Here is a 56,547-nt window from a genome sequence, read left to right as displayed (position 1 = left end):
ACGGGGTGTAGACCTCGTCGATGTCGGAGTCCTTCACGCCCTTGCTGTGCAGGAAGGCGCGCAGGATCTTGTTGGTGGTGCGCGGATAGACGTAGTCGGTACCCAGCAGCACGAAGCGCTTGGCGCCGCCGCCTTCCTTGGACATCAGGTATTCCACGGCAGGAATGGCTTGCTGGTTGGGGGCAGCACCGGTGTAGAAGACGTTCTTCTCCAGTTCTTCACCTTCGTACTGCACCGGGTAGAACAGCAGGCTGTTCAGTTCCTTGAAGACCGGCAGCACCGACTTGCGCGACACCGAGGTCCAGCAACCGAAGACCACCGAGACCTTGTCCTGCGAGATCAGCTGACGCGCCTTTTCGGCGAACAGCGGCCAGTTCGAGGCCGGGTCGACCACCACCGGTTCCAGCTTCTTGCCCATCACGCCGCCGGCGGCGTTGATTTCATCGATGGTCATCAGGGCCACGTCCTTGAGGGACGTCTCGGAGATGGCCATGGTGCCCGACAGCGAATGCAGGATGCCGACCTTGATGGTGTCGGCAGCAAAGGCCGACGGCAGCCAGGAGGATGCGGCCAGTGCGAATGCGCCCAGAGCGGTGGCTTTCAGTACGGTACGACGTGACATGTGGTGCTCCCTCGAGAAAAGTTTTGGAAGAATTTTTTCACTGCCCAGTCGCTTTAGCAGATTGTGTGCCAATGCCCGGTCAAGGGCCTGCGGTCTGCATCAAAGCGGGGCGGGGAGCGGCGGGAGGAGGGAATAATGTTGTCAGGCACGCCAGGATTGCGCACCAAAGCCGAGCGTCATTGTCGACAGTCGTATGGTGCTGCGGCAACACTCACCAGCCTGGCGCTCCAGCATGCGCGATCTTGGTGCGTCGGTGAAAGCGCCAGTGGGCGCGGGTTTGCGCCAGGTGAAGCAATTTCCTGATATATGAGGCAGATTGTTCACAATAGTGAGCACATCGTGAACGATACTTTGAGCGCAGAGCGCCAGGCCGCGTGTTCCATTGCGGTGCCTGGCGCTGCCGGGGCATCAGCGCAGCAGCACGTGCTGCATGAATTGCCGCAGGGGGAATTCGATCATGTTCTGCAAGGCCACCGGCAGTTCCAGCGGACGCATGATCATCTTGATGGTGGTGTCGGGTTTGAGATTGACGCGCACGGTGCGACTCATGCGCGAGGCCAGTTCCTTCACGCGCGCCGGGTCGGCCGCCAGTTCCGGCTTGTGCACCATGACCACATGGCGGATGGCGCAGTCGGCGTCTTCGCTCTTGAGTTCCAGGGTGCGGCGGCTCAGGGTGCCGAAGACACGCGAGCGGCCGATGTTTTCCTGGCGGCGATAGCGACGGAAGTACTGGTAGAAGTGCTTGTAGTGATTGACCTCGTCATTGGCGATGAGGCCGGCCAGGTGCTTGAGGACCGGCTCGTCGGTAGCGCGCGCCAGGGCGCGGTAATAGGTGGAGGTGCCGGTCTCTACCACGCAGCGCGCGGCCAGTTCCTGGGCGCGCGTGGGTTCGAGCAGCTCCACCTTGCAGTACTGCGAGTATTCATCGAGGAAGCCCTGGTAGGCGCGCGGCCAGTCGAATTCCGGCCAGACATGCTCGACATAGGCGCGCAGGGCCGCGCCATGCTGCAGCTCTTCCTGTTCCCAGTGCTCGCGCAGCCAGGTCTCGACTTCGGCATCGCCCTGGTAGTACTCCACCAGGTTGTGGGTATAGAGATCGGAACCGCTTTCGACGAAGGAGGCGCAGGCCACCAGGTAGAACAGGTCTTCGTTCTGCCGCACCCGCTCTTTGTCGATGCGGGTCAGGTCGATGTCATCGATGGTCCAGTGTTTTTTTTCTTGGCGACTCGGGTTCATCTGCTATACCTCTCTTCTCGAAGTGGTGGTGGGCATAGCGATATGATGCGGCGCGATGACATTGGTTCAGGGCCGCCCAAGACGTCTTGACACAACTTTGCAAAGCGTCCGACGACGTCAGCATTTCGTCAGCGAGAATGGTCAGCGGGGCCGTGGAAATCACAGGTTCCGGGTAGCATCGCTGCCCAGCACCACACGATTGCGGCCCTGGTATTTGGCGTGATACAGCGCCTGGTCGGCGATGCGCAGCAGCTCTTCGGCGCTGGTCTGCTCATCCGGTTGCAGAGAGGCCACGCCGATGCTGGCCGTGATGTAGCCGAACGGAGAATCCGCATGCGGCAGCTTGAGCGCGAAGATGGCCTGGCAGATGTGCTCGGCCTGCTGCAGGGCATGCGCAGTGTCGCTCTCGGCGATGATGACGCTGAACTCCTCGCCGCCGTAGCGTGCGACCAGGTCGGTAGCGCGGCGCGAACTCTTCTGCAGCACACGCGCCACGATGCGCAGGCATTCGTCACCGGCCAGATGGCCGTAGCGGTCGTTGTACTTCTTGAAGTAATCCACGTCCAGCATCAGCAGCGCCAGCGCATGTCCCGAGCGCACCGAGCGCCGCAGTTCCTGGTCCATGACCTCGTCGAAGCGGCGCCGGTTGGCCACACCGGTGAGTCCGTCGGTGGCCGACAACGCTTCCAGCTTGCGGTTGGCGCGTTCCAGTTCGCGCGTGCGGTGGGCCACCTGCTCTTCCAGCACCTGCTTGCTCTGCTGCAGCTTGCCGGCCATCTCGTTGAACTTGCGCGAGAGCACGGCGATCTCGTCGCCGCCGGCCTGTTCCACCCGTACCGTGGTGTCGCCGCTGCCGGCTTCCTTCATGGCGCCCACCAGCCGCTGCAGGGGGACGCTGATGCTGCGCGCGATCAGCGCCGAGAGCAGCAGCGAGGCCCCGAAGCACAGCAGGCCGATGGCGATGATCTTGTCGCGCACCGAGCGCGTATCGGCGTTGAGCTTGTCACTGGGCGTGGCGCTGACCACCCACCATGAGGTGTGCGGCAACTGGGCAATGGCCGCATAGTAGGGGGTCTTGTCGGCGCGGGTATAGGCGATGAAGTCGCTGGTACGGCGTTGTCCGAGGCTGGCCGTGATGCCTGCCAGCAGGGCCGGATCGGCGCTGCTCAAGCTGGTATCCCGGCCCTGCACCACCACCGTGCCGTCGCTGGCATCGACGATGAAGAGGCTGGAGTCGTAGCCCAGGTCGACGCCCTCGAAGATGCTGAAGAAGTAGCTCGGCCGTACGCCCACGAACAGAATGCCGGCGCTGCGGTTGTTGCCCGTGAAGCGGATCTCGCGCAGCATGGCCACGCTCTTCTGTCCATGGCCGCCGTTGTAGAGCGTCCACCAGGCGCGTCCGCCCAGGTCGGGAGCCAGCTCGGCCACGCGCCCGATATTGCTGGCCAGGGGCGCAAAGATCTGCGGATCGATGACCTGGCGCTTGCGATCAAGCAGGTACTTCTGGTTCACGTCGGGCAAGGACCCGAAGGTATCCAGCAGTACGCGCGCCACCGCGCTGCGGGCCGCCGCGCTGGCGGCTTCGTCCTGGCCATAGTAGTCGGCCAGCAGGCGCTGCAACCTGTCGGACAGGACCAGTTCCTCGCTGGTGTCTTCGATCTTTTCCATGCGCAGCATCAGGTTCTGCGAGATCTGCTTGACCACCTGGACCGAGTAGGTCCGCACCTTGTCCTGGGTGGCGCGGGTGGTTTCGCGATAGGCCAGCAGGCCCGAGATCACCAGCGGCACCAGCGAGACCAGGATGAAGGAATTGATGAGCCGGTAGCGGATTTCGATCTTGCGCAGGAAACCCAGCCAGAAGAAGTCGAGCCGTCTTTTCATGGAGAGCCCTCTTACCTGGCCGACAGGCGCGCCTGCTCGGTGATGGAATCCTGCAGGATGCGCGCTGCCCGCGCCGGTGTCTGGCTGCCCGACAGCACACCCTGCAGAAGCGGATGCAGCACCTCGATGGTATTGACCGGCAGCATGGAGTAGTACAGCCCCGGCGCATTGTCGGTGGCGGCATCGCGCTTCATCTCGTCGACCAGCGCAAACAGCGCGGGGTCTCCCCGTACATCGGAGGGGATCACGCGAAACGGCGGAATGTTCTGCCGTTTGCTCTGCCAGATCGGCATGCCCGGCCCATACAGGAAATCCAGGAACTGCGCCGCTGCCTGGCGGTGCCGCGCACTGCCGTGCTGGCCCACGGCGAAGCCGGTTTCGCTGCCCAGCACCGGCCTGAGCGGCTGGCCCCGGTCGTTCCACGGCGGCACGAAGACGCCCACGTGCATGCCGCGTCCGTTCATCAGTGTCCCGGCGGCCCACGTGCCCTGGAAGGTCATCGCGGCGCGCCCCTCGGCGAACTGGCGCAAGGTACTGTCATAGCCGGCGCGCAGGCAGTCGGCCTGCACCATCTTCCGCTCCACCAGCGTGCGCAGGCGAGTGAAGATGGCGACCCCGTCGGGATTGTCCAGCTGCAGAGTGCCATTGGCGATGCGCGTGCGCCAGTCGGGCACTCTGGCCGCGATCAGGTTGGCAAAGCCGTAGCTGAAGGGGCCATTGCCCAGCATGTTGGGAAAGCCGCCCGACAGCGCCAGCGGTACCAGACCCGCCTTGCGCAGCGCTGCACCGGCGGCCAGGAAGGAGTCGAAGTCGGTGGGCGGCGTGGCGATGCCGGCACGCGCGAACATGTCGCGGTTGTAGTAGATCAACGTGGTGGCCAGGCCGGAGGGAATGCCGTAGCGACGTCCACCCGGCGAGGTCCACTCGCGCTGCAGGATTTCCAGCATGTTGCCCCAGGCCCGGGTATCACCGATGTCGGCCAGCAGGCCCTGGTCGGCCAGGGTGGCCGTATAGGGGCTGGCATTGACCGAGAAGATGTCGGGCAGGCTGTCGGTGGCTGCGCGCGGCTTGAGGTTTTCCTCGACGGAATTGCCGATCATGAACTGCAGGTTGATCCTTACCTCGGGATGGACAAGCGTGAAGGCATCGACCACCCGGTGCATTTCTTCGGACCAGTCGGGGGCCCACACCAGGGCCGTCAGGACCACCGGCTCGGCGCTGGTGCTTGCGGCACGCGCGCTTGCTGCGCCTGCGCTGTCGTCACCGCGTTCGCAAGCAGCCAGCAGGAGGATTGCGACCACCCCCGCGATGAATATCCTGAGCCCGCGCATGGCGCGCCCGGTCATGCCTGAGAGTGCGCAGCTGGAGTGGCAACCCGGATCAGGCACGCCTGTTACTGATGGCGTATATCGGCCACGCATCGATTTCCCCTGCGGCTAAGCTTTTTGTTTTACAGCAATGCGCATGGTGCTGCGTTGCGCCTACCTGCCGCTCTCTTTGCACGATCCTGGCATATGAGAACAATGGCAAGAAGTTTGCCAGTTTTTACAGTTTCCTGCACGAACCGCGTGCGCTTTTATTGTCTTTGCTCAGCTTTTGCCACGGCGCAAGTGCGCCCGGCTTGATGTGCCGCCTGAACGAAAATGAACAGGCCCTTATAATGGGCCCCTCGCGCCCTACGGGGCGATCGCGGTTCACTTTGCTTCAACCTGTCGGCATCTTCCTCTCTGCTGAGGATGCGGCTGTCTCATCGATTCCACATGCACAACAAAGATACTTCGCTCTCCATGGGCAAATTTCCCCCATGGCTGGCCGTCCTGGCAGCCTTGACCGCGCTGGGCGCGCTGGCCATCGACATGTACCTGCCCAGCTTCACGGCCATCGCCAAGGATCTGGGCGTGGGCACCAACCTGGTCCAGCTGACGCTGGCCTCGTTCCTGGTCGGCCTGGCCGTCGGGCAGATGTTCTATGGTCCGTTGTCGGACCGCTTCGGTCGCAAGCCGCCCTTGTTCTTCGGTATCGCCCTGTACTTTGTTTGCTCGTTGCTGTGCATTTTTGTACAGAGCATCGAGACCCTGATCGTGTTGCGATTGTTCCAGGGCCTGGGTGGTAGCGCCGGCATGGTGATCCCGCGCGCCATGGTGCGTGATCGCATGGGGGCCGAGGGCTCGGCCAAGGCGTTCTCGATGCTGATGCTGGTATTCGGGCTGGCCCCGATCCTGGCTCCCTTCATCGGCGGTCTGATGCTGGTCTTCGCCAGCTGGCGCGGCATCTTCGTGGTGCTGACCATCTTCGGTCTGCTGTGCATGCTGGGCACCCGCAAGTACCTCACCGAGACGGTGGACGTTTCCCGTGCCGAACCCTTGCACCTGGGTCGTACGTTGCGCCAGTACCGGGACCTGCTGCGGCATCGCCAGTTCATGTCCTTCGTGCTGTGTGGCGGCCTGGTGCAGGCGGGGATGTTCGCCTACATCGCCGGTGGACCGTTCGTGGTGATCGAGCTGCACGGCATCCAGCCGCAGTATTTCGGTTTCGTGTTTGCCTCCAACGCCGTCGGGCTGATCGCCGCCTCGCAGATCAATGCGCGCCTGGTGGTCAAGCGCTCGGCCGAGCGCGTGCTGGGCCGTGTGTTGTGGGTGCCGGCGGGCCTGTCGCTGGTGGTGGTGCTGGCCGTGGCCGCTGGACTGGAAAGCCTGCCCCTGCTGCTGTTCGGCTTCTTCGGATATCTGACGGCCTATGGCTTCACCGGTCCGAATGCTACCGCCATCGCCTTGAAGCATCAGGGCCGCCAGGCCGGTACGGCTGCCGCGCTGATGGGTACCCTGCAGTTCGGTATGGGCGTGCTCTCCGGCGTGGTAATGAGCCTGTGGCATGACGGTACGGCCTTGCCGCTGGTGTCGGTGATGGCCTTCTGCGGCGTGAGCGCATTCCTGCTGTATCACTTCGTGGCCAAGCATGAGCCGGTCACGCAGGCGGCGCACTGACGCCGCCGCGACTGGGAGGGAGCAGCGCTTCAGCGGTCCTTCACGTCGAGCGTGCGCTGGAAGAACGCCACGACTTCCTCATTGAAGGTGCGATGGAAAGCCGCGCGGTCGAAGCCGGCCGCACTGCTGCAGATCTCGGGCAGGCGCTGTGCCATCACGGCGGCGCAAGGCGCCAGGAAATCGAAATGTCCCGCCTGGGCGACCACGCGATATTGCGGTTCCTGCGGCAAGGCGCGCCGCACCTCTTCCGCATACCAGGGATGGGGCAGGATCTGGTCGTCTTCGGCGCGCCATAACTGCACCGGGATCGTTGCGCGTTGCAAGCGGTTGGCAAAGGTAAAGCCAAGCGCCGGCGCGGCAATCACGGCCGCCTTGATGCGCGCATCCTGGTTGTCCACCCGCGCTGGCAGCGGCACGGGAGCGTTGCGGCCGTCAGCGTTTTCGTGTGTCAGGAGCTGGCATACGAAGTGATCGGCATGCGTGGTACAGAACGGCGCGATGAGGCTCATGTCGGGCTGGCCCCCGATGTTGACCAGCGCCGTAAATCCCCCTGCAGAAAATCCGAAGATACCGATGCGGCTGGCATCGACCTGTGCATGGCCGCGCCAGTCCTGCAGCAGATAATCCAGGGCCCGGCGCACGTGCCCCGAACGTTCCAGGATGAACAGCTGGCGGCTGTGGTCCTGGGCGTTATCGCCCGGATGCCTCACCGCTGCGGCAATGAAACCGGCCTGCGCCAGGGCTGTTGCGGTGTCGTAATGGGACAGGTAGGTGCCGCCGGTACCATGCGATATCACGATCAAGGGATGCACGCCGGCAGACAGTGCGCCGCCCATCGCCACCTCCTGTGTGGTCCATCCGATATTCACCACGTGCGCAGGCGAGCTGCTGGGATACCAGATCGCCAGCTTGATGGGCTGCCCTCGCTCATCCTGCGTGTTCTGTTCCTGGAAGCCGACCGTCCCGGCCCATCCCTTCGCGCAGTGTCCCATCCAGAGCAGCGCCAGAACGGCGTACAGCAAGCGTACAGTCTTCATATTCAGATAAAGAGGATCAACGGAGAAGACGAACCGGAATCAGCAGGTCGGTCTGCAAGGCTTCTTGCGGGACCTGATGCGGCTGGTTGCGATAGCACTCGATGAGCGGCCGGTCATCCGGTTCATAGCCGCTGTACGGCAGCCACAGCGTGTAGAGAGCAGCGATGCTGGCATTGATCTGCGTGTAAGGCCCCATCACGGTATGGCAGGCATAGGTGCCACCAGGTAGCTCGATGCGTTCCAGTACCTCTTCCAGCGGATCATTCTCCAGCCGTTCCACTGCTGCGAAATAACGGAAGCTGTCCCCCTGGTCAGGGTCGCCGTAGCAGATACCGTAGCGCACCGGCGCCTCGCGCTTGCCCAGCCATCGATGCAGGCGACGATGAGTATGCGGGATGGTGCTGACCGGGCCTTCGTGACGCAGGCCCAGCAGCTGCATGGGTGGCTGTTCCACCAGCGGCACCTGGGGATGTGCGGCTTGCGGTGCGGATTCGTCTTGCGTTGGGGGCTGGGTCATCACGGCAATCCTCCGCCTGAAGTCACTGGGGGAGCTTCCGGAAAACTGCCGGAAGGCACGGGTAAAGGCTTGCGGACTGTCATATCCACAGGCCAGTGCAATGTCGGTCACGCTGCTCTCCTGGCTGGCCAGCCGGACGGCCGCACTGGCCAGGCGGTGGTGGCGCAGCGTGTCCATCACGGTTTCTCCCGTCAGGCTGCGGTAGAGCCGATGGAAGTGAAACGGTGAAAAGGCGGCAATGGCCGCGAGGTCTTCCAGCGAGTGCGGCGCCATGGGATCGGCCGCGATGGCGGCGATCACACTTGCCATGCGGCATCGATATCGGCGGATCGAATCGGAGTCCATGGCGCAGTGTATGCCGGGCGCATGCAAATGACTTAGCCGATCTTGCGCATTTGCCGGCTGGTCGCTCGCTCACGTCTGCGGTGCATGTGCGCATCATGATAGCGCATGCCGTTTCTCCAACGGTGCTGGCGAACATGCCTGCCAACCTCGCCCAAGTCCTGATGGCAGGCGGGTTTGCGGCTCACTGGGAGGTACATGGCACGCTCATTGCTCAGTAGTCCTTCGCGGTCTGACCAGTCAGGCCAACGAGGACACCCACCATGAGCATGCCCAATATTGCAGCACAGACCTTGCAGCGCCAGATTCTCTCCGGGACCTACGCGCCCGGCGCCATGCTGCCCAGCCAGCGCGAACTGGCCGAGTCCATGGGGATCAGCCGCGCGTCGTTGCGGGAAGCCTTGTCGATGCTGGAGGCGCTGGGTTTCATCCGCTCCGTTCCCGGCAAGGGCACGCTGGTGAGCGAACGCCAGGAAGGTCGCGTGGCCCCGCCCCAGACGCCAGCCGGCGAAGGCGGCACGGCTGCCACGGAACTGGACCTGGCGGCCGTGTTCCAGCTGCGCTATACGCTGGAGTCGGCCGCCGCCGCCCTGGCAGCGCGCCACATCAACGCGCACGCCACACCGCGCCTGTGGGGTATCCAGGCGCGCTTCGAGGATGCGCTCAAGAATCTCGATCTGGTCAGCGCTTCGCATGCCGACCTGGAATTCCATCAACTCGTGGCCGAACTGTCCGGCAATCCGGCTTTTTCGCAGGTGGTGCGCCAGTTCGAGCGCCCCATCAGCCACAGCCTGCGCGTGCCCTTCGCCGACCGCGAACGCATCTGGGCGCCCGCCGCCGAACACCGCGCCGTGGCTGCCGCCATCTCTGCCGGCGATATCGATGGCGCGCGCCTGGCCATGCAGCAGCACATTGTCAACGCCGCCCAGCGTGTGGGCCTGTCGTTTTCACCGCCCTGAGCCAGGGCTCCCCTCTTGTTCTTGGCTTCGCGCAGTTTCAGTTGCATCCCTTGTGTCCACCGTCGTCCCTCAACCAGGAAAGCACCGCTATGAAATTTCTCAAGACCGCACCCCTCGCCCTGGCCTGTACCCTGGCCTTCGGCGCACTGGCCAGTCTGCCTGCGCACGCCGAGAAAGTGTTGCGCATCGCCATGACCGCCGGCGACATCCCGCGCACGCTGGGCCAGCCCGACCAGGGCTTCGAGGGCAATCGCTTCACCGGCATCCCCATGTATGACGGCCTGACCCAATGGGACCTGTCCAAGGCCGACAAGGCCAGCGAACTGATCCCCGACCTGGCGCTGTCGTGGCAGGTCGAACCCAAGGACAAGACCAAGTGGATCTTCAAGCTGCGTCCCGGCGTGAAATTCCATGATGGTTCGGCCTTCAATGCCGATGCCGTGGTCTGGAACGTCAACAAGGTACTGGACAAGAACGCCGTCCAGTTCGATCCCAGCCAGGTCGGCGTCACCGCTTCGCGCATGCCCACCTTGCGCTCGGCTCGCAAGATCGATGATCTCACCGTGGAGCTGACCACCTCCGAGCCGGACTCCTTCCTGCCCATCAACCTGACCAACCTGTTCATGGCCTCGCCGGCGCAGTGGGAAAAGAAACTGGCCGCCGTGCCGGCCTCGGTGACCGACAAGGCCGAGCGCAGCAAGCAGGCCTGGGCCGCCTTTGCTGCCGATGCGTCCGGCACCGGTCCCTTCAAGATGGCCAAGTTCGTGCCGCGCGAGCGCCTGGAAGTGGTCAAGAACGATGGCTACTGGGATGCTGCACGCCGCCCCAAGATCGACCGCGTGGTGATGCTGCCGCTGCCGGAAGCCAATTCGCGTACCGCCGCCCTGATGTCCGGCCAGGTCGACTGGATCGAAGCCCCCGCACCGGATGCCCTGGATGCCATCAAGGCGCGCGGCTTCAAGATCTACTCCAACCCGCAGCCTCACGTGTGGCCGTGGCAGCTGTCCTTCGTGCCCGGTTCGCCCTGGCTGGACAGGCGCGTGCGCCATGCCGCCAACCTGTGCGTGAACCGTCCGGCCATGAAGCAACTGCTGGGCGGACTCATGGGTGAGGCCACCGGTACCGTCGAACCCGGCCATCCGTGGCGCGGCAACCCGAGCTTCCAGATCAAGTACGATCCGGCCGCCGCCAAGAAGCTCATGACCGAAGCCGGCTATTCCGCCGCCAAGCCGCTGACGGTGAAGGTGCAGATTTCGGCCTCCGGTTCCGGCCAGATGCAACCGCTGCCGATGAACGAGTTCATGCAGCAGAACCTGAAGGACTGCTTCTTCGACGTGCAGTTCGACGTGGTGGAATGGAACACGCTCTATACCAACTGGCGCATCGGTGCCAAGGATCCGAGCGCGCACGGCGCCAATGCCATCAACGTGAGCTTCGCCTCCATGGATCCGTTCTTCGCCATGGTGCGCTTCGTCGATACCAAGGCCGCGCCGCCGACCTCCAACAACTGGGGCTTCTACAGCAACCCCGAGGTCGATGCCTTGATCGCCAAGGCGCGCACCACCTTCGATCCCAAGCAGCGTGACGCCTTGCTGGCCCAGCTGCATGCCAAGATCGTCGATGAAGCACCCTTCGTCTGGGTGGCCCACGACACCGGCCCGCGCGCCATCTCCGCCAAGGTCAAGGGCGTGGTGCAGCCGCAGAGCTGGTTCATCGACATCGCCACCATGAGCATGGACTGATGCCCTGACGCAGGACGACATCAGCGGCGCCGCAGTGTGCCGGCGCCGCTGACGTTTTCTGCATCACGCTTGACGTTTTCTGCACCATGACGTTTTTTGCACCAAGCACATTCCGCAGCACTGCTGCGGCTGCACCTGACCCGTCGCCGGAACTGCCATGATCGCCTACCTGATACGACGCTTTCTCTACGCCCTGCCCATCATGCTGGGCGTGGCCTTCCTCTGCTTCATGCTGGTCCACATTGCGCCGGGCGATCCGCTGGTTTCGATCCTGCCGCCGGATGCCTCGGCCGATATGCAGAAGCAGCTCATGGAACTCTATGGATTCAACCGCAGCTACCCCGAGCAATTCATGAGCTGGGTCTGGCGCGCCCTGCACGGCGACCTGGGCAGCTCCATTGCCACCGGCCGTCCGGTGGCCGCCGAAGTCTTCAAGGCGGTCGGCAATACCTTCATGCTGGCTGCCGTGGCCACGCTGATCGGCTTCGTGTTTGGTTCGCTGTTCGGCTTCGTGGCGGGCTACTTCCGCAATTCCTGGGTGGATCGCATCGCTTCCTTCATTTCGGTGGTAGGCGTGTCGGTGCCGCACTACTGGCTGGGCATGGTGCTGGTGATCGTGTTTTCTTCCAGGCTGATGTGGCTGCCTGCCACCGGTGCCGGCCCCGATGGTTCGGGCGCCTGGGTGTGGGATATCGAGCACATGAAATACCTGCTCATGCCGGCCGTCACCATGTCCTTCATCCCCATGGGCATCATCGCCCGTACCGTGCGCGCGCTGGTGGCCGACATCCTGGCGCAGGAATTCGTGGTCGGGCTCAAGGCGCGCGGTCTGTCCGATGCGGGTGTACTGCGCCACGTGGTCAAGAATGCCGCCCCCACTGCGCTGGCCGTCATGGGCCTGCAACTGGGCTACCTGCTGGGTGGTTCGATCCTGATCGAAACCGTGTTCTCCTGGCCCGGCACCGGCTTCCTGCTCAACCAGGCCATCTTCCAGCGCGACCTGCCGCTGCTGCAGGGAAGCATCCTGGTGCTGGCCATGTTCTTCGTGGCGCTGAACCTGCTGGTGGATATCCTGCAAACCATCTTCGACCCCCGTATCGAGCGAGCCTGACATGAATCTTTCCACTCCCGTCTCCTCACTCAAGGCGGCCGCGGCGCCCGCCGCCATGCGCCGCTCGCGCGGCCACTGGGCCAACGTCGCTGCGCGCCTGGTGCGCAATCCCGGCGCCATGATCGCCGCCACCGTGCTGCTGCTGTTGATCGTGGCGGCCATCGCCGCACCCTGGGTGATGCCGGGTGATCCGTTCGCAGCTTCCATGTTCTCGCGCCTGAAACCCATCGGCACCGTCGGCCACCTGCTGGGCACCGATGAACTGGGCCGCGACATGTTCTCGCGCCTGCTGCTGGGCGGCCGCTTGTCGCTGTTCATGGGCATTACGCCGGTGCTGCTGGCCTTCGTCATTGGCAGTGGCCTGGGCATCGTGGCTGGCTATGCAGGTGGCTTTACCAACACCGTCATCATGCGCAGCATCGACATCCTCTACGCCTTTCCTTCGGTGCTGCTGGCCATCGCACTGTCCGGTGCGCTGGGCGCGGGCATCTTCAACGCGCTGACCTCGCTGACCATCGTCTTCGTGCCGCAGATCGCCCGCATTGCAGAAAGCGTCACCACGCAAGTGCGGCGCAGCGATTACGTCGATGCCGCGCGCGCCTCCGGGGCGAATGCCTTCACCATCGTGCGCGTGCACGTGCTGGGCAATGTGCTGGGACCGATCTTCGTCTATTCCACCAGCCTGATTTCGGTGTCGATGATCCTGGCCTCGGGTTTGTCCTTCCTCGGCCTGGGCGTGAAGCCACCCGAGCCGGAATGGGGCCTGATGTTGAACACCCTGCGCACCGCCATCTACACCCAGCCCTGGGTAGCGGCCTTGCCGGGGGCCTTCATCTTCCTCACCTCGATTTCCTTCAACCTGTTGTCCGACGGCCTGCGTTCGGCCATGGAGGTCAAGCAATGAGCCTGTCCGCCCCTCTCCTGCAGCAAGATCCGCGTGACGTCGGCGGCCCGCGCCAGCCGCTGCTGGGCGTGCGCCAGTTGCTGAAACACTTTCCGCTCAAGCAAAAGGGACTGCCCTTGCTGCGCGGCCCGGCCAATGCAGTGCGCGCGGTCGATGGCGTGAGCTTCGACATCATGAAAGGCGAAACCCTGGGCGTGGTCGGCGAATCCGGCTGCGGCAAATCCACCACCGCACGCGTGCTGATGCAACTGATCGGGCAGGACAGCGGCGAACTGGTCTTCGATGGCCAGACCGTGGGTTCGCGCGCCATGCCGCTGCGCCAGTTCCGGCGCCAGGCGCAGATGGTGTTCCAGGACAGTTATTCCTCGCTCAATCCGCGCATGACCATCGAGGATTCGATTGCCTTCGCACCCATCGTGCATGGCCTCTCGTCGCGTGAGGCCATCGCCCGTGCCCGCAGCCTCCTGGCACGGGTGGGCTTGCAACCGGAACGCTTTGCCGGGCGCTATCCGCATGAACTCTCCGGCGGCCAGCGCCAGCGCGTCAACATCGCCCGTGCCCTGGCGCTGGAGCCGCGCCTGGTGATCCTGGACGAGGCCGTCTCGGCGCTGGACAAGTCGGTGGAGGCACAGGTCCTGAACCTGCTGCTGGACCTGAAGCAGGAATTCGGCCTCACCTACCTCTTCATCAGCCACGATCTCAACGTGGTGCGTTTCATTTCCGACCGCGTCCTGGTCATGTACCTGGGCCAGGTGGTCGAGGTCGGGCCGGCCGAGCAGGTCTTCGATGCGCCTCGCCATCCCTATACGCGCGCCCTGTTGCGCTCCATGCCCAGCATGGACCCGACCCGCCGCACCGAGCAAGCGCCGCTGGCCGGCGACCCGCCCAATCCCATCAATCCACCCTCGGGCTGCCGCTTCCATACCCGCTGCCAGTTTGCGCAGCCGGTCTGCCAGCAGCGCGCGCCGGTCTTCGGCGAGGCCGCGCCCGATCACGGCGTGGCCTGCCTGCGCTATGAAGCCGGCAGTGGCTATGATGACGCCGGTTTCGAGGCCGGCATGCTCAACAAGGAGCCGCAACATGGCTGATCCTCGCAAGAAATCCATGGTGCGCCTGCGCGACCTGCGCATCACCTTCAAAGCCCCCGGCAAGACCATCCGCGCCGTCAGCGGCGTCGACCTGGAAGTCGCCGAGGGCGAGGTGGTGGCCCTCATCGGTGAGTCGGGCTCGGGCAAGAGTGTCACGCTGCGCTCCATCATGCGCTTGCATCCCGAATCGCGTACGCGCATCGAGGGCGGGCTCGAAGTCGATGGCCGCGACGTGTTGAAGATGAATGGCCGCGAGCTGTCCGCCTTGCGCGGCGACAGCGTGGCGATGATCTTCCAGGAGCCGCTGTTGGCGCTCGATCCGGTCTACACCGTGGGTGCGCAGATCGCCGAGACCATCCGCCGCCACAAGAAAGTGTCGGCGGCAGAGGCGCGTGCGCAGGCTCTGGCGCTGTTCGAGAAGGTACGCATCCCCAGCCCCGAACGGCGGCTCGATGCCTATCCTCACGAGATGTCCGGCGGCATGCGCCAGCGCGCCATGATCGCGCTGGCGTTGTCCTGCTCGCCCAAGGTCTTGCTGGCCGACGAACCCACCACCGCGCTCGATGCCACCGTGCAGATCCAGATCCTGCTGCTGCTGCGCGAACTGCAGCGCGAGCTGGGGCTGTCGATCATCTTCGTCACCCACGACATCGGTGCGGCCGTCGAGGTGGCCGACCGCATCGCGGTGATGTATGCCGGGCGCATCGTCGAGCAGGGACCGGCCTCGCAGCTGCTGACCCAGCCGCGCCACCCCTACACCATGTCGCTGCTGCAAAGCCGCAGCCACGGCGCCATGCAAAAGGGCCAGCGCCTGCAGACCATCCCCGGCGCGCCGCCCGACCTGGCCAACCTGCCTGCGGGCTGTGCCTTCGCCGAGCGCTGCGCGCATGCGCAGGCGGCCTGCCTGAGCCAGCAGCCGCCCGAACAGGCCGTAGGCACCCAACATACGGTACGCTGCCTGCGTGCCGAAGAACTCCAACTGGCCGCGGCCTGAGCCCAGGCCGCGCCTTCTCCGACAAGAACCGACCCGACAAGGAAACCGCATGAGTGCCGATGTCTCCACCGCCCGCTGCTTCGTCCCCTATCCCTTCGTGCCGCAACCCCACGCCAGCAGCGGTCCCCTGGCCGGCGTACGGCTGGCGGTCAAGGACATCTTCGACGTGGCCGGCTATCCCACCGGTTGCGGCAACCCGCACATGCTGGCCCTGTCCGGCATCAAGACCGACTCGGCACCGGCGGTGCAGGCGCTGCTGCAAGCGGGCGCGCAATTCGTCGGCAAGGTCTATACCGATGAGCTGGCCTTCTCCATGAATGGCAAGAACGCCCACTTCGGTACTCCGCGCAATGGCGGTGCGCCGGATCGCATCCCGGGCGGCTCCAGTTCCGGTTCGGCCTCGGCGGTCTCCAATGGCCTGGCCGACCTGGCGCTGGGCACCGATACCGGTGGCTCGGTGCGCGTGCCGGCCAGCCACTGCGGCCTGATCGGCCTGCGCCCCACGCATGGCCGCGTCTGGCTGGAGCGCGTCATGGAACTGGCCGGCAGCTTCGACACCTGCGGCTGGTTCGCGCGCGACATGGATGTGTTCAGCCGCGCCGGTGCCGTCTTGCTGGGCGAAGACAGCGCACCCTTGCCCGCGCAGCCGCGCGTGCTGGTCGCTGCCGACGTACTGGCCCTGCTGGCGCCGCGTGTACAGGCGCAGTTCGGGCAACTGCTGGATCGCCTGGATGGCGTGCTGGGCACGCCCCAGCCGGTCAAGGCTGCCGGGCCTTCCTTTGATGCGCTGTACTGGGCCTTCCGCCATATCCAGGGCTATGAAGCCTGGCGGGCCCATGGCGAGAACATCAGCCGCCACGGCTTCCAGCTGGGGCCGGGCGTGGCCGAACGTTTCGCCTGGTCATCCACCATCACACCGCAGCAGATGGAAGAGCACAGCGCGGTGCGGCGCACCTTCCGCGAATCCTTCACCCGCCTGCTCGGCCAGGATGGCGTCCTGCTCCTGCCCAGTGCACCGGATGTGGCACCGCTGCTGACCGATTCTGAACAGTCGCTGGAAGACTATCGCAACCAGGCTGTGCGCATGCTCTGTCTGTCTGGCCTGTCGGGCTTCCCGCAGATTTCGCTGCCGTTGATGCAGCTCGATGGAGCGCCCTTCGGCCTGTCGCTGATCGCGCCGCCCGGCAGTGATCGTTCCCTGATCAGCTACGCGGCAGGATTGATGCATGTGTGCGCCTGAGTCCCAGTCCATGCTGCGCGTGATCCAGGCGCAAGCCCTGACGCGCGAAGCCTTTGCTGCCTACGGTGAACTGATCGCACCGGGCCGCTCCGAGCGCGATATCAACTTCGGCACCGCCCGCCGCTACGACGACGTGGCCAGCCTCGACGTGGAGGAAGCGGGTGGCCGCGCTTGCGTGGCGATCTTCCACACCGAGACGGCGGCTGGCCAGGCGGCTTATCCGCTGCGCGCCTTCGAGCGCCACCGCCTGGGCAGCCAGAGCTTCATCCCCATGGGCGCGGCGCGCTGCCTGGCGGTGCTGGCCGGCGATGGTGAGCGGCCGGACGAGTCGGCCATTGCCGCCTTCGTGATCGAACCCGGGCAGGGCGTCACCCTGCGGCGCGGGGTCTGGCACCATCCCTTGATCACCATCGGGCCTGCCGATGTATTGGTCATCGAGCGCGCGGCCAGTGAGGTGGACTGCGAGGTCGTCATGCTCTCCAGCAGGATCGAGGTACAGCTGGCCTAGCGTCGCATCAAACCAGCCCCGGCGAATCCTGCAATAATGGCGGCTTGTCACAGCCGTGACCGGGTGCGCCCCCTGGCGCGCCGGTCTGGGCTTCCATCCCATTGCCCTGCCCATGCTTCACGCCATCAGCGCCTCCATCCTGTGGGGCTTGTTCCCGCTCTACTTCAAGTTGCTCAAGGAAATTCCTTCCTTTGACATCGTGGTCCATCGCCTCTTCTGGTCTTGCGTGTTCCTGGTGGCGGTGCTGGCCTGGCGGCGCCAGTGGGGCTGGGTCGCCGAGGTCCGTCAGCGGCCCATGGTGGTGGCCGGCTTCCTGCTCTCGGCCCTGCTGCTCACCGGCAACTGGACACTCTACGTCTGGGCCGTCAATGCCGGGCGCATCGTCGATACCAGCCTGGGTTACTTCATGAGTCCGCTCGTGAGCGTCTTCATGGGCTACCTGATCCTGAAGGAACGCATGCGTCCCCTGCAATGGCTGGCGGTGTTCCTTGCACTCGGTGCAGTGATCTGGCTGACCATCGCCAATGGCAGCCTGCCGTGGATTTCGCTCTTGATCGCGCTGACCTTCGCCTTCTATGGCCTCTTGCGCAAGACCGCGCACCTGGGTGCCCTTGAAGGCCTGTCGCTGGAAACCTTGCTGATGCTGCCGCTGGTGCTGGTCATCCTGGGTCTCGATACCCTGCGCGACAGCAACGCCTTCACCCATGCTTCCACTTCGGCCCGGATCCTGCTGGCCTTGTCCGGCCCCATCACGGCGGTGCCGCTGCTGCTCTTTGCCCATGGCGCGCGTCGCATCCCCTTGTCGATGCTGGGCCTCATGCAATACATTTCGCCCACCATCCAGCTGCTGGGTGGCGTGCTGATCTACGGCGAACCCTTTGCCGGGGCACGCGCCATCGGCTTTTGCGTGATCTGGGTGGCGCTCGCGGTATACTCCGCCGAAGGCTTGTGGCGCTACCTGCGCACCCGCGCGCAAAGCTCGGCAGAGCCCAGCGCCGGCGGCGCCTGATCGCCGTCTTACCGTTTCCCTCTCACTGGCAACTCATACCATGGCCCAATACGTCTTTACCATGAACCGCGTCGGCAAGATCGTGCCGCCGAAGCGGCAGATCCTCAAGGACATCTCGCTGTCCTTCTTCCCCGGCGCCAAGATCGGCGTGCTCGGCTTGAACGGCTCGGGCAAGTCCACCCTGCTCAAGATCATGGCCGGCATCGACAAGGAAATCGAGGGTGAAGCCATCCCGATGCCCAACCTCAACATCGGCTACCTGCCCCAGGAACCGCAGCTCGATCCCGAGAAGACCGTGCGCCAGGAAGTCGAAAGCGCCCTGGGTGAAGTCTTCGAAGCCCAGGCCAAGCTGGACGCGGTCTACGCCGCCTATGCGGAAGAAGACGCCGACTTCGACGCCCTCGCCACCGAGCAGGCCCGCCTGGAAGCCATCATCGCCGCCGCTGACGGCAACAGCCTCAACCAGCAGCTGGAAATGGCCGCCGACGCGCTGCGCCTGCCGCCCTGGGACGCCAAGATCGGCGTGCTCTCCGGCGGCGAAAAGCGCCGTGTGGCACTGTGCAAGCTGCTGCTCTCCAAGCCCGACATGCTGCTGCTGGACGAACCGACCAACCACCTGGACGCCGAATCGGTGGACTGGCTGGAACAGTTCCTGCAACGCTTCCCCGGCACCGTGGTGGCCATCACCCACGATCGCTACTTCCTCGACAACGCCGCCGAATGGATCCTCGAACTGGACCGCGGCCACGGCATCCCCTGGAAGGGCAACTACAGCTCCTGGCTGGAACAGAAGGAAGCCCGCCTGAAGCAGGAAGAAGCCAGCGAATCGGCCCGCCAGAAGACCATCGCCAAGGAACTGGAATGGGTGCGCCAGAACCCCAAGGGCCGCCAGGCCAAGAGCAAGGCGCGTCTGGCCCGCTTCAACGAGCTCTCCGAATACGAATACCAGAAGCGCAACGAGACCCAGGAAATCTTCATCCCCGTGGCCGAGCGCCTGGGCAATGAAGTCATCGAATTCAAGAACGTCAGCAAGGGCTATGGTGACCGCCTGCTGATCGACAACCTGAACTTCAAGATCCCGGCCGGTGCCATCGTCGGCATCATCGGCCCCAACGGCGCCGGTAAATCGACCCTGTTCCGCATGCTGGCCGGCCGCGAAACTCCGGACAGTGGCGAACTGGTGCTCGGCCCCACCGTCAAGGTGTCGCTGGTGGACCAGTCGCGCGAAGACCTGGGCAACAAGAAGACGGTCTTCGAAGATGTCTCGGGCGGCGCCGACATCCTCACCGTGGGCCGCTTCGAAATGCCCTCGCGCGCCTACCTGGGCCGCTTCAACTTCAAGGGTGGCGACCAGCAGAAGATCGTCGGCAACCTCTCCGGTGGTGAGCGCGGCCGCCTGCACCTGGCCAAGACCCTGCTGCAGGGTGGCAACGTCCTGCTGCTGGACGAACCGTCCAACGACCTCGACGTGGAAACCCTGCGCGCCCTGGAAGATGCGCTGCTGGAATTCGCCGGCACCGTGCTGGTGATCTCTCACGATCGCTGGTTCCTGGACCGTATCGCCACCCACATCATCGCCTTCGAAGGCGATTCGCAGGTTACCTTCTTCGACGGCAACTATCAGGAATACGAAGCCGACAAGAAGAAGCGCCTCGGCGAAGAAGCGGCCAAGCCCAAGCGTATCCGTTACAAACCGGTTACGCGTTGATCGCATCACTGATGGGTACGTAAAAACGCCGCGGGTTCCCGCGGCGTTTTTTTTCGTCCGCCTATCGTCCGCCTATCCTCCGCCTGTCGTCCGCAGCCCGGACGTAAAGAGTTGTAGGGACGCATGACGCCGCCCCTCGCGCTGGCTACCATCGCGGGATCACCACATCACCGGGAGCCCCGATGCAGATCCGCAGAACGCTATCGCTTGCCCTGACGACGGTGCTGGCCGGTTGCGCCACCTCGCAACCGGTCACGCAGATCGACAAGGATACCTACCTGCTGGTAGCCAGTTCGCGCTGGCGTGGCAATGACGGCGTGGCTGTACAGGGCTTGCAGCAGGCCGATGACTGGTGCCGCCAGCAGGGCCGCCACGCCCGCATCATCGGCAGCGAACGTTCGGAGGGCGTAATCGGCGTGATGCCGCCCAAGGTCATGCTTAGTTTCAAATGTGATCTATCCCGCCCGTAGCGGCTCCCACCGCCCGGGAACGGGCAGCAATCGGCCTGCACGGGTAGAATCACGGCCTTGCCCGCCCACAAGGCCCCGGCCAGAGAAGAGGCCGTCACCGTATCGGGTGCACGATGATTCCTCCACCGCAGTTCGCGTCATCCACGCAGTCAACATAAAAAACGCGCCATCCCGTCATGATCGTCTTCATGCGCGGGTTTGTTTCATCATTCATCCATTGCCATGCTTGCCACCATCACCCGCCTCTTTCCCGTGTGGGCGCTGCTGCTTTCCGCTGCCGCCTACTTCTCGCCGCCGACCTTCACGCCCCTGGGCAAATACATTACCCAGCTGCTCACGCTGATCATGCTGACCATGGGCGTGACGCTCACGGTGGACGACTTCAAGCGCATCATCAAGCGCCCCGCGCCCGTGGCGGCCGGTATCGTCCTGCACTACCTGGTCATGCCGCTGGCCGCCTGGATCATCGCCAAGGTGCTGCGCATGCCGCCCGATCTCACCGCCGGCATGGTGCTGGTGGGCAGCGTCGCCTCCGGTACTGCCTCCAACGTCATGATCTATCTCTCGCGCGGCGATGTGGCCTTGTCGGTCACCATCTCCACCCTGTCGGCACTGGTGTCGGTGTTTGCGACGCCGCTGCTGACCGAGCTCTACGTGGATGCCTCCATTCACTTCGACGCCCACGCCATGCTGATGTCCATCGTGCAGATCGTGGTGGTCCCCATTGCGGTCGGCCTGGTGCTGAACCTGTTCGCGGGCAAGCTGATCCGCCGCATCGAACCCTACCTGTCGCTGGTGTCGATGGTGGCCATCCTGCTGATCATCTCGGCGGTGGTCGCAGGCAGCCAGGCCAGCATTGCGTCGGTGGGCCTGGTGGTATTGGTGGGCGTGATCCTGCACAACGGCCTGGGCTTGCTGGGCGGCTACTGGGGTGGCCGCCTGCTGGGCTTCGATGAGGCGGTCTGCCGCACGCTGGCCATTGAAGTCGGGATGCAGAATTCCGGTCTGGCCGCTGCGCTGGGCAAGTTGTATTTCACGCCGGTGGCGGCTCTGCCGGGTGCGCTGTTCTCGGTGTGGCACAACCTCTCGGGGTCGCTCTTGGCCGGCTACTGGCGCGGCCGTCCGCCGCGTGACTGAAGCGCGGTTGCAGTGATGCAGCGCTGAGTCCAACGGCCCGCCTCGCCTTGAGGCGGGCCGTTGTCCTTGGTGCGCAGCGAAGCGCAAAAACTGATTACAATCCGCCATCACCGCACGTCCCACTCATCTCCAAGAGGAGGCCATTCCATGCAAAAACGCAAGTTCCTCAGTCTGGGCGCCTCGCTGCTGGCCGCGCCCGCCGCCCTGCCGGCACTGGCCGCTGACAAGAAGGCCAGCCCTGGCGCAGGTCCGGTGCTGCTCACCGTCACCGGCGACATCAGCAAGGCCAATCGCGGTGCGCTCGATCCGGCGCTGGACCAGATGATGGCCAAGCAGAAGCTGGCGTTCGACCGTGCCCACACCTTCGATTTTGCCGCGCTCGCCGCGCTGCCTTCGGTGGAGATCCGTCCCACGCTGGAATACGATGGCCGCCGTCACAGCCTGCGTGGTCCGCTGCTCTCGGAGGTCTTGCGCGCCGTGGGTGGCCCCGCCACCGTGCAGAACTGTGCCCTGCGCGCCGTCGATGGTTATGCAGTGCTGGTTTCGGCGGAGGATATCGCCAAGTATCGATTCATCATCGCCACCCATCTGGATGGCAAGCCCATCCCGCTGGGCGGACTCGGTCCGCTATGGGCCGTGTATGACGCCGACAGCTTCCCCGAGATGAGCGCGCGCCCCTTGCCGGAGCGCTTCGGCCAATGCCCCTGGGGCCTGTATCACATCGCCGTGCGCAAGGCCTGAGGCGATGCCATGGGGCAGCGCCTCAGACGTTGATGGCGCTGTCGGACTTCATGCGCTTGCGCAATTCAAACTTCTGGATCTTGCCGGTGGACGTCTTGGGCAGCGGACCGAAGTAGATCGCCTTGGGCACCTTGAAACCGGCCAGGTGGCCCCGGCAGAATTCGGTCAGTTCTGCCGCATCGATGTTGGCACCTTCCTTGAGCTCCACGAAGGCGCAGGGTGTCTCTCCCCATTTCTCATCCGGTTGTGCCACCACCGCTGCGGCCAGTACGGCCGGATGGCGGTACAGCACGTCCTCCACTTCCACGCTGGAAATGTTTTCTCCGCCGGAGATGATGATGTCCTTGCTGCGGTCCTTGATCTTGATGTAGCCGTCCGCATTCATCACACCGAGGTCGCCGGTATGGAACCAGCCCCCGGCAAAGGCTTCGTGCGTGGCCTTGTCGTTCTTCAGGTAGCCTTTCATGCAGATGTTGCCGCGGAACATGATCTCGCCGATCTCCTCGCCATCGGCGGCCACCGGTTCCATGGTATCGGGGGAGAGCACCGTCACCCCGCTTTGCAGGTGATAGCGCACGCCCTGGCGTGACTTCTGCACCGCGCGCTGGTCCACCGACAGCGTGCTCCATTCATCCTGTTCCGCACACACGGCCGCCGGTCCATAGACTTCGGTGAGTCCATACACGTGGGTCAGCTCGAACTGCATCGCCTCCATCTTGGCCAGCACGGCTGCCGGCGGCGGCGCCCCGGCCACCATCGCCTTGACCGGGCCACGGATATTGGCGCGCCAGCCCTCGGGAGCATTGGCCAGCGCCGCATGCACGATGGGCGCGGCGCAGTAATGGGTGATGCCGTGTTCGGCGATCAGGTCGAACACCAGCTTGGGCTCGAACTTGCGCAGGCACACGTTCACCCCCGCGCGTGCGGCCACCGTCCACGGGAAGCACCAGCCATTGCAATGGAACATGGGCAGCGTCCACAGGTAGACCGGATGCTTGGGCAGATCCCATTCGAGGATGTTGGAGACCGCATTCAAAGCCGCGCCGCGATGGTGATAGACCACGCCCTTGGGGTCGCCGGTGGTGCCGGAGGTGTAGTTCAGCGCAATCGCATCCCACTCGTCGGCAGGCCATTGCCATTCGAAGTTTTCATCGCCATCGGCCAGCAGGGCTTCGTATTCGAGATGACCGAAGCGCTCGCCGGGTACCGGTGGCGGACCCAGCACGTCGAACACCTCGACGATCTTCAATGCCGGCAATTGCGCGCGCAGCTGCTGGGCCAGTGCGGCGAATTCGCTGTCGATGAGCAGCACCTTGGCCTCGCCATGGCGCAGCATGAAAACGATGGATTCGGCATCGAGCCGGATGTTGAGTGCATTCAGTACCGCACCGGCCATGGGCACACCGAAGTGCGCCTCCACCATCGCCGGGGTATTGGGCAGCATCGCCGAAACGGTATCGTTCTTGCCGACGCCGAGGCGCTGCAGGGCGCTGGCCAGGCGGCGCGTGCGGCGATAGGTCTGGTCCCAGTCCTGGCGCAACGCGCCATGGATGATGGCGGGACGCTGGCCATAGACGGCAGCGGCGCGCGCGATGAAATCGATGGGGGTGAGGGCCGCGTAATTGGCGGCATTGCGGCCGAGGCCGGTGTCGAAGTCTGCCATGCTTGTCTCCTTGCGGCGGGGATGAGGGGCGCGGCCTGTGCATTTTTTATCAGCCGCCTGTGATTAGGGTAGCACCGAAGCGGTCTTGTGCTTTGTCATCACGATGACAAGGCTGACATGCGACAATGTTGGCCGTTTCCTCTTCCCCGTGCACATCCCATGAGCAGCCCGATGGCGCAGCTTCTGCAGCAATACGACTGGTTCGCCGCGCTGGCGCCGGAACATCGTGCGCTGGCCGCCGCCACCACCCAGCTCGCGCGCTATGCTGCCGACGCCTTCGTGGCCCGGCGCGGTGAGCTCTCGCAATACTGGATCGGCGTGCATGAGGGCCTGATCAAGCTGGCCGTCTACAACATCGATGGTCGCAGCAGCACGCTCTCGGGCGTACCGCAAGGCGGCTGGTGCGGCGAGGGCAGCGTCATCAAGCGCGAGCCGCGTCGCTATGATGTCATCGCCATCCGCGCCGCGCAGATCCTGCTGGTGCCCGCCGATACCTTCCATCGCCTCATGGCCGAAAGTCTGCCCTTCAACGCCTTCGTCATCGGCCAGTTGAATGAACGCATGGGCCAGTTCATCGCCACCGTCCAGAACGAGCGGCTGCTCGACGTCGATGCCCGCGTAGCGCAGGCCATTGCGCAGCTGTTCCATCCCATGCTCTATCCGCGCACGTCCAAGGTGCTGGAACTGTCGCAGGAAGAAATCGGTCTGCTGACCGGCCTGTCGCGCCAGCGCGTGAACCAGGCCATGCGCCACCTGGCCGAGCTGGGGCTGGTGGAGATTTCCTACCAGAGCATCCGCGTGGTCGATCTGGATGGCTTGCGCGCCTTCGGCATGGCCTCGCTGTGAGTGGCCTGTCACCACGACGACAGTCTGGCGCTCGCGGCTGACTTAAGATCACTTGCGCATCCCGGAGTTGAGACCGTATCGGAACAGCCATGGCCATCGTCACCCATCATCATCTGCCTCTGCGCGAACTACGCTTCGCCGCCCCCGCGCGGGTGCGGGTATGGAAGGGCGCGGCCACCTTGAAGAGCGGCGGCGTGGCGGTCGAGTTGCAGGAGGGCGAGAGTTTCACCGTGCCGCCCTTCGTGCGCTTTGCCTGCCTGGCGCATCCGCGTGTGACGGCACGGGGCATGCGCCCGGCGGTGTGGTCGCTGTCCCTGGAGGCGCAGTCGAGCGCCGACATGGAGCGGGCCGCCGACACCAGCAAGCCCCACGCCCGGCGCCTGGCTGCCGCGATCTTTGCGCAACCGGCAGCGCAGTGGTGTGCCGAGCGCATTGCGCGGGAGTGGCAGATCTCCACCGCGCGCCTGCGTGCGCTCTTGTTTGCCGAGGGCGAGTCGCTGCGCAGCCTGGTGCGCGAGCAGCGCGTGGCGTGGGTGCTGGCGCAACTGGCGCGCATGGAAGATGCCCGGGCCCGCCCGTCTGATGCCGGGTTCGCCTCGCAGGCGGCCCTGCAGCGCGCCTGCCAGGACCTGATCGGCCTGCCGCCCGGGATTGCCGAGCGCGCGCTCTCCCTGCTCAGCAGCCAGCCCAGGGCAGCGCTCCCGCCGCCGCAGGAGGGGCAGTCCCGCCAGCGGCGCTATCGCCCCTATTTCTGAGGCGGGAGCGGCCGGCTGGCGGCAAGTTTGCTACCATCTGCGCTTTCCCTCAATTCTGTACGGCCCGGCATGGGCTGATTTCTCATGAGCAAGTTCTGGAGTCCCATCGTCAGCCGCCTGACGCCCTACACCCCCGGCGAACAACCCAAGCTCGCGCGCCTGGTCAAGCTCAATACCAACGAGAGTCCGTATGGTCCCTCGCCGCTGGCGCTGCAGGCCATCGCCCGCGAGGTCAGCGACAGTCTGCGGCTCTATCCCAATCCCGACGCCGAGCCGCTGAAACTGGCCATCGCCGGTCGTCACGCCGCCGACGGTATCACCGCGCGCGAGGTGTTCGTGGGCAACGGTTCGGATGAAGTGCTGGCGCATGCCTTCCAGGCCCTGCTGCAGCATGGCAAGCCCATCCTCTTCCCGGACATCACCTACAGTTTCTACCCGACCTATGCCGGCCTGTACCAGGTCGACTATCGCGCCGTGCCGCTGGCCGAGGACTTCACCCTGCGCACCGCCGATTACCTCGGCCATGGGGAGTCCATCGGCGGCATCATCTTCCCCAATCCGAACGCGCCGACCGGTTGCTTGCTGGGGCTGGAGGAGGTGGAGCGCATTCTGCAGGGCAATCCGGAACGGGTCGTGGTGGTCGATGAGGCTTACATCGATTTCGGTGGCCAGAGCGCCATCCCGCTGGTGCAGCGCTATCCCAACCTGCTGGTGGTGCAGACCTTCTCCAAGTCGCGCGCGCTGGCCGGGATGCGGGTCGGTTTTGCGGTCGGTCATGCCGACCTCATCGATGCGCTGGAGCGGGTCAAGAACAGCTTCAATTCCTATCCGCTGGATCGCCCGGCCATTGCCGGCGCCACTGCCGCCATCGAGGACGAGGACTATTTCCGCAAGACCTGCGACATGGTCATCGCCAGCCGTACCGCCCTGGTGGGGCAGCTGCAAGCCCTGGGCTTCGAGGTGCTGCCTTCGGCGGCCAACTTCGTCTTCGCCCGCCATCCGCAACGCGATGCCGCCGAACTGGCCGCGTCGCTGCGCAGCGACGGCATCATCGTGCGTCACTTCAAGAGCGAGCGCATCAAGCAGTTCCTGCGCATCACCATCGGCACCGATGAGGACTGCGGCATTCTGGTGGAGTCTCTGCGCCGCCACCTCGGTCAGCAGTAAGCCCGGCGGCGGACCGCGCCGGCATTGGCCGCGCGGCCCGATGTGCAGAAAACGTCAAGCCGCGCCGGGCGGCCTCTCGTGCGCGCCCAGCGGCTTTTGCCGCCATGCCACCAGCGACCCCGCCAGCAGCATCAGTGCAGAAAACGTCAGCCCGCGTTGCAGGCCGCCCGCACCATCGGCGATCCATCCGACGATGGAAGGGCCGATGATCTGGCCCACGGCGAAGATGATGGTGAAGGCGCTGATGCCTGCAGGCCAGTCCGCCGGCGGCAGGTTGTGGCGCACCATGGCCGTGGTCGAGGCCACGGCTGACAGGAAGCAGCCCCCAAACAGCAACCCTGAGGCAAACACCGCCACGGGCGCTGCCGTCGTGGCCGGCAGCAGGGTGGCCAGGCACAGCAGGCCGTTGAGGATGGCCAGCGACTGCCCACCGTGGAAGCGGTCCAACATGCGCGCCCAGATGCGTGAGGACGCAAAGGTCGCCGCCCCCAGCAGCGCGAAGAAGAGCGTGATGCGTGACGCCGCCATGCCTTCCTCTTTCAGCAGGGCGATGACGAAGGTCATGTAGCCGATATATCCCAGCCCGAAGAATAAATAACCGATCAGCCCGAACAGCAGGCTGCGCGGACGCCATGCCCCGCCGCCCGCGGCCTGTGCCGGCGAGGTCGGCATCAGCCGGGCGGGCAGCGTCATGACCAGGCTGGCCACCAGCGCCAGCACGCCCAGCAGCACCCATGCCCATTGCCAGGGATGCGCTGCACCCTGTGCGACGGCGGCGTCCATCACCGGCGGCACCAGCAGCGATGCGGCCACGATGCCGATGCCGGTGCCGCCGTAATACAGACCCAGCAGCAGCCCCGCGCGCTGCGCGTGCAATGCCGCCAGCCGGCTCACCAGCAAACCGCCCGAGACGAAGATGAGCGCACTGGTCACCCCCGTTACCACCCGCAACAGCAATTGCAGCAGCGTGTCCGTGGTCAGCGCCGGCAGGAAGGAGAGCAGGGCGGTGCCGAAGGCGCCCGCGATGAGCACACGGTGCGCCTGATAGCGACGCATCAGTACCGGTGTCATCAGCGCGCCCAGCAGATAGCCCAGCGCATTGCCGGTATTCATGCCCCCGGCGATCAGATAGGGCCAGCCCAGGTCGGTACGCATCGGCGCCAGCAGCAGGGCATAGGAAAAGCGCGCCACCCCTAGCGCCACGGCCGTGCCCAGCGACAGGGCCAGGGCGGTGAGGATGGGATGGCGCAGGATGAATGGCGCGGGCGCATGCGCAGCGTGGCGGGTCATGGAAGGACGTCTCCTGGCGGTCTTGTTATGGTGTGGCGCCAGTGTAGCCGATGCGGGCCAGCGCGCCTTCTGGGGGCAACCCTCCGGGAGAGGCCGCCAAGCGTCGCCTGCCGTTGTTGCAGCTCCTTGCCGTGGCACCACCACGGCGCGTCGCCGCGCCTAGGCAGTCAACGCTTGGCGACCTCTCGCACTCGCAGATTTAATGTGAACAGGCCCTAGTTGCTGACCGGCCTCCAGTTGTGTTGCTGCACCACGTGCAGGCAGGCATCCACCACGACCGGGTCCAGGCGGGTGCCGCTCTGGCGCTGGATTTCCTCCAGTGCCACGGCCATGCCCAGCGACTTGCGGTAGGGACGGTCGGCCGACATCGATTCGACGATGTCAGCCACCGTCAGGATGCGCGCCTCCAATGGCAAGGCATCGGCGGCAATGCCGCGCGGATAGCCGCTGCCATCGAGGTACTCGTGATGGCACCAGACGATCTCTGCCAGATTGAAGGGGAAGCTGATCCTGCTGAGGATTTCATAACCGAACTGGACGTGCGTCTTGAGCACGCCATATTCATCGGCCGTGATGCGACCGGGTTTGGTCAGCAAGGCCAGCGGTATCCTGGCCTTGCCGATGTCGTGCACCTGGGCGGCCATGTGCAGCACGTCGATGCGTTCGGCCGGCAGGCCCAGATGACGCCCGATCATCACCGCCAGTTCGGCGGTCTGGTCTTCATGATTGGGCGTATAGCCGTCAGTGAGCCGATGCAGTGCGATCAGTGCATCGATGACTTCCTGATAGATTTTGTTCGCTTCTGAAACTGGCATTTCTGTCCCTGCGTGATTGCAGCCGCTGTCAGCGCGCATGGTCGCTCAGAGGTGGTGCACGATGGAGGGTGGCAGGCGTGGGCGCCTGCCGCGAACCTTTGCAGGTTCATTGATCTCTGAATGGACCGCCCGCAGGGCAGTCCCGACCCGCTGCTCCGACCACGCATGTGCATGCGCTTTCCCGGTGTCGGATAATAGCGGTTTGCAATACTGAAACTCATTTCAGGAAAGAAATGATTGTGCGCAGTTTACATTCCTGACTTATCGATGACAACCAAGCAGTCCACTTCCCGCCCGCCGTCTCCCTTGCCCCTGATCTGGCGCAGGTCTGCCATCCCGCTGTTCTTCCTGCTGCTGGGTGTGGTGTTTGCCACCTGGGCGGCGCGCATTCCCGCCATCCGGGACCACCTGCAGCTCGATGCTGCCACGCTGGCCCTGGTCCTGCTCTGTGGCGGCATTGGCGCGGTCGGCTCCTTCCCGCTGGCGGCCTGGATCACCGGCCATTACGGCGCGCGCCACAGCACGCTCTACGCGGGGCTGGCCCTGCTGGTGTCGCTGCCGCTGCTGGGACTGGCACCGAATGTGGCCGCGCTCATGCTGATCTGCACGATCTATGGTGCCGCCTCCAGCTGCTTCGACGTGGCCATCAATGCGCTGGGTGCGCAGGCCGAGCGCGACGCCGGGCGGCCCATCATGTCCATGCTGCACGGCTGGTTCTGCGTGGGCACCTTCTCCGGTGCGCTGGCCGCCAGTGCCGTGGCGGGCCTGGGCGTGGCGCCCGTCTGGCACTTCCTGCTGGTGGCGGCGCTGTTCCTCTATCCGCTCTACGCCTGCCATGAAGCGCTGCCCGATGACCGCCCCGAGCATGATCCCGCGCGCAAGCTCTTCGCGCTGCCGCACGGACATCTGGTGGTGCTGGGCGTGATCGCTTTTTGCGGTGCCATCGTCGAGGGCTCGGTGGCGGACTGGAGCGGCATCTACATGAAGGACCATATCGGTGCCAGCGATGGTGCCACGCCCCTGGCCTATGCGGCGTTCGCCGGGATGATGCTCATCATGCGCATGATCGGCGACCGTCTCAAGGCGCGCTATGACGCGCGCCGCGTGGTGTGGGTCGGCACGCTGGTGGCGAGCTTGGGCATTGCCCTGGCCGTGGCGGCCCCCGGCATGGCATTGGCCATCCTGGGCTTTGCCATCGCCGGCACCGGTGTGGCCGCGGTATTCCCGTTCGTCTTCAGTGCCGCCGGGCGGCACGGTTCCAGCGCCCTGGCGGCGGTGGCCACACTGGGTTACAGCGGCAGCCTGATCGGCCCGCCCGTGTTCGGTTTCCTCGTCCATGGCTGGGGATTGCAGGCTGCGCTGGCCTTCTTGGGCGTACTCTGCCTGGCCATGGCCGGGTCCAGCCGGCGCGCGCAGTGGCTGCAGTAAGGCCCGCGCTCTTCACTTCTACAACCTCTGATGCAAGGAAAAAATACGATGCGCAACCTGGTCCTGCTGCCGGGCTTCATGCTCAATGCCCATCTGTGGGATGACATGCAGGCCGATCTGTCCACGCTGGGCACACTGAGCTTCGGCGACCTCGGCCAGGAGGTCGGTATCCAGGCCATGGCCGATGCCGTGCTGCGCCAGGCGCCGGAACGCTTCGTGCTGTTCGGTTTCTCGATGGGGGGCTTCGTGGCGCAAGCCATTGCGCTCAAGGCACCCGAGCGTGTGCTTGGCCTGGGTTTGCTCAATACGTCATCGCGCCCGCAGACCGAGCGTGAATCGGCGGGCACGCTGGCCCAGATCGAGCTGGCGCAACGTACCCCCTTCAAGGGGCTGACTTCGCGCGCGCTGGCCTCATCACTGCACCCGGCGCGCAGCACCGACCGCGCCTTGCTGGATCGCCTGCAGGCCATGGCCCTGGCCAATGGCAAGGAGGTATTCCTGCGGCAGTTGCAGACCCTGCGCGACAGCAACGCCGAGGACCTGCAACGGCTGCAATGCCCGGTACTCATCGTCGGCAGTGACGAAGACAAGCTGCGCAGTGTGGAAGAATCGGAAGAGATGGCGCGCCAGATACCGCAATCGCGCCTGGAGATCATCGGCGACTGCGGTCACATGACGCCGATGGAAAAGCCGCAGGAATTGTTCAGGATCATCTCGGACTGGATCGTGCAATCGGGCCTCTGAAGCCTGCGCGTCGGCCAGTCCGGGGCCGGCGCGGCAGGGCTTCGGTGCAGCCTCAGTCCTTGTCGAGCTCCTTGCGGGGGGCTTCGGCCGAGCGGCTGCCGGGCCGCTTGTTCATTTCATCGAGGCCGCCAGTGCCGCGCAGGTCGGTATCGACCTGGCCCTTGCGGATGTCATCGTAGGCCTGACGAATTTCGGGGCGCTCGACCGCATGGCCGCTGTTGGCCGCATCCTGGCGGTCCGCATTCTGGTCGTGCTCATGCGGCAGGCGTGGCTTGTCATGTCGGGGATGACGATCTTTTCTGGTTCTCAGGAAGCTGGTCATGGTGGTGGTCCTCGCAATTGAATGGTTGACTCTTCTTTTGCCGCAAAGCGATGCCGTGTGAGGGTGGCCACGGCATGCGGCGCCTTGCGTCTGCACGAAGCGAACAAGTACGACCGGACCTGGCCAGAGAAGTGCCGCGCGTTACAAAGTGAGATGAAAAATAAGAATTTGTCCGACAGACAATTCGTACAGGCCGACGCATCAAGCGTGGTACAAGAAGAGCCGCTGCCGCTTTGGACGCGCCAGCACCGGGCGCGTTCCCCAGTGCTGGCGAATGGCGGCCCATAAAAACAAAGGCGGACCCGGTAAGCGGTCCGCCTTTTACTTAGTTTTTCACACCGCTCATGACGGTGCGAAGCTCATCCGTTTCGATGAAAGCGTCGCCTCACAGCGACAGTCGCGCACGGGCTGCGCGATATTCCTGTTCCAGCCTATCCACCATCTCGGCCACCGTGGGTACATCTTCCATCAGCCCCACACCCTGGCCGGCGCCCCAGATGTCGCGCCAGGCCTTGGCCTTGCTGCCGCCGCCGGAGCCGAAGTTCATCTTGGTCTTGTCGGCCTCGGGCAGGTTGTCCGGATCGAGGCCGGCATTGACGATGGACTTCTTCAGGTAGTTGCCATGTACGCCAGTGAAGAGGTTGGTGTAGACCACGTCAGCGGCGGTGGACTCCACGATGGCCTGGCGATAGGCCTCGTCGACATTGGATTCGCGCGTGGCCAGCCAGCGCGAGCCCATGTAGGCGAAGTCGGCACCCATGGCCTGCGCCGCCAGCACGGCGTCACCCGTGGCAATCGAACCCGACAGGGCCAGCGGACCCTTGAACATCTTGCGCACCTCGCCCACCAGCGCGAAGGGCGAGAGCGTACCGGCGTGGCCACCGGCCCCGGCGGCCACCAGGATCAGGCCATCCACCCCGGCCTCCAGCGCCTTCTCGGCATGGCGCAGCGAGATCACGTCATGCAGCACGATGCCGCCATAGCTGTGCACGGCGTCCAGCATTTCCCTGGGCGGCGCGCGCAGGCTGGAGATGATGATGGGGACCTGGTGCTTGACGCAGGTGGCCACATCCTGGGCCAGGCGGTCATTGGACTGGTGCACGATCTGGTTGACCGCGATCGGTCCGACCTTGCGTTCCGGGTGTTCGGACTGCCACTGGGCCAGCTCCTCCTGCAACTGGGTCAGCCAGGTATCGAGCAACTCGGCCGGGCGGGCGTTGAGGGCAGGAAACGATCCGACCAGCCCGGCCTTGCACTGGGCTGCCACCAGGGCCGGGCCGCTGGCGATGAACATGGGCGAGCAGATGATGGGCAGGCGCAGATCTTGCAATGCTTTGGGGTAAGCCGGGGCTGGTGGCATGGTCGTCTCTCGGTGGTTGTCGTTATCTCAAGGCAACAGGGCTTGGCCCCATGCCGCTTTTGTCCGGCGATTATAGGACAAAAAGGGACAAAATATAACGGTCGTGCTTTTTGTTGCGCCAAGGTGAAATATTCAGGAAATTATTTATATGATTTACTGTCTTCCCTTCACCCTGTGCTATGTTTTCCACAAGCCTGGATTAAAAAAGGCCAAGCGGGCGCTACCGGGAGCGCCTTGCGGACCGGCTCAGCCGGAAGGGCCCAGCCCGAGTTCCATCTGTCGTCATTTGCCGTAGGGGGAATCATGCAACACTTTGATCTCGTCAATGTTCTCATCATCGTTCTGGCCGCCGTCGCACTGATTGGGGGCGCGGTGCTGCACAAGCGTGCACTGAAAAAGGCCCTGATCGAGTCCGACAAGCTGCCGGTGCGCGGTTTGCGGCGTTATCGCCAGCAATGAGGAGGGCGCTTGCGCCTTCCTTCTGCGCTTTTTCTTCGCTCAGTAAGACCATTGCAGGTTGAACCCGCCGGTCAGCGTACCGGTGGGAAATCCGTTCGGCTTGGACAGAGGCGTAGCAAGGAAGAGCTCGCAGCCTAGCCTGTCGATGCTGCCACGCCAGCCGATGACCGCGCCGCTGAGCCGGCGTCCGGTCAGATATTGCGTCAACGGTCCTGCTACCGCGCCGGTATCAAGACCGGCGTAGACTTCCTGCCCGCTTTCTCCCATCCCCCAGGACAACTCATTGCGCAGCAGCCAGCCTCGTTCGGCCTGCAGGCTCAGGTCGCCATCGAAGCCGCGCACCGTGTAGCGGCCACCGATGGCGAACTGATCCTGGGCGGGCAGCTTGCCCCGGTTCCATTGGGCGCGCGCCGTCGCACTGTAACGTAGCCGCGCCGACCCGATCGCCAGGGGCGCGTTGAGCGCTGCTTCGGCCTGCCAGAGACCGTAGCGCGTGGTGATCTGCGGCAGTTCCAGTTCATCCTCGGGCGGCTTGCCCTGGCGGTCCAGCGCGCGCCGATAGCTCAGGTTGATGTCGGCCACGGCCGACCCGATGAACTGCCGGTGACTCGCGCTCCACTCCCAGGCCGTCATCCTGCGCTGTTGCGGGCTCAGGACAATCTGGTCAACGAAGTTGACGGACTTGCGCAGTATGAGTCTGGCAGAGAGATGACTCTTGCTGGAGGCACTGCGCTGTACCAGCCGCGACAGTTTCAGTTCGCTGGTCTCGGCCTGCCCGCTGTAGAGCACTGCTTCGAAGGCACCGGCCACCGTCTGGTGATAGCGGCTGCCCGAGTGGGTTGCCGAGAGCAGCCAGTAACCGACGGGCAGGGAGTAATGCAGCGTATGGCTGCGACTGCCGCGGTCTCCGTAGCGCCCCAGGCTGCGCGTGAGACTGGCGTAAAAGAGATCATTGAGCGTCCACCAGTTGTCATACGCTACCGTCACACCAAGCTGATAGCGGCCAGTGGTGCGCGCACCGCCGTCGTCCAGCGAGGTCGAGAAGCGGAACGGAAAAGCCTGCCGGTATCGCACCACCAGATCGCTGTCGCCGGCTTGCGCATCGGCTTCTTCCGAGGGCGTGATCTCGATGTCGGCCTCGGCCGTGGGGACGCGCTTGAGGTTTTCCAACCCTTGCTCGATGGCCCGCAAGTCGAGCACCTCTCCCTCCGACAAGGGCAGTGCCGAAAACGTGTTGCCCCGCTCATCGGCACCCTCGGCCATGCGCACCTTGCGCAGCCTGCCAGGTATCACGGTCAGTACCACTCTGCCAGTCGAGAGATCCTGCGGCTGTGCCAGCACGCGCGTGGTGGTGTAGTCGCCGAAGGCGCGCTGCAAGTCGAGGCCGGACGTGAAGTGCGCATCGGCACCGCCAACGTCTCGGCCAGTGCACGTGACCAGGGCCAGCGCAGCAGCAGCGGGATCCTGACAGCCACGACGGTGCGCACCGATGACGCCAGCAGCACCAGCCGGGAGGCGGGCAGTACCTTCTCCGGGGATACCGTTCTTGTGCGCTCCGGGGACGATGTGAATGTTAAAGGCAGCCAGATCGTTTCTACGCAGGGGACGACCATCGTGGCGGGCAATGACGTGAACATTGTTGCCGCAAGCGAGAGCAGCACCCAGCGCAACTTCCGGCAGGAGACCAAGAGTGGCGTGATGGGGGCGGGCATCGGCGTGACGGTGGGCAGCCGTATGCAGAGCCGCGATGTGGATCGCAACAGCGAGACTGCGTCGGCATCGACCATTGGCAGCGTGCAAGGCGATGTGCGCATCGTGGCGGGCAATCGTTATACGCAGGTCGGTAGTGATGTGCTGGCACCGGGCGGCGACATCGACATCGTGGCCCGGACGGTCAGCATTCTTGCTGCACAGCAGGGCAGCCGTACCGTGACCGAGGACAAGTTCCGCCAGCAGGGGGTGACGGTGGCGGTGACCAGTCCGGTGTTGTCGGCGGTGCAGACGGTGCAGCAGATGGCGGAGGCGGCAGGCAAGACCAGGGACCGGCGCACGCAAGCCCTGGCCGCGGCGACGGCAGGACTGGCGGCATCCAATGCTGCGGATGCCGTGATCGCAGGCCAGGGCAAGACCATCAATGACAAGCCCAATCAGATTGCGACGGGCCCGACGGATCCCGCGACCGGGAAGACCCCAACCCGCGATGCCAATGCCGCCGACAAGGCCGGCGGCATCAACCTGGCTTTCAGCCTGGGCGCAAGCAGCAGCCAAGGCAGATCGGAGCAGACCAACAAGACGGTGCGCGGTTCAAGCGTGTCGGCAGGCGGAAGCGTCGCTATCACTGCCAACGGCGAAGGCGGCGACGGCGACGGCAACATCCTCGTCCAGGGCAGTGACATCAAGGCGGGAGTGGACGCTACGCTCAAGGCCGCCAATGAGGTCCGACTGATCGCAGCGCAGGAGACCTCGGAGCAACGCAGCCGCAACAGCGGCGCCTCGGGATCGGTGGGTTTCTCCATTGGCACGGACGGCTTGCTCTTCACGGCAAGCGCCTCCGGCAATCGTGGCAAGGGCGGTGGCGAGGAGGTCAAGCAGGTCAATTCTCACGTCGATGCAGGTAACAAGCTCAGTGTCGTCTCGGGCAGCGATACGACCATCAGTGGTGCAGTCCTGCGCGGCCGGCAGGTGGAGCTCGACGTGGGCACCAGCGGCCAGGGCAATCTGAATATCGCCAGCCAGCAGGACACCAGCACTTACCAGAGCCGCCAGCAAAGCCTGGGCGGCAGCGTCTCGGTGGGCATGGGAAAGATGGGCGGCAGCGCCAGCTACAGCCAGTCGAAGGTCAACAGCGACTATGCCAGCGTCATCGAGCAGTCAGGCATCAAAGCAGGTGATGGTGGCTTCCAGGTCAACGTGCGCGGCAATACGGATCTGAAGGGTGGCGTGATTGCCAGCAGCGAACAGGCCGCTGCGGAGAACAAGAACCGCGTGACCACCAGGACACTGACCCAGAGTGATATCGAGAATCGCGCGAGTTATGAAGCGCAGAGCATAGGCATCAGTGGCGGCTACAGCACGGGCAAGGATGGCGGCTTGTCAGCGCTGCCACCGCTGGTCGTTGGTGCCAGTGAAAGTACATCAAGCACGACCCGCAGCGGAATCAGCGGCGGCGTCATCAAGATCACCGATGAGAAGCAGCAGCAGGCGCTGACAGGCAAGACGGCAGAGCAGACGGTGGCCTCGGTGAATCGGGAGGTGAGCAGCAGCAAGGAGGGGAGCAATGCGCTCAAGCCGATCTTTGACAAGGAGGAGATCGAGAATCGTACGGCGATTGCGGCGGCCTTTACGCGGGAGTTGGGGAGCTTCCTGAACAACCGGGCGAAGGAGGCGGATGAGGCCAAGCGCAAGTTGGACGATGCGCTAGCGGAGGAGCGGAGCAAGCCGCTTGAGCAACGTGATGAAGTCAGATTACGGGGCCTGACGGAGCAGTATCTCGATGCCGAAAAGTGGTCTTCGGGCGGTATGTATCGTCGGTATGCGACGGCCATTGCAGGTGCGGTGACAGGCAATCTGAGTGCATCTTCATCGCAGTTTATCCAGGCGGCGGCCGTCAATTATCTGCAAGGGCTGGGCGCTGAACAGGTCAAGAGAATCGCTGACAACCTGCAGAGCGAAGCCGCACGATCCGCCTTGCAGGGCATCCTGGGATGCGCCGGTGCCATGGCCAAGGAGGCAGCGTGCGGTGCAGGTGCGCTGGGCGCATCGGCCGGTACCGTCATCAATGCGCTGCTGCAGTCTGCGGACCGGCCGGGCAGTCAGGAGAAGGAGTCGCGCACTAATCTGGTGACCAGCATCGTGGCGGGGATTGCAACGGCTGCCGGAAGCACAGCGAATCCGACGGCCACGCTCGCCGCCCAGCTGGAGGCAGAAAACAATGCCTTGGGGGTGAGCTACTCCAAACAATTCCTGAACAAGATCCGGGCTTGCGACGCATCGCAGGGGGCGTGCTTTGCCGAGCTGAAGGAAGACGCTGCGAAGCAAAGAAAATTGTTTACGGAGCAGTTGGAGAAAGGGTGCAGCGGAGCGGCGGCGACCCCCTATGCTTGTGAGGCGGTGATGAGCTCGGGGCAGGCTGCGCTGAGTGATCTTGCTCATGCGCTGTACTTCGCGAAGACGGAGGATCAAAAAGCGTACGTCAAGGCGCTGATTGTCGAACAGACCTTGGATATGGACCGGCAATTTCCCAATCTGGCGGCGCTGGGGGAGAGGGCTGGTTTTCTGGATCAGCTGGCGTTGCAATTGCAGCAGATGTGGACGGATGTCGGGCCTGCGGGGGCAAGTTCAGGGCTGATCAGTTCGGGGAATGTGGCGATAAGTCACGCGAGGGAAAAATATGTTCCTAATGCGGGTGCAGTGGCGAATATGAAAGAGTTTTTTGGCAAAACCAGTTTTGGTGAGGAGGTGCGGAAAAATGTTAGAAAATCAAATGCTATATATGATGGGCAAAGTATCTATGTCGCACAAAAACCTATTGGTAAGGAAATTGAGAAAGGCGATAAGTTGTATTTAGATGGCCTACATAAGGATCATCTTGAAGTATTTGATTCGACAGGAAAACTTCGGACCGTGCTTAACTTGGACGGTACTGTGAATGGCGATAAGTTGGCTGCGGCCCAAAAACAAGGGAGAAAGCTGAAATGAAAGAGATTAGCGGATTAGATTCTATTCAGTTGGCGTTTCTTGAGTTGACCTCAAGCATTGGCTTGACCATTGATGAAATGAACGCGGAGATAAAAGATGATGGGCAATTTGAATGGTTTATTGATTACGAAAATTCACTAAACGAACGGTATGAATACAACTCATCTAAGCTCCTAAGGTATTTCGATATTCACCGAAAGGCAAGAAAGAATAACGACCAGTTGACGGCTTTTGCAGCACTTCTTTTTGCGGGTGTTTCTGCTCACAATCTTAAAAATATATTTGAAAATATAGAAGGTGAAATTGATAAGGTGATGTTTCGAGATCCGCGATTCACGTGGCCTGATATCCCTGAAGGTTATAAGTTTCCGGAAGACTATCTAGAGGAGAAGTCTTAGGAAATATCATGATCGAAAAGTTTGTTGAATCTAATTCCTCAGCATTGCTTCGGCAGGAAACCACGTATTTTGACGGGCGCCAGCAAAGCCTGGGCAGCGCCTGCTAAAGCCAGTCGAAAGCTAAAAGCGACTATGCCGGCGTCATCAGTTATATCGCTGAACGGGAAATTGGAGTGCAGCTTAAATAGGGGACTAACTATATCTGAATCGCCGTCACAAAGATCATCTTGAAGTATTCGATAAGCACGGAAACTTTAAATCTGTTCTTAATTTGGATGGGACACGCAACGAGGTCAAGGCGAATGCTGCAAAAACGCAAAGGAGAAGACTGAGATGATAGATATACGCAGAATGGATTTGATTAAAGAAGTATTTCAGGACTTGTCCAAAAATCGGCAGCTGCTGCGGACGGAAATAAATGATAACAATGATGGCAATGAAAGATCGATCGTGTATCTCAACTACGATTTTTCGCTGAGCGAGAAGCTGAAAATTGAACTGTCGAACCTAATTCACTATTTTCAAATGTATCGACGTGCTCTTGGCGAACACGATCGGTTGGCGGCTTTATTCATGATCACCTGCGCTGGCGATCTGGCCCGGACGCTCTCGGATGTGTTCGGTGGTATTGAGGACGCTATTGATAAAGTGATGTACAGGGATCTGAGGTTCTCTTGGCCATCTGTGCCCGAGGGATACAAGATTCCCCAGCCATTGCTGGTGGCCGCCAAGGATAAATTGAAGTGTATGGCGGACTTTGGCAGTGCGGCCGATCACGACGTACTGATGTTCTGGGAAAGCTCAGGAGGAAAAATTGAGGTGGTGAAAAAAGATAGTGTCGATGTCATTCGTAAGACATTTATCGAGTCGGCCGAAAGCATTGGTGTATCGAGAAAGGAGATGAATGAAAGTATGGATGAGAATGATCATTTCGAATGGTGTATTGACTATCGGCACTGCCTGGGCGAGCAGCTAGAGGTAGATCTTGATGAACTTCTTCTCTTCCTTGAAGCTCATCGGATCGCGATCCAGCAGAACGATCAGTTGGCGGCGTACATAACGCTCCTCTATTGTGGAATCCATGCCCAGAATGTTTCCGGTTTTTTTCTAAACATTAAGGACGAGGTCGATAGGGTTGCTGTTTTGGATAAGAGATTTTCGTGGCCTCCCCGGCAGCCAAGATTGGGAGGGTAGCTTTTATGAAAGGCTTGTTGAGTACGGCGTTTGGGATGACGCTGAATTCTGGAAGCTTCATTCCGATCTCATTCGTATTGCTCAGGCCATTGATGGTGACACCATTGAAAGAGAGATCGCATTGGCCGTTATGCGTCTGTATATCAAAATTTCTTCGCTCATTTCGGCTCACTTTCGTCCGAACGATATCTATAGCATTGAGGACCTTAGTGAACTGCAAATTTCGGCGCGCAAAGAAAGACTAGACCTGGCGGTCATTGGAGTCTTTTCCGGCGAGATATTGGGCGAAGAACGGTTTGATCTGAGAAACCCGCTCCTTTAGGAATTAATGATTTAAGGAGAAGATTTTTGGAGAAAAGCGGGAATATGGTTTCCCCTGCTTAAAGTGCTTTGCCTCCCTACGAGCGGATTTTTCCATTAAGAAGCGCCCAGTGATTTGAAGAAGTTTATCTGGATGGACATGACCCGAGGATCAGACAATGGAATGGAGAAAACTAGTCGGAGTGGAGAACCATGACTATCTTGTGCACGGCGCAATCTTCCGGGCCAGAGCAGAGTGGCCGTACGAAAAATTTGTTGATTTCATGCTCGTAGACATGCCTGATGATGGAACTAGACATGCTTTGGTCGTTGCGTCTGGCAGGAAAGCCGGCTTGATCTTGGTGCGGCTCCCGCTGGAGTCTGGTTCTCCTAACGGGAACACGCTGTCGCAAACCTGGCTTATCGAGAATTGGGATAAGTGGGTTTATCCGCAATGCCCGGTTCAGGATGTCCATTTTCTCCCGCATTACGAGGCGGGAGATCCAGCGCAAATGTCTCTCACCCCACCCGCTTAGCCGCCAACGCATTCCCCACCCTGCTCGCCGACTTGCGTCCCAGCTGCTGCGAGATGAACTGCCCCGCCTCGGCCACCGCATCCAGATCAATCCCGGTCTCGATCCCGAGCCCGTTCATCATGTACAGCACATCCTCGGTCGCCACATTGCCGGTCGCGCCCTTGGCATACGGACAGCCCCCCAGCCCCGCCACCGACGCGTGATAGATGCTGATCCCCGTCTGCAGACTGGCATAGATATTGGCCAGCGCCTGCCCATAAGTATCGTGGAAGTGACCCGACAAACCTTCGATATGGAATTCACGAATCGCCGTCTCCATCACCGGCCGCACCTTGCCCGGTGTAGCTACGCCGATGGTGTCGGCGATGTCGATCTCGTCACAGCCCAGCTCGCGGAAACGCCGCACCACGTCGGCCACCGCCTCCAGCGGGACTTCCCCCTGGTACGGACAACCGAACGCACAACTCACCGCCGCACGCAGGCGCTTGCGGTGGTCCTTGGCGGCTTTGGCCACTTCGGCAAAACGTTCGATGGATTCGGCAATGGAGCAATTGATGTTCTTCTGCGAGAACGCCTCCGAGGCTGCCCCGAAAATCACCACCTCATCCACCCCCGCTTCCAGCGCCGCCTCGAAGCCCTTCATGTTGGGCACCAGCGCGGAATACACCACGCCCGACCTGCGCGTGATGCCGTGCATGACCTCGCTGGAGGTCGCCATCTGCGGCACCCACTTGGGCGAGACGAAAGAAGCCGCCTCCACATTCGGAAAACCCGCCGCCGAAAGCCGGTTCACCAGCTCGATCTTGACCTCGGCGGAAATGGTTTCCTTCTCGTTCTGCAAACCGTCGCGCGGTCCGACTTCAACGATCTTCACTTTCTTGGGCAGGCTCATCATGCGGGTCTCCGTTGGGGTTGTTGTGATGCGTGGCTGGCTGTCAACGCATTCAGTTTGCTACTGGCGCGGCATCCAGCCGCACATCAGCCACCGTGCCGCCGGTCATCTTCTCCAGCTGCGCGGCCGTGAGGTTGAAGACGGCATGCGGATGGCCGGCCGCCGCCCAGACACTGTCAAAGTTGAACAGGTCACGGTCGATCAGCATCACCGGCTTGACCACGTGGCCAATGGGGCAGACGCCACCGATGGCATAACCGGTGGTGTCCCGCACGAACTTGGCATCGGCCTTGCCGAGCGGGCCGGTCAGGGCCGTGACCTTGGCTTCGTCCACCCGGTTGGCACCGCTGGCAATGACCAGCACCGGCGCACCGTCAGCCACGCGCCGGAAGATGATGGACTTGGCAATCTCGGCCACGCTGCAGCCCACGGCCGCAGCGGCTTCGGCCGAGGTGCGGCCGGTCGAGGGCAGCATCGTGACCGGTTTGTCATGGCCCATCGCGGCCAGCAGGTCGGCAACGCGTTGGGCGGAAGAGGGCAGGGTGGCGGCGGTATCGTTCATGGTGGTTTAAAGTGGGCACAAGGCCCGCAGCAGGACAAGCCGGAAATGATAACAGCACCCCCGCCCCCTCTGCCGCGCAGGCCCGTATTCAGCGATCCAGCAGGAAGACCCCATCGCTGGCCGCCGCTCCCGCCTTCTGCAGTTGCGCTACGCACCAGTCGGCCAGGGCGGCATCCTCCATCTGCAGGAAGCGCGCATTGGTGATGCGCAACAAGGGGATCTCTCGCATCATCGTCGGCAAGTCCGCCAGTGCAATCCGACCACGTTCCAGCAGCAGGAATTTCACCAGGACCTTGACGCCATTGTGTGCATTGCGCAGCGGATCGGCCTGCAGATAATCCAGGCGCGAGAAGGCCTTCTCCAGCGCATCGTCCACCTCGGTGAAGGGCGCGCCATGGCCGGGAATCACGGTGCGCACATCGAGGCTGCGGATCAGCTCCAGCGTGGCGCGCGCCTCCTCGAAACCGGATTCGCCATCGAGCTCCGGAAAGATGATCCCGAAGCCGTTGCGCCACAAGGCATCGGCCGAGATCAGCACACCCTCCTGCGCGCAATACAGCAGCAGCGCATGCGGATCATGGCCCGGTGCAGCCAGGGCAGTCCAGTCGAGATCACCCAGGCGCAGCACATCGCCGCTGCGGATGAGCTGGTCATGCGCAAAGCGCGGGCAGCGTTGGCCGGTGGCGCGGTAGCTCAGGGCATCTTCGTCCCAGCGGCGCACCTTGTCATCTTCGGCGGCGGGGATGGCGATGCGGCAGTCATACGTCGCCTGCAGCGCGGCATTGCCGCCGCAGTGGTCCGAATGCAGATGGGTGTTGAGCAGCACATCGAGTCGCTTACGCCCGCGCTGGTGCAGCACGTGGCGCACCAGCGTCTGCGTCTGTTCGGCATGCGTGACGTAGCCGCTGTCGATCATGACGACTTCATCGCGGCCAAACAGCAGCACGTTGTTGGACGACAGCCAGCCCCGCTCCAGCACGTGCAGCGAGGGTGGCAGGCGCAGTGCGGACGTGTTCACGGTGCGTTGCTCACGCGGCCTTGAAGTCCAGCAGCTGCGCACCTTCGGCCACCTGATCGCCAACCGCGTAGCGCAGCGCTTCCACGGTGCCGGCCGAGGGCGCGGCGATGGTGTGTTCCATCTTCATGGCTTCCATGATGAGCAGCGGCGTGCCTTGTGCCACGCTCGCGCCCTGCTCCACCAGCAGCGCGACGATCTTGCCGGGCATGGGCGCGGTCAGGCGTCCGCCCTCGGCCTCGGCGTGGCCGGCGTGGGCCATCGGGTCGAGGTAGCGCAGGCTGTGCTGGCTGCGGCCATCGAAGAGGTGCAGCCATTGGCCCTCTCGCGCGACGTGGGCGCGCAGGGTGCGGCCATCCAGGTTGATGAGCAGGCTCTCCGTGTCACTCTCATGCAGCGCGAGGGTGTGCGTGCTGCCATCGACCTGCAACTGCCAGTGCTGGCCGTCTCCTGCATAGTCAATCTTCACGCTGCTGTGGCCCGATTCATCCTCGAAGGACAGCATGCGGCGCAGAGGCATATTGAGACGCCAGCCGCTGGTCTGTGCCCACGGATCGTTGTTGGCCTGACCGCGCTTTTCCTGTTGCAGCAGCGCGGCGGTGGCCAGCGCCAGCGTCTCGGTCGTGGGCCGGGCCGGGGTCGGGAAGAGGGTCTCGCGGTGACGTTCGATCAGGCCGGTATCGAGATCGGCTGTCGCAAATGCCTGGCCTGCGATCAAGCGCTGCAGAAAGCCGATGTTGGTCGCCAGCCCGACCACCTGGTATTGCGCCAGCGCCCGCGCCATGTTGCGCAGGGCCGCGTCGCGATCCTCGCCCCAGACGATGAGCTTGGCGATCATCGGATCATAGAAGGGCGAGATGGCATCGCCTTCGCGTACGCCCGCATCGATGCGTACGGCTGCGGGTTGCGTGGCGCCGGGCGCGGCCAGCGTGAATTCCACGGCGGGCGCGCTGCGCATGCGGGTGAGGGTACCGATGGAGGGCAGGAAGCCCTTCTCGGGATTCTCGGCATAGATGCGCGCCTCGATGGCGTGACCATGGAGGCGCAACTGCTCCTGCTTCAGTGGCAGCGCTTCACCGGCAGCGACACGCAATTGCCACTCCACCAGATCGAGTCCGGTAATCATTTCCGTGACGGGGTGCTCGACCTGCAGGCGGGTGTTCATCTCCATGAAATAGAAACTGCCATCCTGGTTGGCGATGAATTCCACCGTGCCTGCACCGACGTAGCCGACCGCACGGGCGGCAGCGACGGCAGCCTCGCCCATGGCCGCGCGACGATCAGGGTGCATGCCGGGCGCGGGCGCTTCTTCCAGCACCTTCTGATGGCGGCGCTGCACCGAGCAGTCGCGCTCGAAGAGATAGACGCAATGGCCATGGCCATCGGCAAAGACCTGGATCTCGATATGGCGCGGACGGGTCAGGTATTTCTCCACCAGCACGCGGTCATCGCCGAAACTGGAAATCGCTTCGCGCTTGCAGGAGGCCAGTGCCGCTTCAAAATCTTCACTGCGTTCGACCACGCGCATGCCCTTGCCACCGCCACCGGCACTGGCCTTGAGCAGCACCGGGTAACCGATGCGGTCAGCTTCGGCGCGCAGGAAATCGCTCTCCTGGCGTTCACCGTGGTAGCCCGGCACCAGGGGGACGGCAGCCTTCTCCATCAGGGCCTTGGCGGCGGATTTGGAGCCCATGGCATCGATGGCCGAGGCCGGCGGGCCGATGAAGACCAGGCCGGCATCGGCACAAGCCTGGGCGAAACCGGCGTTCTCCGACAGGAAGCCGTAGCCGGGGTGGATCGCCTGCGCGCCCGTGGCGAGGGCGGCGGCGATGATCTTGTCGGCACAGAGATAGCTTTCCTTGGCCGGTGCCGGGCCGATATGCACGCTCTCATCGCAGGCGACCACATGCTTGGCGTGCGCGTCGGCATCGGAATACACGGCCACGGTGGCAATGCCCATGCGGCGGGCGGTGGCGGCCACGCGGCAAGCGATTTCGCCACGATTGGCGATCAGGATCTTGGTGAACATGGTCTCTCCTCGGTGGCGCGCGTCAGATGCGGAAGACACCGAACCGGGTCTCTTCGATGGGGGCGTTCAGGGCGGCGGACAATCCCAACGCCAATACCTGGCGGGTATCGGCGGGATCGATCACGCCGTCGTCCCACAGCCGGGCCGAGGCGTAATACGGATGGCCCTGGGTTTCATACTGGGCGCGGATGGGCTCCTTGAAGGCGGTCTCCTCTTCTGCACTCCAGCTGCCGCCGCGCGCCTCGATGCCGTCGCGCTTGACGGTGGCCAGCACGCTGGCGGCCTGCTCACCCCCCATCACCGAGATGCGCGCATTGGGCCACATCCACAGGAAGCGCGGCGAGAAGGCGCGGCCGCACATGCCGTAGTTGCCCGCACCGAAGCTGCCGCCGATGATGACGGTGAGCTTGGGTACTTTGGCGGTGGAGACGGCCGTGACCATTTTTGCACCATGGCGCGCAATGCCTTCGTTCTCGGCCTTCTTGCCGACCATGAAGCCGGTGATGTTCTGCAGGAAGATCAGCGGGATCTTGCGCTGGCAGCACAGTTCGATGAAGTGGGTGCCCTTCTCGGCGGCTTCTGAAAACAGGATGCCATTGTTGGCGATGATGCCCACCGGCATGCCGTGCAGATGCGCGAAGCCGCACACCAGCGTAGTACCGTAGCGCGCCTTGAATTCATCGAACTCGCTGCCATCGACGATGCGGGCGATGACCTCGCGCACGTCGAAGGGCTTGCGCGTATCGGTCGGGATCACGCCATACAGCTCCTGCGCCGGATACTTCGGTTCCACGTTCTCGCGTACGGCCAGCTGCTGGGGTTTGCGGCGGTTCAGGTGGCTGACGATGTTGCGCGCGATGGCCAGGGCATGGGTGTCATCCTGTGCCAGGTGATCGGCCACGCCCGAGAGGCGCGTATGGACGTCGCCGCCACCCAGCTCTTCAGCCGTCACCACCTCACCGGTGGCCGCTTTGACCAGCGGCGGCCCGGCCAGGAAGATGGTGGCCTGCTCCTTGACGATGATGGATTCATCGCTCATGGCCGGCACATACGCGCCGCCTGCGGTGCAGGAGCCCATCACCACGGCGATCTGCGGGATGCCCCTGGCCGAGAGGTTGGCCTGGTTGTAGAAGATGCGGCCGAAGTGGTCGCGGTCGGGGAAGACCTCATCCTGATTGGGCAGGTTGGCCCCGCCGCTGTCGACCAGATAGATGCAGGGCAGGTGATTGAATTCGGCGATCTCTTGCGCGCGCAGGTGCTTCTTGGCCGTCATCGGGTAATAGGTGCCGCCCTTGACGGTGGCATCATTGCAGACGATCACGCATTCCTGCCCGGCCACGCGGCCGATGCCGGTGATGATGCCGGCCGAGGGCGCGGCGTCCTTGAGGTTGCCGTCGCGGTCCTTTTCGCGGTACATGCCGTAGGCGGCCAGTTGCGAGAATTCCAGGAAGGGCGTGCCGGGGTCCAGCAGCATCTGCACGCGCTCGCGCGGCAGCAGCTTGCCGCGTGCCACGTGCTTGTCACGCGCGGCCTGGCCGCCGCCTTCGGCAATGGCGGCCACCTTCTGCCGCAGATCGTCGACGATGCGCTGCATGGCATCGCGGTTGTGCTGGAATTCCTCGCTGCGCGGGTTGAGCTTGCTTTCAATCTGCGGCATGGTTTTTCGTCTCTCTGTTCAGTTTCTTGTTGTGCTCTCGGGCGCTCAGGCGCACGGCAGGCGGGGCATGGTGCAGAAAACGTCACCCGTCCGGAAAGCGCCCATCCACGTAGTACCAGCGCGCCTGCCCGCTCTCATCGGGCTGGCGCACGAAGTTGCTGATCTCGTGCAGGCGGTGCGCCTTGCCGCCGACCTTGAAGCGCGCCACGAATTCGACGGTGGCCTCATCGCTGCCGCTGGCGTGCTGGTGTTTCTTGATGTCCAGGCCGATCCACTTGACGTCGGTTTCGCTGGTCAGTTCTTCTTCCGGCAGCGTGTCCGGGAACCAGGTCGCGCGCAGGTAGGCTTCATCGCGCAGGGCGAAGGCGCTGTAGCGCGAGCGCATCAGCAGCTCGGCCGTGGCCGGTACCTGGCCGCCGGTGATGAAGCGGCCACAGCATGTCTCGAAGCTGGGCTGGCCGCAGGGGCAGGGGCCGGACTTGTCCTTCTTGGTGCTCATCAGATCTTTCCGTTCTTGAGGAAGGCTTCCAGCTGGGTGAAGCGGTCGAAGCCCCAGAATTGTTCGCCATCGACGACCATGAAGGGCGAGCCGAAGACGCCGGCGCGGCCAGCGGCGTCGGTGCTCGCGCGTAGTTGCTCCTTCAGTTCCGGCGAGCCCAGCGCCGCTTCCAGCGCGGCGCGGTCGATGCCATTGTCGGCGGCGATGCGCAGCACGTTTTCGGGCATGCTGATGTCGATGTCTTCGGTGAAGTAGGCGCTGTACAAGGTCTTGATCAGGTCCACCGCCTTGGCCGGCTGGGTCTGCTGCACCCACAGCGTGGCGCGCGCAGCGACCTGCGTGCCGATGGGGAACTGGCTCGGGGCCTTGTAGAAGATGTTGTGGAAGCGCGCAGTACGCTCCATGTCGTGGCGCGAGTAGTCGCCCTTGACCGGGATGTTGACCAGCGAATTGGTCCCCAGCGCCTTGAAGATGGGGCCCAGCAGGATGGGATGCCAGTTGACCCTGCGACCGTATTTCGCGGCCAGCTTGTCGATCTCGACAGCAGCGAAGTAGCCATAGGGCGAGCTGAAGTCGAAGTAGAAATCGATGGGTGTACTCATGATGTCCGTCGTGTCTGAAGTTTGAAAAGAGGTGAGGGCGCTTACAGCGTATCGGCGAACAGTTCGCGGCCGATCAGCATGCGGCGGATCTCGCTGGTGCCGGCACCGATCTCGTAGAGCTTGGCATCGCGCCACAGGCGGCCCACGGGATACTCGTTGATGTAGCCATTGCCGCCCAGCGACTGGATCGCTTCTCCGGCCATCCAGGTGGCCTTCTCGGCTGAATACAGGATGGCACCGGCAGCATCCTTGCGCAGGGCGCGCACCTTGTCGGCGCTGTCGGCGCGATCACAGGCCTGGCCCACCGCATAGACGTAGGCCTTGCAGGCCATCATGGTGGAATACATGTCGGCCAGCTTGCCCTGCATCAGCTGGAATTCGCCGATGGCCTGGCCGAACTGCTTGCGGTCATGCACGTAGGGGACCACCACATCCATGCAGGCCTGCATGATGCCCAGCGGTCCGCCCGAGAGCACGCTGCGCTCGAAGTCCAGGCCCGACATCAGGACGTTGACGCCACGGCCAATGCCGCCCAGGATGTTTTCCTCGGGCACCTCGCAATCCTGGAACACCAGTTCGCCAGTGTGGGAGCCGCGCATGCCGAGCTTGTCCAGTTTCTGCGCGACGGAAAATCCTTTATAACCTTTCTCTACCAGGAAGGCGGTCATGCCACGCGCGCCGGCCTCCAGATCGGTCTTGGCATAGACCACCAGCACGTCCGCATCGGGGCCATTGGTGATCCACATCTTGCTGCCGTTGAGCACGTAGCGGTCGCCCTTCTTGTCGGCACGCAGTTTCATGCTCACCACATCCGAACCGGCATTGGGTTCGGACATGGCCAGCGCACCGATGAAGTCGCCCGAGATCAGTTTGGGCAGGTACTTGCGCTTTTGCTCTTCGTTGCCGTTGCGCTTGATCTGGTTCACGCACAGGTTGGAGTGGGCGCCGTAGGACAAGCCCACCGACGCCGAGGCGCGCGAGATTTCCTCCATCGCGATGATGTGCGCCAGGTAGCCCAGTCCGGCCCCGCCGTACTCCTCGCCCACGGTGATGCCCAGCACGCCCAGGTCGCCCAGCTTCTTCCACAGGTCCATGGGGAACTGGTCGCTGCGGTCGATCTCGGCCGCACGCGGGGCGATCTCCGTTTGGGCGAAGGCGGCGACCGCCTCGCGCAGGGCGGCGATGTCTTCGCCGTGGTCGAAATTGAGGCCGGGCAGGTGGATCATGGGTGTCTCCTCGTTGGGTGTTTGGGGAATTCTTGTTGTGGTATGCAACGATCGCTGTTGCTTGACGTTAACGTCAATGGGGCCGGGATGCGCGGCGGCAGATGCCGTTTGCGTCAGGCCGCTACCGCCTTGCGTTTGCTCTTCGGTTTGGCATCGGCCAGCAGTTGTCGGCATTCCTCTTCGTGGGCGGCGATTTCGGAGAGGGTCAGTTCGAGGTCCTCGCGCTGCTGCTCCAGTTTTTCGCGATGCTGTTGCAGCAGGCCCAGGAAGCGTTGCAGCTGGGGCTGGGTATCCTTGGGCGACTCGTACATGTCGATCAGGTCCTTGATCTCGGCGAGCGTAAAGCCCAGGCGCTTGCCGCGCAGCGTGAGCTTCAGGCGCGTGCGTTCGCGCGCCGGATAGACCCGATGCCGCCCGCCCACGCCCTCGCGCTTGGGATTGAGGATGCCGTGGTCTTCGTAGAACCGGATCGCACGGGGCGTTATCGCGAATTCTTCGGCCAGTTCGGTGATGGTGTAGGTAGGCATGGGACGAATCGATGGGTTGGTCTGGCACTTTACGTTAACGTAAAGTATATTGTGCCCTGTCGTCCAGCAAAAAATGCAGGGCTGGCACGACAGCGCATGACTTCCCTTCTCGATGATCGCCAGGCTTACTGATGAATGCTCTTGAATCCCAGCTTGACTACGCCTTCGGCGACACCTTGCCCGACACCGGCCACACCATGGAGGTGGCGCCGGGTGTGCGCTGGCTGCGCATGGGGCTGCCCTTTGCCCTGAATCACATCAATCTCTGGTTGCTGGAGGACGAGGTAGAAACGCCGCAGGGCCGCCAGCGTGGCTGGACCGTGGTCGATTGCGGCATCGCCACCGACGACACCCGCGCGGCCTGGGAGCGCATCTTCGCCGAGGAGCTCGACGGACTGCCCATCCTGCGCGTGCTGGTCACGCATTGCCATCCGGATCATGTGGGCCTGGCCGACTGGCTGTGCCGACGCTGGCAGGCGCCGCTGTGGATGAGCACCGGCGACTACGCCTTTGCGCGCGTGATGTCGGCGGCCTTGCCGGGGGCCGAGGGCACGGCGGCCACACCGCATTTCCGGCGCCACGGGCTGGCCGACCCCGAGACGGTAGCCACGCTGCAGGGGCGCAATTCCTATTACCAGGATCTGGTGCCGGCGGTGCCGCATGCGTATCACCGCATGCAGGACGGTCACGCAGTGCGCATCGGTGGACGGGATTGGGACATCATCACCGGTTTCGGGCATTCGCCGGAGCACGTGTCGCTGTACTGCGCAGCGCTCAATGTGCTGATTTCGGGGGATATGGTGTTGCCGCGCATCTCCACCAATGTCTCGGTGTTTGCCATCGAGCCGGAGAGCAATCCCGTGCAGCAGTATCTGGATTCCCTGAAGAAGTATGGCCACCTGCCGGCTGAGGTGCTGGTGCTGCCTTCGCATGGCAAGCCCTTCCGTGGCCTGCATACGCGTATCGCGCAGTTGAACGACCATCACCGCGAGCGTCTGGCCGAAGTGTTGCACGCCTGCGCCACGCCGCAGACGGGCGTGGATATCCTGCCGGTGATGTTCAAGCGACCGCTGGATACGCACCAGCTCTCCTTTGCGCTGGGCGAGGCGGTGGCCCACTTGCACAAGCTCTGGGTTGACGGTGCGGTCAGGCGGATGCTGGGAGAGGATGGGGTGTATCGCTTCGTGGCGGTGTAAGTCTTTCTGCATCAATCGTTGGCATTGATGCAGATGACGCATCAATGAAAAACGCCGGCGGGGATGACCCGGCCGGCGTTATTTTTCATCTCGGATGGGGCAGGCGCTTCAGCCCGCCTTCTTCTTCATCTCGCGCTCTTCCTTCTGCAGCTTGGTCTTGATGCGGTTGCGCTTCAACGGCGAGAGATATTCGACGAAGACCTTGCCCTTCAGGTGATCCATCTCGTGCTGGATGCACACGGCCAGCAGATCATCGGCATCGACCTCGAAGGCCTTGCCGTCGGCATCAAAGGCGCGCACCTTCACGCGGGCCGGACGCTCCACGCCATCGTAGATGCCGGGCACCGACAGGCAGCCCTCGTCGTAGACGCGCTTCTCTTCGCTGGCCCAGAGGATCTCGGGATTGATGAAGACCTGCAGGTTCTTGCCCTCGTCGGAGACGTCGATGACCACCACCTGCTCATGCACGTCCACCTGGGACGCGGCCAGGCCCACGCCGGGCGCGGCATACATGGTCTCGGCCATGTCGGCCACCAGTTTCTTGATGCGCTCGTCGAAGACGGTTACGGGGGCGGCGATCTTGTGCAGGCGCGGATCGGGGTAACGGAGGATGTTCAGCAGGGCCATACGTGGGTTCTCGGTAAGCTTGGGGTTCGGTCTCGGTGGACCTGGTTCGGGCCGGATCTCGTCATTTTGCGAGCGTCCAGGGAATTCATTTCGGGATTTATCGTGTAAATGTGGCCGGAGCGCGACGCTTCAAGCGCGGCGGCAGCACAATTGCCCTCTTTGGCTGGCGTGTGCTGCATGGCCCGGCGGCCAAGGGTTTCCCGATCAATTGGAAAAGTGTATCACAGCCAGCCCCCGGCTCGCCCGGAGAGCCGCGCTGCGCGGCCTTGAGCGGGCATCTGATGCACAAAACTTCATTTCCTGTCATGCAAGAGCATTTCCATCAAGAGTCTGCCGATCTGGCGTCCTGGCTGCGCCTGGCGATGACCGACGGTGTCGGTCCGGTGCTGGCGCGCCGGCTGTTGTCGGTGTTCGGTTTGCCGGCCAATCTCTGGCAGGCTGATGCGCAGGCCATTCGCGAGGTGGTGCCGGCGCCGGTGGCGGCCAGCTTGTTGCGGGCACCCACGGCGCAGCAATGTGAACGCATCGCGGCCACGCTGGCGTGGGTGCAGGTGCCGGGGCAGTCCATCGTCACGCTGGCCGATGCAGCCTATCCGCCGGGCCTGTTGCAGATTGCCGATCCGCCCTTGCTGCTGTATCTGCGCGGCAATCCGGCGTTGCTGGCGCGTACGGCACTGGCCGTGGTCGGCAGCCGCAATGCCACGACCCAGGGCGTGCTGCATGCGGCGCGTTTTTCCGAGGAACTGAGCCGGGCCGGCATCACCATCGTCTCCGGGCTGGCCTTGGGCATCGATGCGGCAGCCCATGCGGGTGGGCTCAGCGGGACCGGTTCGACGGTGGCGGTGATCGGCACCGGCATCGATCTGGATTATCCCCAGCGTAACCGGGCGCTGGCACAACGCATTGCCGAGGGCGGCTGCATCGTCAGTGAATATGCGCTGGGTACACCGCCGCTGGCGGCCAACTTTCCGCGCCGCAACCGGATCATCTCGGGCTTGTCGCGCGCCGTGCTGGTGGTGGAGGCGGCAGCCCAGTCGGGCTCGCTCATCACCGCGCGCATGGCGGCCGAGCAGGGGCGAGATGTGTTTGCCATTCCCGGCTCCATTCATGCCCCGCTGTCCAAGGGCTGTCATCAGCTCATCCGCCAGGGCGCCAAGCTGGTGGAGACCACGCAAGACATCCTCGATGAATTGCCCGCATGGTCCGTGTTGCCTTCGCAGCAAGCTGTCGTGCAGGAAACTTCACCTGCCGCCGTGGAAGATGTCGATCCGACAAGCCGCCGCGTACTGCAGAGTCTGGGTCATGATCCTGTGGATGCCGATACCCTCGCCCAGCGCTGCGGCCTTGATGCAGCGGCCCTGGCAGGGAGTTTGCTAGCGCTGGAACTGCAGGGTTGGGTGGAGTTGCTGCCGGGTGCACGTTATCGTCGACTCGTGTGAAGAAATTATCCCCGCAGCGCCGCAAATCCTGCCATACTGGACTTGGCTGACTTGTACATTCATAACCTTCGCGATAAAGTACGAACATGTTTGATGTCCTCGTTTACCTGTACGAAACCTACTATCGCCCTGATGCCTGCCCCGAACCCGAGGCGCTCGTCAAGAAGTTGTCCGCGATTGGTTTCGAAGAAGATGAAATCTCCCAGGCACTCGGATGGCTGACGGATCTTGAAGTCGCCAATCATGAGTTCGCCGACAACTATCCCCGACAGACCGCCTTCTCCTTCGGTACGCGCATCTATGCGACCCAGGAAAGCGATGTTCTGGGCGTGGAAGCCATCGGTTTCATCCAGTTCCTCGAATCGGCCAAGATGCTGGACCCGATCCAGCGCGAGATCGTCATCGAGCGCGCCCTGGCCGCCGGTGAAGCGCCGGTCGGCCTGGAAAAGCTCAAGGTCATCGTCCTGATGGTGCTGTGGAGCCAGGGCAAGGAACCGGATGGTCTGATGTTCGAGGAGCTGTTCCTCGACGAGGACGACACCGAACCTCGCCTGCTGCACTGAAAGCACCGGCCTGGCACGAGCGACAGGGCTGGGAGGGAGCCTTGCTGACATCGTGCTGACGCCGCATCCTGGCGTTGTTGCTTCATTTCAAGCCATTTCGACATGAATGAGCAGGAATGAACATGAAAGCCCGGAAAAGCGCATGATTCATTGAAACGGCAAGCCCTTGTGCTTGCCGTTTCATTTGCATCACGCTTATCATTCCCCCGCATTGGCCCGATATTGGCTACTATATAAAAATTCTGTTGTCCACAGGCAATGAAACGCCGGCCACTTGCCCAGCTCGCCGCCGCGCATCGTTTCCCGCCTGGGATGGCATGGCGTTGTTTCGGGACATTCCGGCCCCATGTGAGGCTGATCGCATTTCCGCAACACGCCAGCAACTGACCTCTCACCACCGAGATCCATACTTATGAGCAAGACCCTCATCATTGCCGAGAAGCCCTCTGTCGCGAACGACATCGCGAAGACGCTCGGCGGCTTCACCAAGCACGATGAGTATTTCGAATCCGACGAGTACATCCTGTCCTCGGCTGTCGGTCACCTGCTGGAAATCGCAGTCCCCGAGGAATACGACGTCAAGCGCGGCAAGTGGAGTTTCACCCACCTGCCGATGATTCCGCCGCACTTTGCGCTCAATCCGATCGCCAAGACCGAGTCGCGCCTGAAGGTGCTCTCCAGGCTCATCAAGCGCAAGGATGTGACCACCCTCATCAACGCCTGTGACGCGGGCCGCGAAGGTGAACTGATCTTCCGCCTGATCGCGCAATACACCAAGGCCAAGCAGCCGGTGAAGCGCCTGTGGCTGCAATCGATGACCCCCGGCGCCATCCGCGAGGGCTTTGCCCATCTGCGCGATGATGAAGAAATGCTCCCGCTGGCCAATGCTGCGCGTTGCCGCAGCGAAGCCGACTGGCTGATCGGCATCAACGGCACCCGCGCCATGACCGCCTTCAATTCGAAGGAGGGCGGCTTCTATCTGACCACCGTGGGCCGCGTGCAGACGCCAACCCTGTCCATCGTGGTGGAGCGTGAAGAGAAGATCAAGAAGTTCGTCCCGCGCGACTACTGGGAAGTGCACGCCGAGTTCGTCTGCGCGGCCGGCATCTACAAGGGCCGCTGGCTGGACAAGGGCCACAAGAAGGATGAAGCCGATCCCGAGAAGCGCCCCGAGCGCCTGTGGAGCAAAGCCGCAGCCGACTCCATCGTGGCCGCCTGCCGCGACAAGCCGGGCAATGTCACCGAGGAATCCAAGCCGACCACGCAGATGTCGCCGGGCCTGTTCGACCTGACCAGCTTGCAGCGCGAGGCCAACTCGCGCTTTGGCTTCTCGGCCAAGAACACCCTGGGCCTGGCCCAGGCGCTGTATGAAAAGCACAAGGTGCTGACCTATCCGCGTACCGATTCGCGCCACCTGCCCGAGGACTACATCAACACGGTCAAGGACACCATGGAGGCGCTGGCGGAGAACAACAACTACCACCAGTTCTCCAAGCAGATCTTGAAGCAAGGCTGGGTCAAGCCCAACAAGCGCATCTTCGACAACACCAAGATCAGCGACCACTTCGCCATCATCCCGACCACTCAGGTGCCCAAGAACCTGTCGGAGCCGGAACAGAAGCTCTACGACCTGGTGACGCGCCGCTTCATGGCGGTATTCTTCCCGCCGGCCGAGTTCCAGGTGACCACCCGCTTCACGGAAGTGTCGGGCCACCAGTTCAAGAGCGAAGGTAAAGTGATGATCAACCCCGGCTGGCTGGCCATCTACGGCAAGCAGGTCGAGGAAGACGACAAGGACAAGGAAGGCGGCGGCAACCTGGTGGCCGTTGCCCCGGGCGAGAAGGTCAAGACCGACAAGGTCACCGCCAATGGCCTGGTCACCAAGCCGCCCGCCCGCTACACCGAAGCCACGCTGCTGTCGGCCATGGAAGGCGCGGGCAAGCTGGTGGATTCGGACGAGCTGCGCGAAGCCATGGCCGGCAAGGGCCTGGGCACGCCGGCCACGCGCGCGGCCATCATCGAAGGCCTGCTCAACGAAAAGTACCTGATCCGCGAAGGGCGTGAAATGATGCCCACCGCCAAGGCCTTCCAGCTGATGACGCTGCTGCACGGCCTGGGCGTGGATGAACTGACCGAACCCGAACTGACCGGCGAGTGGGAACACAAGCTGGCCCAGATGGAGCGCGGCAAGATCAGCCGTGACGAGTTCATGCGCGAGATCGCGCAGATGACCCAGATCATCGTCAAGCGCGCCAAGGAATACGACAACGACACCATCCCCGGCGACTACGCGACGCTGAAGACGCCTTGCCCCAACTGCGGCGGCGTGGTGAAGGAAAATTACCGTCGCTTCGCCTGCACCAAGTGCGAATTCTCGATGAGCAAGGTACCCGGTGGCCGCCAGTTCGAAATCGCCGAAGTGGAAGAGCTGCTGCAGAACCGCACCATCGGTCCGTTGCAGGGCTTCCGTTCCAAGATGGGCCGTCCGTTTGCGGCCATCCTGAAGATTTCGCGCGACGAAGAGATCAAGAACTTCAAACTGGAATTTGACTTCGGCCAGGACCAGGCCGAGGGCGAAGGCGGCGAGCCGGTGGACTTCAGCGAGCAGACCCCGCTGGGCGCCTGCCCCAAGTGCGGCAGCGGCGTCTACGAAATGGGCCTGGCCTATGTGTGCGAGAAGACCGTGGCCAAGCCCAAGGCCTGCGACTTCCGCAGCAGCCGCATCATCCTGCAGCAGGAAATCCTGCCCGAGCAGATGGCCAAGCTCCTGAACGACGGCAAGACCGACCTGCTGCCGGGCTTCATCTCGCAGCGCACGCGCCGGCCTTTCAAGGCCTTCCTGGTGCGTGGCAAGGATGGCAAGATCAGCTTCGAGTTCGAGGAACGCAAGGCCAAAGCGCCCGCCAAGGGCAAGGCGGCAGCAGCGGAGGCTGATGACGGTGCCGATGAGGCAGTCGCCAAGCCGGCCGCCAAGAAGACGGCGGCCAAGACCAAGGCGGCTGCTGCCAAGAAGCCGGCTCTGCGCAAGGCCACGCCGAAGAAGGCCGCTGCACCGGACGCCTGATTTTCCACCTGGTGGAAACGACAAAGCCCTCGCACTTCACGGTGCGAGGGCTTTTTGTTGGCGAGCTCAGTGTGGCTTAGTCGCCGTACACCACCGTCAACGGCGCATGATCCGAAAAGCGCTGTTCCTTGTAGATCGCCGCACTGACCGCCTTGGCCGCGATGCCCGGCGTGGAGACGTGGTAATCGATACGCCACCCCACGTTATTGGCCCAGGCCTGGCCGCGATTGCTCCACCAGGTGTAGGCTTCGCCGGTGGTCTCGGGATACAGGCGACGATACACGTCCACCAGGCCCAGTTGGTCGAAGATGCGCGTCATCCAGGCGCGTTCTTCCGGCAAAAAGCCCGAATTCTTCTGGTTGCTCTTCCAGTTCTTCAGGTCGATTTCCTTGTGGGCGATGTTCCAGTCGCCGCAGATGACCACTTCGCGGCCACTCTTTTCCA

52 protein-coding genes (2 of these 52 cut by a window edge) are annotated in these 56,547 nt (G+C 63.2%); 29 read left to right on the top strand and 23 right to left on the bottom strand.

Going from position 1 to position 56,547, the window contains the following annotated elements; translation table 11 throughout:
• From urtA to GWL_RS19795, 4 genes are all read right to left on the bottom strand, one after another.
• Positions 1-622, bottom strand: partial view of an urea ABC transporter substrate-binding protein gene (gene urtA, locus GWL_RS19810; protein WP_008333704.1) — the 5' portion only. Its footprint begins 632 nt before the window's first position; only the first 622 of its 1,254 coding nucleotides appear in the window; its start codon is at positions 620-622; the stop codon falls past the left edge of the window.
• A 408-nt stretch (positions 623-1,030) separates the two neighbouring features.
• Positions 1,031-1,858 (bottom strand): ferritin-like domain-containing protein, encoded by an 828-nt coding sequence (locus GWL_RS19805; protein WP_008333700.1) that lies wholly within the window; start codon positions 1,856-1,858, stop codon positions 1,031-1,033.
• Positions 1,859-2,017: 159 nt separating this feature from the next.
• Positions 2,018-3,739, bottom strand: coding sequence for a diguanylate cyclase (locus tag GWL_RS19800; RefSeq protein WP_008333699.1), 1,722 nt, complete (start codon positions 3,737-3,739; stop codon positions 2,018-2,020).
• An 11-nt stretch (positions 3,740-3,750) separates the two neighbouring features.
• Positions 3,751-5,040 (bottom strand): ABC transporter substrate-binding protein, encoded by a 1,290-nt coding sequence (locus GWL_RS19795; RefSeq protein WP_237713612.1) that lies wholly within the window; start codon positions 5,038-5,040, stop codon positions 3,751-3,753.
• A gap of 459 nt (positions 5,041-5,499) precedes the next feature.
• On the opposite strand from GWL_RS19795, the gene GWL_RS19790 reads away from it, so the two are divergent.
• On the top strand, positions 5,500-6,723 hold the full coding sequence (locus GWL_RS19790; protein ID WP_008333691.1) for a Bcr/CflA family multidrug efflux MFS transporter: 1,224 nt from the start codon (positions 5,500-5,502) through the stop codon (positions 6,721-6,723).
• Positions 6,724-6,752: 29 nt separating this feature from the next.
• Here the strand turns inward: GWL_RS19790 and GWL_RS19785 are convergent, their stop codons facing one another.
• Positions 6,753-7,745 carry a dienelactone hydrolase gene (locus GWL_RS19785; RefSeq protein ID WP_237713611.1) on the bottom strand — a complete coding sequence of 331 codons (993 nt, stop codon included), beginning with the start codon at positions 7,743-7,745 and terminating at the stop codon, positions 6,753-6,755.
• Between the two features lie 31 nt (positions 7,746-7,776).
• Positions 7,777-8,586 carry a GyrI-like domain-containing protein gene (locus GWL_RS19780; protein WP_237713610.1) on the bottom strand — a complete coding sequence of 270 codons (810 nt, stop codon included), beginning with the start codon at positions 8,584-8,586 and terminating at the stop codon, positions 7,777-7,779.
• A 296-nt stretch (positions 8,587-8,882) separates the two neighbouring features.
• On the opposite strand from GWL_RS19780, the gene GWL_RS19775 reads away from it, so the two are divergent.
• The 13 genes from GWL_RS19775 (at position 8,883) to GWL_RS19715 (ending at position 22,230) form a co-directional block, all read left to right on the top strand.
• The gene (locus GWL_RS19775; RefSeq protein ID WP_008333684.1) at positions 8,883-9,578 is read left to right on the top strand and encodes a FadR/GntR family transcriptional regulator; all 696 of its coding nucleotides are present in this window, start codon (positions 8,883-8,885) and stop codon (positions 9,576-9,578) included.
• Between the two features lie 89 nt (positions 9,579-9,667).
• Positions 9,668-11,320, top strand: a complete 1,653-nt coding sequence (locus GWL_RS19770; RefSeq protein WP_008333683.1) for an ABC transporter substrate-binding protein — start codon at positions 9,668-9,670, stop codon at positions 11,318-11,320.
• 157 nt (positions 11,321-11,477) lie between these two features.
• Complete coding sequence (locus GWL_RS19765) at positions 11,478-12,431, top strand: ABC transporter permease (RefSeq protein WP_008333682.1); 954 nt, start codon at positions 11,478-11,480, stop codon at positions 12,429-12,431.
• A gap of 1 nt (position 12,432) precedes the next feature.
• On the top strand, positions 12,433-13,335 hold the full coding sequence (locus tag GWL_RS19760; protein WP_008333681.1) for an ABC transporter permease: 903 nt from the start codon (positions 12,433-12,435) through the stop codon (positions 13,333-13,335).
• Positions 13,332-14,423, top strand: a complete 1,092-nt coding sequence (locus tag GWL_RS19755; protein WP_008333680.1) for an ABC transporter ATP-binding protein — start codon at positions 13,332-13,334, stop codon at positions 14,421-14,423. Before GWL_RS19760 ends, GWL_RS19755 begins: the two co-directional genes overlap by 4 nt.
• Positions 14,416-15,417 carry an ABC transporter ATP-binding protein gene (locus GWL_RS19750; RefSeq protein WP_008333679.1) on the top strand — a complete coding sequence of 334 codons (1,002 nt, stop codon included), beginning with the start codon at positions 14,416-14,418 and terminating at the stop codon, positions 15,415-15,417. Before GWL_RS19755 ends, GWL_RS19750 begins: the two co-directional genes overlap by 8 nt.
• 49 nt (positions 15,418-15,466) lie before the next feature.
• A complete protein-coding gene (locus GWL_RS19745) occupies positions 15,467-16,657 on the top strand; it encodes an amidase (protein WP_008333678.1) in 1,191 nt (396 codons plus the stop codon).
• Positions 16,644-17,165, top strand: a complete 522-nt coding sequence (locus GWL_RS19740) for an ureidoglycolate lyase (RefSeq protein ID WP_192811595.1) — start codon at positions 16,644-16,646, stop codon at positions 17,163-17,165. The genes GWL_RS19745 and GWL_RS19740 overlap by 14 nt, the downstream gene beginning before the upstream one ends.
• A gap of 112 nt (positions 17,166-17,277) precedes the next feature.
• The gene (gene rarD, locus GWL_RS19735) at positions 17,278-18,174 is read left to right on the top strand and encodes an EamA family transporter RarD (protein WP_034351700.1); all 897 of its coding nucleotides are present in this window, start codon (positions 17,278-17,280) and stop codon (positions 18,172-18,174) included.
• A gap of 40 nt (positions 18,175-18,214) precedes the next feature.
• Positions 18,215-19,882, top strand: coding sequence for an energy-dependent translational throttle protein EttA (gene ettA / locus GWL_RS19730; RefSeq protein ID WP_008333675.1), 1,668 nt, complete (start codon positions 18,215-18,217; stop codon positions 19,880-19,882).
• A gap of 182 nt (positions 19,883-20,064) precedes the next feature.
• Positions 20,065-20,352 carry a hypothetical protein gene (locus GWL_RS19725; protein WP_008333674.1) on the top strand — a complete coding sequence of 96 codons (288 nt, stop codon included), beginning with the start codon at positions 20,065-20,067 and terminating at the stop codon, positions 20,350-20,352.
• 222 nt (positions 20,353-20,574) lie between these two features.
• A complete protein-coding gene (locus GWL_RS19720; protein WP_034351498.1) occupies positions 20,575-21,489 on the top strand; it encodes a bile acid:sodium symporter family protein in 915 nt (304 codons plus the stop codon).
• Between the two features lie 147 nt (positions 21,490-21,636).
• Positions 21,637-22,230, top strand: coding sequence for a molybdopterin-dependent oxidoreductase (locus GWL_RS19715; RefSeq protein WP_008333672.1), 594 nt, complete (start codon positions 21,637-21,639; stop codon positions 22,228-22,230).
• A gap of 22 nt (positions 22,231-22,252) precedes the next feature.
• Here the strand turns inward: GWL_RS19715 and GWL_RS19710 are convergent, their stop codons facing one another.
• Complete coding sequence (locus tag GWL_RS19710) at positions 22,253-23,893, bottom strand: acyl-CoA synthetase (RefSeq protein ID WP_008333671.1); 1,641 nt, start codon at positions 23,891-23,893, stop codon at positions 22,253-22,255.
• A 171-nt stretch (positions 23,894-24,064) separates the two neighbouring features.
• On the opposite strand from GWL_RS19710, the gene GWL_RS19705 reads away from it, so the two are divergent.
• The 3 genes from GWL_RS19705 (at position 24,065) to hisC (ending at position 26,661) form a co-directional block, all read left to right on the top strand.
• Complete coding sequence (locus GWL_RS19705) at positions 24,065-24,739, top strand: Crp/Fnr family transcriptional regulator (RefSeq protein WP_008333670.1); 675 nt, start codon at positions 24,065-24,067, stop codon at positions 24,737-24,739.
• Between the two features lie 89 nt (positions 24,740-24,828).
• The gene (locus GWL_RS19700) at positions 24,829-25,494 is read left to right on the top strand and encodes a hypothetical protein (protein WP_008333668.1); all 666 of its coding nucleotides are present in this window, start codon (positions 24,829-24,831) and stop codon (positions 25,492-25,494) included.
• An 84-nt stretch (positions 25,495-25,578) separates the two neighbouring features.
• Entirely contained in the window at positions 25,579-26,661 is a 1,083-nt protein-coding gene (gene hisC, locus GWL_RS19695; protein WP_008333666.1) for a histidinol-phosphate transaminase, read from the top strand.
• 54 nt (positions 26,662-26,715) lie between these two features.
• Here the strand turns inward: hisC and GWL_RS19690 are convergent, their stop codons facing one another.
• Both GWL_RS19690 and GWL_RS19685 read right to left on the bottom strand, forming a co-directional pair.
• A complete protein-coding gene (locus GWL_RS19690) occupies positions 26,716-27,951 on the bottom strand; it encodes a YbfB/YjiJ family MFS transporter (protein ID WP_008333665.1) in 1,236 nt (411 codons plus the stop codon).
• Positions 27,952-28,166: 215 nt separating this feature from the next.
• Positions 28,167-28,766, bottom strand: coding sequence for an HD-GYP domain-containing protein (locus GWL_RS19685; protein WP_034351495.1), 600 nt, complete (start codon positions 28,764-28,766; stop codon positions 28,167-28,169).
• Between the two features lie 267 nt (positions 28,767-29,033).
• Here GWL_RS19685 and GWL_RS19680 point away from each other — a divergent pair, with 267 nt between their 5' ends.
• Positions 29,034-30,194, top strand: coding sequence for an MFS transporter (locus GWL_RS19680; protein ID WP_008333661.1), 1,161 nt, complete (start codon positions 29,034-29,036; stop codon positions 30,192-30,194).
• Between the two features lie 48 nt (positions 30,195-30,242).
• Complete coding sequence (locus GWL_RS19675) at positions 30,243-30,938, top strand: alpha/beta fold hydrolase (protein WP_008333649.1); 696 nt, start codon at positions 30,243-30,245, stop codon at positions 30,936-30,938.
• A gap of 52 nt (positions 30,939-30,990) precedes the next feature.
• On the opposite strand, the gene GWL_RS19670 is transcribed toward GWL_RS19675, so the two are convergent.
• Together GWL_RS19670 and GWL_RS19665 are read right to left on the bottom strand one after the other, a co-directional pair.
• Positions 30,991-31,260 (bottom strand): hypothetical protein, encoded by a 270-nt coding sequence (locus GWL_RS19670; RefSeq protein WP_008333636.1) that lies wholly within the window; start codon positions 31,258-31,260, stop codon positions 30,991-30,993.
• Positions 31,261-31,645: 385 nt separating this feature from the next.
• Positions 31,646-32,620 (bottom strand): nitronate monooxygenase family protein, encoded by a 975-nt coding sequence (locus tag GWL_RS19665; protein WP_008333633.1) that lies wholly within the window; start codon positions 32,618-32,620, stop codon positions 31,646-31,648.
• Between the two features lie 303 nt (positions 32,621-32,923).
• On the opposite strand from GWL_RS19665, the gene GWL_RS23735 reads away from it, so the two are divergent.
• Positions 32,924-33,079: a hypothetical protein gene (locus tag GWL_RS23735; RefSeq protein ID WP_008333632.1), complete on the top strand. Its 156-nt coding sequence runs from the start codon at positions 32,924-32,926 to the stop codon at positions 33,077-33,079.
• Between the two features lie 39 nt (positions 33,080-33,118).
• Here GWL_RS23735 and GWL_RS19660 read toward each other — a convergent pair whose 3' ends face one another.
• Positions 33,119-34,456 (bottom strand): ShlB/FhaC/HecB family hemolysin secretion/activation protein, encoded by a 1,338-nt coding sequence (locus GWL_RS19660; protein ID WP_008333629.1) that lies wholly within the window; start codon positions 34,454-34,456, stop codon positions 33,119-33,121.
• Between the two features lie 18 nt (positions 34,457-34,474).
• Between GWL_RS19660 and GWL_RS19655 the strand changes: the two genes are divergently transcribed.
• The 5 genes from GWL_RS19655 (at position 34,475) to imm45 (ending at position 40,205) form a co-directional block, all read left to right on the top strand.
• Entirely contained in the window at positions 34,475-37,777 is a 3,303-nt protein-coding gene (locus tag GWL_RS19655; RefSeq protein ID WP_008333627.1) for a hemagglutinin repeat-containing protein, read from the top strand.
• On the top strand, positions 37,774-38,175 hold the full coding sequence (locus GWL_RS19650) for a hypothetical protein (RefSeq protein ID WP_050978156.1): 402 nt from the start codon (positions 37,774-37,776) through the stop codon (positions 38,173-38,175). The genes GWL_RS19655 and GWL_RS19650 overlap by 4 nt, the downstream gene beginning before the upstream one ends.
• A 333-nt stretch (positions 38,176-38,508) precedes the next feature.
• Positions 38,509-39,369 carry a hypothetical protein gene (locus tag GWL_RS19645; RefSeq protein WP_157174291.1) on the top strand — a complete coding sequence of 287 codons (861 nt, stop codon included), beginning with the start codon at positions 38,509-38,511 and terminating at the stop codon, positions 39,367-39,369.
• A complete protein-coding gene (locus GWL_RS23130) occupies positions 39,311-39,691 on the top strand; it encodes an Imm41 family immunity protein (RefSeq protein WP_157174290.1) in 381 nt (126 codons plus the stop codon). The genes GWL_RS19645 and GWL_RS23130 overlap by 59 nt, the downstream gene beginning before the upstream one ends.
• 157 nt (positions 39,692-39,848) lie before the next feature.
• Positions 39,849-40,205 (top strand): Imm45 family immunity protein, encoded by a 357-nt coding sequence (gene imm45 / locus GWL_RS24140; RefSeq protein WP_034351491.1) that lies wholly within the window; start codon positions 39,849-39,851, stop codon positions 40,203-40,205.
• On the opposite strand, the gene GWL_RS19630 is transcribed toward imm45, so the two are convergent.
• From GWL_RS19630 to GWL_RS19590, 9 genes are all read right to left on the bottom strand, one after another.
• Positions 40,189-41,097, bottom strand: coding sequence for a hydroxymethylglutaryl-CoA lyase (locus GWL_RS19630; protein WP_034351694.1), 909 nt, complete (start codon positions 41,095-41,097; stop codon positions 40,189-40,191). The two genes, imm45 and GWL_RS19630, sit on opposite strands and share 17 nt — an antisense overlap.
• Positions 41,098-41,149: 52 nt before the next feature.
• On the bottom strand, positions 41,150-41,659 hold the full coding sequence (locus GWL_RS19625; RefSeq protein WP_008333622.1) for a YbaK/EbsC family protein: 510 nt from the start codon (positions 41,657-41,659) through the stop codon (positions 41,150-41,152).
• A gap of 88 nt (positions 41,660-41,747) precedes the next feature.
• Entirely contained in the window at positions 41,748-42,677 is a 930-nt protein-coding gene (locus GWL_RS19620; RefSeq protein WP_008333621.1) for an MBL fold metallo-hydrolase, read from the bottom strand.
• A 10-nt stretch (positions 42,678-42,687) separates the two neighbouring features.
• The gene (locus GWL_RS19615) at positions 42,688-44,703 is read right to left on the bottom strand and encodes an acetyl/propionyl/methylcrotonyl-CoA carboxylase subunit alpha (protein ID WP_008333620.1); all 2,016 of its coding nucleotides are present in this window, start codon (positions 44,701-44,703) and stop codon (positions 42,688-42,690) included.
• Positions 44,704-44,725: 22 nt separating this feature from the next.
• The gene (locus tag GWL_RS19610) at positions 44,726-46,360 is read right to left on the bottom strand and encodes a carboxyl transferase domain-containing protein (RefSeq protein ID WP_008333619.1); all 1,635 of its coding nucleotides are present in this window, start codon (positions 46,358-46,360) and stop codon (positions 44,726-44,728) included.
• Positions 46,361-46,442: 82 nt separating this feature from the next.
• Positions 46,443-46,859, bottom strand: coding sequence for a YchJ family protein (locus GWL_RS19605; protein WP_008333618.1), 417 nt, complete (start codon positions 46,857-46,859; stop codon positions 46,443-46,445).
• Entirely contained in the window at positions 46,859-47,461 is a 603-nt protein-coding gene (locus tag GWL_RS19600) for a 2-hydroxychromene-2-carboxylate isomerase (protein WP_008333612.1), read from the bottom strand. Before GWL_RS19600 ends, GWL_RS19605 begins: the two co-directional genes overlap by 1 nt.
• 41 nt (positions 47,462-47,502) lie before the next feature.
• Positions 47,503-48,687, bottom strand: a complete 1,185-nt coding sequence (locus tag GWL_RS19595; protein WP_008333610.1) for an isovaleryl-CoA dehydrogenase — start codon at positions 48,685-48,687, stop codon at positions 47,503-47,505.
• Positions 48,688-48,800: 113 nt separating this feature from the next.
• A complete protein-coding gene (locus GWL_RS19590) occupies positions 48,801-49,214 on the bottom strand; it encodes a MerR family DNA-binding transcriptional regulator (RefSeq protein WP_008333608.1) in 414 nt (137 codons plus the stop codon).
• 131 nt (positions 49,215-49,345) lie between these two features.
• On the opposite strand from GWL_RS19590, the gene GWL_RS19585 reads away from it, so the two are divergent.
• A complete protein-coding gene (locus tag GWL_RS19585) occupies positions 49,346-50,410 on the top strand; it encodes an MBL fold metallo-hydrolase (RefSeq protein ID WP_008333606.1) in 1,065 nt (354 codons plus the stop codon).
• 108 nt (positions 50,411-50,518) lie between these two features.
• On the opposite strand, the gene def is transcribed toward GWL_RS19585, so the two are convergent.
• A complete protein-coding gene (gene def, locus GWL_RS19580) occupies positions 50,519-51,037 on the bottom strand; it encodes a peptide deformylase (RefSeq protein ID WP_008333604.1) in 519 nt (172 codons plus the stop codon).
• A 305-nt stretch (positions 51,038-51,342) separates the two neighbouring features.
• Between def and dprA the strand changes: the two genes are divergently transcribed.
• The 3 genes from dprA to GWL_RS19565 all read left to right on the top strand — a co-directional run bounded on the left by dprA (position 51,343) and on the right by GWL_RS19565 (position 56,103).
• Positions 51,343-52,476 (top strand): DNA-processing protein DprA, encoded by a 1,134-nt coding sequence (gene dprA / locus GWL_RS19575; protein WP_034351489.1) that lies wholly within the window; start codon positions 51,343-51,345, stop codon positions 52,474-52,476.
• A gap of 86 nt (positions 52,477-52,562) precedes the next feature.
• On the top strand, positions 52,563-53,039 hold the full coding sequence (locus GWL_RS19570; RefSeq protein ID WP_008333600.1) for a DUF494 family protein: 477 nt from the start codon (positions 52,563-52,565) through the stop codon (positions 53,037-53,039).
• Between the two features lie 412 nt (positions 53,040-53,451).
• Positions 53,452-56,103, top strand: a complete 2,652-nt coding sequence (locus GWL_RS19565) for a DNA topoisomerase III (protein WP_008333592.1) — start codon at positions 53,452-53,454, stop codon at positions 56,101-56,103.
• A 76-nt stretch (positions 56,104-56,179) separates the two neighbouring features.
• On the opposite strand, the gene GWL_RS19560 is transcribed toward GWL_RS19565, so the two are convergent.
• Positions 56,180-56,547 carry the end of an exodeoxyribonuclease III gene (locus GWL_RS19560; RefSeq protein ID WP_008333590.1) on the bottom strand. 409 nt of this gene lie beyond the right edge of the window, so 368 of the gene's 777 nt are visible here — the last part of the coding sequence; the start codon falls outside the window, past its right edge — the gene reads right to left on this strand; it ends in the stop codon at positions 56,180-56,182.

It is taken from the genome of Herbaspirillum sp. GW103 (genome assembly GCF_000261365.1).
In the GTDB taxonomy this organism is placed as follows: Bacteria; Pseudomonadota; Gammaproteobacteria; order Burkholderiales; family Burkholderiaceae_D; genus Herbaspirillum.
The sequence above is the reverse complement of the archived record's forward strand: the minus strand, read 5'-3'. Positions and strand labels throughout refer to the sequence as shown.

What these genes read in the sequence shown, in the direction of transcription:
- GWL_RS19805 (WP_008333700.1), bottom strand. Translation starts at nt 1,858, where the DNA reads ATGAACCCGAGTCGCCAAGAAAAAAAACACTGGACCATCGATGACATC.
- GWL_RS19800 (WP_008333699.1), bottom strand. Translation starts at nt 3,739, where the DNA reads ATGAAAAGACGGCTCGACTTCTTCTGGCTGGGTTTCCTGCGCAAGATC.
- GWL_RS19790 (WP_008333691.1), top strand. Translation starts at nt 5,500, where the DNA reads ATGCACAACAAAGATACTTCGCTCTCCATGGGCAAATTTCCCCCATGG.
- GWL_RS19780 (WP_237713610.1), bottom strand. Translation starts at nt 8,586, where the DNA reads ATGGCAAGTGTGATCGCCGCCATCGCGGCCGATCCCATGGCGCCGCAC.
- GWL_RS19775 (WP_008333684.1), top strand. Translation starts at nt 8,883, where the DNA reads ATGAGCATGCCCAATATTGCAGCACAGACCTTGCAGCGCCAGATTCTC.
- GWL_RS19770 (WP_008333683.1), top strand. Translation starts at nt 9,668, where the DNA reads ATGAAATTTCTCAAGACCGCACCCCTCGCCCTGGCCTGTACCCTGGCC.
- GWL_RS19765 (WP_008333682.1), top strand. Translation starts at nt 11,478, where the DNA reads ATGATCGCCTACCTGATACGACGCTTTCTCTACGCCCTGCCCATCATG.
- GWL_RS19760 (WP_008333681.1), top strand. Translation starts at nt 12,433, where the DNA reads ATGAATCTTTCCACTCCCGTCTCCTCACTCAAGGCGGCCGCGGCGCCC.
- GWL_RS19755 (WP_008333680.1), top strand. Translation starts at nt 13,332, where the DNA reads ATGAGCCTGTCCGCCCCTCTCCTGCAGCAAGATCCGCGTGACGTCGGC.
- GWL_RS19750 (WP_008333679.1), top strand. Translation starts at nt 14,416, where the DNA reads ATGGCTGATCCTCGCAAGAAATCCATGGTGCGCCTGCGCGACCTGCGC.
- GWL_RS19745 (WP_008333678.1), top strand. Translation starts at nt 15,467, where the DNA reads ATGAGTGCCGATGTCTCCACCGCCCGCTGCTTCGTCCCCTATCCCTTC.
- GWL_RS19740 (WP_192811595.1), top strand. Translation starts at nt 16,644, where the DNA reads ATGTGTGCGCCTGAGTCCCAGTCCATGCTGCGCGTGATCCAGGCGCAA.
- rarD (WP_034351700.1), top strand. Translation starts at nt 17,278, where the DNA reads ATGCTTCACGCCATCAGCGCCTCCATCCTGTGGGGCTTGTTCCCGCTC.
- ettA (WP_008333675.1), top strand. Translation starts at nt 18,215, where the DNA reads ATGGCCCAATACGTCTTTACCATGAACCGCGTCGGCAAGATCGTGCCG.
- GWL_RS19725 (WP_008333674.1), top strand. Translation starts at nt 20,065, where the DNA reads ATGCAGATCCGCAGAACGCTATCGCTTGCCCTGACGACGGTGCTGGCC.
- GWL_RS19720 (WP_034351498.1), top strand. Translation starts at nt 20,575, where the DNA reads ATGCTTGCCACCATCACCCGCCTCTTTCCCGTGTGGGCGCTGCTGCTT.
- GWL_RS19715 (WP_008333672.1), top strand. Translation starts at nt 21,637, where the DNA reads ATGCAAAAACGCAAGTTCCTCAGTCTGGGCGCCTCGCTGCTGGCCGCG.
- GWL_RS19710 (WP_008333671.1), bottom strand. Translation starts at nt 23,893, where the DNA reads ATGGCAGACTTCGACACCGGCCTCGGCCGCAATGCCGCCAATTACGCG.
- GWL_RS19705 (WP_008333670.1), top strand. Translation starts at nt 24,065, where the DNA reads ATGGCGCAGCTTCTGCAGCAATACGACTGGTTCGCCGCGCTGGCGCCG.
- GWL_RS19700 (WP_008333668.1), top strand. Translation starts at nt 24,829, where the DNA reads ATGGCCATCGTCACCCATCATCATCTGCCTCTGCGCGAACTACGCTTC.
- hisC (WP_008333666.1), top strand. Translation starts at nt 25,579, where the DNA reads ATGAGCAAGTTCTGGAGTCCCATCGTCAGCCGCCTGACGCCCTACACC.
- GWL_RS19690 (WP_008333665.1), bottom strand. Translation starts at nt 27,951, where the DNA reads ATGACCCGCCACGCTGCGCATGCGCCCGCGCCATTCATCCTGCGCCAT.
- GWL_RS19685 (WP_034351495.1), bottom strand. Translation starts at nt 28,766, where the DNA reads ATGCCAGTTTCAGAAGCGAACAAAATCTATCAGGAAGTCATCGATGCA.
- GWL_RS19680 (WP_008333661.1), top strand. Translation starts at nt 29,034, where the DNA reads ATGACAACCAAGCAGTCCACTTCCCGCCCGCCGTCTCCCTTGCCCCTG.
- GWL_RS19675 (WP_008333649.1), top strand. Translation starts at nt 30,243, where the DNA reads ATGCGCAACCTGGTCCTGCTGCCGGGCTTCATGCTCAATGCCCATCTG.
- GWL_RS19670 (WP_008333636.1), bottom strand. Translation starts at nt 31,260, where the DNA reads ATGACCAGCTTCCTGAGAACCAGAAAAGATCGTCATCCCCGACATGAC.
- GWL_RS19665 (WP_008333633.1), bottom strand. Translation starts at nt 32,620, where the DNA reads ATGCCACCAGCCCCGGCTTACCCCAAAGCATTGCAAGATCTGCGCCTG.
- GWL_RS23735 (WP_008333632.1), top strand. Translation starts at nt 32,924, where the DNA reads ATGCAACACTTTGATCTCGTCAATGTTCTCATCATCGTTCTGGCCGCC.
- GWL_RS19650 (WP_050978156.1), top strand. Translation starts at nt 37,774, where the DNA reads ATGAAAGAGATTAGCGGATTAGATTCTATTCAGTTGGCGTTTCTTGAG.
- GWL_RS19645 (WP_157174291.1), top strand. Translation starts at nt 38,509, where the DNA reads ATGATAGATATACGCAGAATGGATTTGATTAAAGAAGTATTTCAGGAC.
- imm45 (WP_034351491.1), top strand. Translation starts at nt 39,849, where the DNA reads ATGGAATGGAGAAAACTAGTCGGAGTGGAGAACCATGACTATCTTGTG.
- GWL_RS19630 (WP_034351694.1), bottom strand. Translation starts at nt 41,097, where the DNA reads ATGAGCCTGCCCAAGAAAGTGAAGATCGTTGAAGTCGGACCGCGCGAC.
- GWL_RS19625 (WP_008333622.1), bottom strand. Translation starts at nt 41,659, where the DNA reads ATGAACGATACCGCCGCCACCCTGCCCTCTTCCGCCCAACGCGTTGCC.
- GWL_RS19615 (WP_008333620.1), bottom strand. Translation starts at nt 44,703, where the DNA reads ATGTTCACCAAGATCCTGATCGCCAATCGTGGCGAAATCGCTTGCCGC.
- GWL_RS19610 (WP_008333619.1), bottom strand. Translation starts at nt 46,360, where the DNA reads ATGCCGCAGATTGAAAGCAAGCTCAACCCGCGCAGCGAGGAATTCCAG.
- GWL_RS19605 (WP_008333618.1), bottom strand. Translation starts at nt 46,859, where the DNA reads ATGAGCACCAAGAAGGACAAGTCCGGCCCCTGCCCCTGCGGCCAGCCC.
- GWL_RS19600 (WP_008333612.1), bottom strand. Translation starts at nt 47,461, where the DNA reads ATGAGTACACCCATCGATTTCTACTTCGACTTCAGCTCGCCCTATGGC.
- GWL_RS19595 (WP_008333610.1), bottom strand. Translation starts at nt 48,687, where the DNA reads ATGATCCACCTGCCCGGCCTCAATTTCGACCACGGCGAAGACATCGCC.
- GWL_RS19590 (WP_008333608.1), bottom strand. Translation starts at nt 49,214, where the DNA reads ATGCCTACCTACACCATCACCGAACTGGCCGAAGAATTCGCGATAACG.
- GWL_RS19585 (WP_008333606.1), top strand. Translation starts at nt 49,346, where the DNA reads ATGAATGCTCTTGAATCCCAGCTTGACTACGCCTTCGGCGACACCTTG.
- def (WP_008333604.1), bottom strand. Translation starts at nt 51,037, where the DNA reads ATGGCCCTGCTGAACATCCTCCGTTACCCCGATCCGCGCCTGCACAAG.
- dprA (WP_034351489.1), top strand. Translation starts at nt 51,343, where the DNA reads ATGCAAGAGCATTTCCATCAAGAGTCTGCCGATCTGGCGTCCTGGCTG.
- GWL_RS19570 (WP_008333600.1), top strand. Translation starts at nt 52,563, where the DNA reads ATGTTTGATGTCCTCGTTTACCTGTACGAAACCTACTATCGCCCTGAT.
- GWL_RS19565 (WP_008333592.1), top strand. Translation starts at nt 53,452, where the DNA reads ATGAGCAAGACCCTCATCATTGCCGAGAAGCCCTCTGTCGCGAACGAC.